Source organism: Nesterenkonia sedimenti (genome assembly GCF_012641515.1).
GTDB classification, from domain to species: Bacteria; Actinomycetota; Actinomycetes; order Actinomycetales; family Micrococcaceae; genus Nesterenkonia; species Nesterenkonia sedimenti.
This window is the reverse complement of record NZ_JABAHY010000020.1, coordinates 1-42,237: the sequence shown is the minus strand read 5'-3', so window position 1 is coordinate 42,237 and position 42,237 is coordinate 1. Positions and strand designations below refer to the sequence as shown.

Genomic DNA, 42,237 nt, shown 5'->3' with positions numbered 1-42,237 from the left:
CGTTCGACTTGCATGTGTTAAGCACGCCGCCAGCGTTCATCCTGAGCCAGGATCAAACTCTCCATCAAAAACTTGTTCAATAGAGAAGCAACAACTCATTCTCAATTCCTCCCACCCTGCCGGAAAAACAGGGCCTCACGGGAGGAAAAATCGTAAGTTGCTGATCAATCCATGGCATTTTCGCAAGGTCCCATACGGGGGTATGAGCCTCGCGAATACCAATTAATAATTTGGTATCAACAAACTTGGCACACTATTGAGTTCTCAAGCTACGACTGCATCCGACACCATCAGAAGTTTCCTTCTGAATCGCTCCGGAGCAACTTTTCTATCTTACCGCTCCCCCTGGTGGCTGTCAACTCGACTCGCTGGCCTCGTTTTCGAGCGCACCAGACCAGGACCGGAATCCTAGAAAAGTGGTTCGGGGTGAATCACCCCTGATCGTTTCCGGGGCGATTGCCCCGGGCACGGATAGATACTTTACACACACATTCAGCGGCTTCGCAAACTCGAGCGCGTGTGACCTCGAGCACGCCGCCTTCAGCCCCGAAATGACGCTGAAGTGGGCTTTTAGGCCCGGTTCACCAGAGCCAGATTCTTCTTACCGCGACGGACCAAGAGGTACTTCCCGTGCAGCCAGTCCTCAGCTGCCGGCAGTGCTTCGGGATCCTGAACCTTGGTGTTGTTCACCGATGCACCACCCTGAGAAATTGCTCGGCGAGCCTCCCCCTTGGAGCTGCAGAGACCAGTGGCCTCCAGGAGATTGATCGGATTCGCCTCTTCCGCGGCAATCTCTGCGGTGGGCACCTCCTGGGCCACAGCCTGAAGGGTCGGCTCGTCGATCTCGGTAACCTCGCCTTTGCCGAAGAGTGCCTCGGCAGCAGCGATCACCTTCCGGGTGGCTTCCTCACCATGGACCAGACGGGTCACATCCCAGGCCAGGGTTCGCTGGGCTTCACGTTTGAAGGGTGCATCCTTGACCGACTGCTCCAAGGCCTCGATCTCATCCCGGGTACGGAAGGTGAAGACCTTGAGTCGGTTGATCACATCCTCATCGGCCTGGTTGAGCCAGAACTGGTAGAAGGCGTAGGGGGATGTCAGTTCAGCATCGATCCAGATGGCATTGCCCTCGGACTTGCCGAATTTGGTGCCGTCGGAGTTGGTGATCAGCGGAGTGCCCAGTGCATGGACATGGGCATTCTCCACCCGTCGCACCAGTTCGGTCCCGGAGGTGATGTTGCCCCACTGATCGGAACCGCCGAACTGCAGGGTGCAGCCGTAGTCGCGGTGCAGCTGCAGGTAGTCGTAGCCCTGCAGGATCTGGTAGCTGAACTCGGTGTAGGAGATCCCCTCCTCAGAGTTCAGCCGCTTGGCCACGATCTCCTTCTTGGTCATCGTGCCGACTCGGAAGTATTTGCCGATATCGCGCAGCATCTCCAGGGCACCCACGCCCTGCCACCAGTCGAGGTTATTGACCATCTGGGCGGCGTTTTCGCCGTCGAAGGAGATGTAGTGCTTGACCTGGTTCTGCAGGCTCTGGACCCAGCCGGAGATGATCTCCGGTGAGTTCAGCACACGCTCACCGGTCTGCCGGGGGTCACCGATCAGACCGGTGGCACCACCGACCAATCCCAGCGGCCGGTGTCCGGCCAGCTGGATCCGCCGCATGGTCAGCAATTGGACCAGGTGTCCCAGATGCAGTGAAGCCGCAGTGGGGTCAAAGCCGCAGTAATAGGTCAGCCGCTCACCGCAGAGGGCTTCCTCAAGGGCGGCTTCATCCGTGGAGACATGGATGAGCCCCCGCCATTTCAGCTCCTGGAAGACATTCTCGAAGCTGGGGTCGTTCTGCTGCTCTGCGAGCACTGGGTTCTTGCTGATCTCGGTCACGAAAATACGGTACCGCAGATTCTGCCTCCGGCCCGGAAACGGCCGGCGACACAACCGGTCTCAGAACCCGGGCGGAAGATCCCTTGCAGCCAGAATGCGCAGTGATTGGGTGGAGCGGGTCATTGCCACATAGAGACTGCCGACTTTGCCATCGGCCTCCTCCAGCAGTTCGGCCGGTTCCAGCAGGACCACACCGTCGAATTCGAGCCCCTTGGCCTCAGCGGCAGTCAGGGCCACCACATCCTGGGTCATGGAGCCTGCCCCCTTACCGACACGTTTGCCGTAGCGGGCCACCAAGGCGTCCCGAACCTCCGAGATCATCGTCTCCGGGGTGATCACCGCGATCAGGCCCTCCTCCAGTCGCTGCTGTTCGGCGGCCACACCCGCCACGGCGGCGGCCACCAACTCCTCAGCTTCGGTGAAGGTTTCGATGACCGGTTCGTAGTCGCCGTCGCGGACTGTGCGCAGAGAGGTTGTGGCCAGTCCATTGGCCTCAGCCACCCGTTCAGCCAGCTCCACAATGATTCGCGGGGTCCGGTAGTTGACGGTCAGCTCCTCGACCCGCAGCCGGTCATCGATGAAGGGCGCGAATGCCTTCTGCCAGTCGGAGGCGGCCGAGGGCGAGGAGCCCTGTGCGGTATCACCGACGGCAGTGAAGGATTTCACCGGGCAGCGGCGCATCAGGATCTGCCACTGCATTGGGGAGAGTTCCTGCGCCTCGTCGACCACAATATGTCCGTAGGTCCAGCTGCGATCCACCAGTGCCCGGTCGGCAGCGCTGAGCCGCGGGCCAGTTTCGGCGTTGAGGGCGGCCACGCTTTCGGCGTCGAGGAATCCCTCGATCCCCATCTCCTCCAGCTGCGGGGCGGCGTTCTCCACGGCCTTCTGCGCGTTTTCGAGATCCTTCTCCCGAGCAGCCTGCTGACGGGCCTCCTCCCGTCCGGCGGATTCATCCAGCTCACCGAGAAGCTCAGCGGCCTCATCCAGAAGAGGCACATCGGCTGTGGTGAAGGGGGATCCGGGTTCCCGAGTCAGCAGTTCGCGTTCCTGGTCGGTGAACTCCTCAGCCACCGCGGCGAGATAGCTGGGCCGGCTGAAGAGATCCTCCAAGAGGGCCTGCGGGGTCCGGGGCATCCAGCACAGGTTCAGCAGAATCCTGACCTCCCGGGAGAGCCGGACGTCCTCAACCAGATAACTGCGGTCGGTGTCATTGCCCTCCGAGCGCTTCTGCAGGATCCGCTCGAGCTTATCGGCGATCTCCTTGACCATGACCTTCACGAAGGTCGCCCGCGCCTCGTTATACGGCTTACCGGTGGCCTTGGCGCGTTCGATCCCGCGTTTGATCATCTTCGGGGTCACCTGAACTTTGACCCCCTCCACGGAGACCTCACGTGGTTCAGGGATATTGCGCCGGCGGTGGTCCACAGCGCGCTCGATGATCTTCACCCAGTCCAGGCGGCCCTTGAGCTCGGCGACCCGAGAGTCAGTCTCCTCCACACCGCGGATGCCGGGATAGAGATCGGCCAGGGAGGACATCACCACCCCGGTCTCCCCCAGCGAGGGCAGCACGCGGTCGATATAAGACATAAACGTCGAGTTGGGTCCCACGATCAGCACGCCGGCGGATTTCAGCTGCTCCCGGTAGGCGTAGAGGAGGTAGGCCGCCCGGTGCAGGGCCACAGCAGTCTTACCGGTGCCCGGCCCGCCTTGGACCACGAGGATCCCGGAGCGGTCGGCGCGGATGATCCGGTCCTGTTCAGCCTGAATGGTGGCGACAATATCGCCCATCTGCCCGGTGCGCCGGGCAGTCAGCGCCGCCAGCAGGGCGCCATCGCCGTGATTCTCGGTGCCTTCTTCCAGCACCGAGGCATCGAGGACCTCATCCTCCAAACCTTGGACTGCACGGCGTTTGAGCAGCAGATGACGACGACGACGCACCCCATGACGTTCGAATGCTGTTGCCTGATAGAAGACTCCGGCCTCGGGGGCACGCCAGTCGAGCATCAGCCGCTGCCGGGCCGCCGAGCTCAGACCGATTCGGCCGATATAGCGGGACTCGCCGTTGTCCAGATCCAGCCGGCCGAAGACCAGTCGGTCATCGACGGCATTGAGCTGGGCCAGCCGGTCCTCGTACATCGTGGCGAAGGCGTCACGTTCGGAGATGTTCTGCATGGTCCCCACCGCCCCGGTGGCTCGGACCTTGGAGAGCTGGCTCTGGTTCTCCTCCCGCAGCTCGTCGAGGCGCTGGTAGAGGGCAGCGACATATTCGCGCTCCTCCTCGATCCCAGCCTCCAGCGGAGGTAAGGGCACGGAGGTGCCTGCGCCGTCGTTCTCGGCGCTATGGCCATTGAGGCTCGCCCCGGGCGATGCCGTGGTATTCGTATCACTCATCAAGCAGCAGAGCTTTCAGTCGCGAAAATGATCAGTCAATACTACTCGCCTTGAGGTAAACGGAAGGTTGCCAAGCCGATAGGGTACGAACGCAGGGCTGGCGAGCCGCTTGATGAATATTAGCCAGGACCTTATAAACCAGAAATATAAGTGTTAGGCTTATTCCATGTCTTCGGAGAATATCGCCGTGATCGCCGATGTGGTCCGGTCCCGGTCCTTTGAGGACCGATCCAGCGTCCAGCAGCAGGTCGAGGACCTCCTGCGGGCAGTTGAGACTGCCTTTCCCGCTGCCCAGAGCTTCTCCCCCACTGTGGGTGATGAACTCCAAGCTGTCTACCCCTCGCGGAATCAGGCCTTGGCGGCCACGCTCTATGCGGGGCTTCTGCAGGGCGAAGGCCCCCATCTGCGATTCGGCCTGGGTCAGGGCGAGACCTATCCGGTGACCAGCAGCGCCTCTGACCGAGTCGAGGACGGCCCCGGGTGGTGGCGGGCCCGGCAGGCCATTGAGGAACTCGGCGAGCTGCAGAGGAGGAACCCTCAGCTCAACACGCGATACCTGGGCGACGAGCCTGAAGAGAACGCTCTGGTCAACGCTTATCTGCTGGCCCGCGACCAGGTGCTGGGCGGGCTGAATGAACGCAGCCGGGCCTATGCCCGGGGTGTGTTGGAGGAACGCAGCCAGAAGGAGATCGCCGCCGAGCTCGGTGTTTCCCAGTCCGCGGTCTCCCAGTCGCTGCGCAGCTCTGGGGCGGCCAGCCTCCTCAATGGACTCAAGGAACTCACCGCAGAGGGAGAGCGCCGGCCATGACATTCCTATCCGTGCTGCTGATCGCCATCGGTGCCGCTGACATTATGCGGGTGCTGCTGCCCCATCGCTGGGGCGCCTCCGCCCGGCTGCTGAGCCTCGCCGTGCTGTTCCTGACCGTGCTGACTGCCGCCGGACTGGTGTTCAGTGTCCCGTGGTGGCTGCTGCCCTGGGGACTGCTGCCGGTGCTGTGCTGGCTGGCAGCCCTGCGGATCGGCGCTCCCCTGCCGGTCAACTCTCTGGCGGCAAGTTCTGCCCGCCAGTCGCTGCTGATCATCGGTTTCCTGCTGAGCACCGCAGCGCTGACTGCTGCCGACTACCGGCTCGGCGCAGGCGTGGACCATCACACTCTGCCCCTGCTTGCCGCCGGGCTGCTGCTGTTCCTGACCGTCAGCGCCAATGGCCTGGTCCGGGCCGCACTGCGTCAGGACGGCCCCGGGGAGCAGCCTGCTCCCGCCGAGGGCTCTCAGCTCAAAGGCGGCCGGTGGATCGGGCCCCTGGAGCGCATCACCCTGACTGGGCTGCTGGTCACTGGGGCCTATCCGGTGGCTGCCGGTCTGATCGCGGCCAAGGGTATTGTCCGGTTCCCTGAGATCCAGGCAGATCAGAACAACGGCAATAAGGCCGAGTACTTCCTGGTGGGAAGTTTCGTCAGTTGGACGGTGGCCATGGCTGCCGCCGGGCTGCTGTACCTGACCTCGCTGACCGCCGGGGTCTCACTGCCCTGAGGAACCGGCAGAGATCACACCTTTGCCCGGGCGGTATTGGGAGACCGTGGGGTCGCCGGTGATCCAGAATCGCCAGGGGTAGTCACTGCTGCCGCCCACTCCGTAGACCCCAACCCTAGGACCGGAGGAGATCGACGACGACGCCGCATCCCCGCTCATCAGGGACTCCTCAGGCGGTCGCAGACAGAAACTGGCCAGGGCCTCATCGGAGCCTGCACTGTCCTGGTCACCGATCTGCAATGGGGTGCCGTCCATCGGCAGCAGCACGCCCAGCCCCTGCCCGAGTCTTCCCGGCCCGGAGAGCAGTTTCTTCCCGGTGTCCTTACCACCGCGGCGCTCAACGGCGAGGTCTCGGCCGGCCAGGACCTCACCGGCCCTGAGCAGAACACCACCGCCCCCGGCGGCATGGGAGACCAGGTTCAGGCAGAAGTGAATTCCATAGGAACGGTAGATATAGACATGCCGGGGTGGGCCGAACATCGTGGCATTGCGCAGTGTCTTGCCCCGGTAGGCGTGGGATCCGGGGTCCTCGCCCTGGTCCCCATATGCCTCGACCTCGGTGAGCCTGACGGTGACCGCCCCGCGCGCCGTCGTCACGGTGAGCTCACATCCCAGCAGTGCGCGTGCCAGCACGGTGGCGTGTCCTTCGAAGAGCTCTTGGAGTCGATTCACAGCGGTCCTCACGGAACAAGACTAGATCATCCATCTATTGAACTGACCAGTCAGTCTAGTAAGCTGGACCCATGCTCGAACTAGAGGATGTCTCCTTCCAGGGCCACCACCTCCCCCTCCTGCAGGACAGAAACCTGATCCTGCCGCAGGGAGCAACAGACCAGACCGTCGCCGCAACCTCGGAGGCACGCACGGCCCTTGCCCTGATCTGCTCCGGACGGCTCTCCCCCGACGGCGGCCGGGTGCTCTTCCAGGGTGAGGATGATCCCCGGAGGCTGCGCCGCAGCACTGCATTGGTCGACTCCCCCGGCATCACCTCCCCGGAGCACCACATGAGCGTCCGTGACCTCGTCGCAGAGTCGCTCGGACTCATCCCCGGGGGCCCAGGGAAGCGCATCCCGCCGGCCGCGGCGTGGATCTCCGAACAGGATGCGGACGACATCGCCGACAGCCCTGCCGTCGCCCTGCCCGCCGCGCTGAGGCTGTGGCTCATGACCGAACTGGCCTTCGCAGACCCGCAGGTCGAGCTGGTGGTCCTGGACTCACCCGATCGCCATGACATCTCCGCCGAAGGACTCTCCGAGACGCTGGAGCTGATCGCAGAGCCCTCCGGGCGTACAGTGCTGGCCATCCTCGCCCAGGAGGTTCTCCGATGAGCCTGATGACGCTGCCCCGCGCGGAGTGGAGGCGCCTGACCAGCGGGTTCGACCCCGTCAAGACGCTCATCGGGCTCTCCCTGATCCCCCTGCTGTACGCGGCCGTCTATCTCTATGCCAACTGGGACCCCTACGGGAACATGGGCGAGGTCGACGCCGCCCTGGTCAACCTGGACACCGGCGCCGACTTCGACGGCGAGGCACGGGTCATCGGCGACGATGTGGCCGATGACCTCCTGGAGGACGGATCCTTCGGCTGGCACACGGTCTCCCGCCGTGAGCTGGCAGAGGAGGGGACAGCCCGCGGCGACTACCAGTTCGCCCTGATCATCCCGGAGGACTTCTCCTCCTCCCTGGCCTCGCCCGCGGACCTGGAGGACCCCGAACAGGCGCAGATCGAGATCGTGAGCAACGAGGCCAACAACTACCTGCTCTCCAGCATCCTGGACGTACTGGCCTCAGAGCTCCATGAGTCCGTCTCAGAGGAGGTCGGACGCGAGGCCGCCGACCAGATGCTCACCGGGTTCGGCCAGATCCACCAGCAGCTCACCGAGGCCGCCGACGGCGCAGACGAGCTGCACTCCGGTGCCGGAGAACTGGAGTCAGGGATCGGGGAGCTCCACGACGGCGCAGGCGAGCTGCATCAGGGGGCCTCCGACCTGGACGCCGGACTCGGTGAGCTGGACGAGGGCATGGTTCCGCTGCGTGAGGGGACCCAGGCCCTCGAAGAGGGCGCAGGGGACCTCAGCGACGGCTCCTGGACGCTCTTCGACGGGATCGTGGAGCTGGACGAGGGCGCGGGCAGCCTCCAGGAGGGAGCCGACGCCGCCCAAGAGGGCGCCTCCGCTCTGGACGAAGGGCTCGCAGAGCTCAGCTCCGGCGCGGAGGAGGTGGCCGAGGGCAACGAACAGCTTGCCGGAGCCTCCCAGGAGGCCCTGGACGTGCTGGAGGAGTATGAGGACGCCGCCGGGACCCGGACCGGGCAGAGCGTCCAACAGCTGGTCGACGCCGGGATCATCACCGAAGAGCAGGCGGAGGCCGCGGCGGCCGAGCTGGCCCCCATCCTGGAGGAGAGCGAGCTCGTGGGGCGGGCGCAGGAGGTCCGCGGCGAGCTCGAAGGGGCGCAGGAGGCCGTGGACGTCCTCGCCGAAGGGTCACGTTCGGTGGCCGACGGTGCCTCGGAGCTCAGTTCCGGCGCTTCTGAGCTCTCCGAGGGAACTGCCGAACTCGCAGGCGGGATCCCTGCCCTCACCGACGGGTTGAGTGAGGCCCGTTCGGGCGCATATTCCCTCGCAGAAGGTGCAGGAGACCTGGCCGAGGGCGCAGCCTCCGCCGACGACGGGGTCGCAGAGCTCCAAGAGGGGGCGGCGGAGCTGGCTGACGGCGCGGAGGCCCTGACTCAGGGGGCCGGGGACCTCGAGGACGGGCTCGCTGAGGCGGAGGACGGCGCCCGGGACCTCACCACGGGAAGCGGGGAGCTCGCCTCCGAGCTCGGCAGCGGGGCCGAGGAGGTGCCGGATCCGGATGAACGGCAGCGGCACGAGGTCAGCAGCGTCATCGGAAACCCGCTGAACGTCACCCAGACGGCGCAGGCGGAGGCCGGCTCATACGGCGCCGGGATGGCACCGTTCTTCATGGGGCTGGCTCTGTGGATCGGAGCACTGGTGATGCTCCAGGTCCTCCGCCCTGCCTCTCCCCGGGCCCTGGCCTCCAACGCTTCCACCCCTGCGGTGGCAGTGGGATCCTGGCTGCCCTTCCTGGCCCTCTCCGCCCTCCAGAGCCTCCTGCTCTATGGCGCGATCACCCTGGGCCTGGGCCTGGAGCCTGCCCACCCCTGGCTTGTCCTGCTGGTCCTTCTTGCCGCCTCCGCCGCCTTCTCCGCGCTGATCCATGGATTGGTGCTGCTGCTGGGGAATCCGGGGAAGTTCGTAGCGATCGTCCTGCTGGTGCTGCAGCTTGTGGGCGCCGGGGGCACCTTCCCCAGCCAGTCCCTCCCCGGACCCCTGGAGACTCTGCACCCCATCCTCCCGCTGACCTATGTGGTGTCAGGGCTGCGCCATGCGATCTACGGAGCAGAGACCGCGGCAGTGCTCACCAGCCTGGGGGCTCTGGGATCGTTCACCCTTCTGGGACTGGGAATCCTGCTGGTGGCTGTGCGGAAGAATAGGATGTGGACACTGAAACGTCTGCACCCGCCTATCCAGGAGGACGCGTGAGCACCGCCCCCACAGCCCCGCCCAGGACTTCCGCCCGGGTGAAGATCCTGCATGCCATGATGGCTCTGGACGACCACCGCAGCGTCCAGGACCATACGGTCGACGAGCTGGCCCGCTCTGCGGGGGTCGCGAAGGGCTCTGTCTACTACCACTTCGGCTCCAAAGAGAACCTGGTCCGAGAGATGCTGGTGCACGGGGCCGCCGAACTGCAGTCCCTGATGGACGAGCTCGCGCGGGATGATTCCGCCGCTCCCCGGGAGGCATTCCGCGCGCAGCTTCGGGCCGCCTGCCGCTTCCTGGAGGAGCACCCCTCCTTCACGGGGCTCGTGGCGTTCGCCCTGGCCCAGCGCCAGGGGGATGACAGTCATCAGCTGCGCGAGGAGAAGGAGGCCATCGTCAGGCTGCTCTCCCAGCGCATCGAGCACCTCGAACAAGCAGAGGGACGGGCGGCCACTCCCGGCGCGACGCTGGAGGTGGCCGCGACCGCCCTGCTTTCCGCCGCGGTGACCCTGACCATCGAAAGGATGACGGTGCACCCGCAGTGGGATGTGGAGACCTGCGTGGAGGCACTGCTGCGCCTGGTCACCAGCTGAGGAGGAGCTGCGGCTAGGAAGCCGCCTCCGCGTACTCCTCCGAGTGGCGGGCGACGTCGTTGGCGTATTCCACCGACTGGTTATAGGTGGTCACCGCGTCATTCCAGCCCCGGTCATCGGTGAGGTCATCTCCGCTGGCGCAGAGATAGACCGCGGCGGTCAGGGCGGCGTCGTCGTACTGGTGAATATCGGCCTCACCGCTGAGGTTGCCGTCCTGGGCGTATTGGTACCAGGTCTCGGGGATGAACTGCATGGGCCCCACCGCACGGTCCCATTCCTCATCGCCGTCGAGCTCCCCGCCGTCGGTATCGGGGATCTCCATAACTCCCTCGCTGCCATCCAGCGGAACTCCGATGATCTCCGGGCTGACCTCACCATCGGCTTCGATACTGGAACCGCCGTGGTGGCCGTGGACGGATTCCACCTGTCCGATCCCAGCCAGGGTGTTCCAGCCGATACCGCATTCGGAGTCAGTCTCCTCGATATAGGCGGCAGCCCCGGCGTAGGCGGCAACGGCCCGTTGGGGCACCCCGGTGCGCTGGGCAGTCTCACTGACCCATTCGGGCTCCACCAGTTCAGTAATCGGCACGTCCCCTGCCTCTTGACCAGTGGTTTCAGGCAGCTGCTGCTCAGGCGCCTCGGGATAGCCCAATTCGGTGGGGTGCGGGGTCTCCGGCTCCTGGTCACCGCCACAACCGCGGATCAGCAGAAAGAGTACGACGACGCCCAGCACCGCCAATGCCGGGTAGAGCCGGCGACGGCGTCGCAGAGCACGCTGGCCGGCGGCGCTGGGGCGCTTTGCTGAACTGGTGTTGGAGATGGTCTCCTCCCGACCTGCTGGGTTCAGCCTTCGGCTGGCAGGACCGGCTGCATCGCCTCCAGGCCGGCCCGGAATGCAGCGACCTCAGCACGTGCTGCTTCCAACTGCTCGGCGACCCGGTTGGGCGCAGTTCCGCCTACGGCATCCCGGGATGCCAGCGAGCCCGCCACGGTGAGCACCTCGCGCACCTGCGGGGTCAGAGCCGGATGGATATCGGAAAGCTCTTCATCGGTGAGCTCATGGAGCTCCTTGGCGGGGCTGTGCTGCTCACAGGCGCGGACGCATTCACCGGCCACCTCATGGGCCACCCGGAAGGGCACTCCCTGCCGGACGAGCCATTCGGCGATATCGGTGGCCAGGGAGAAGCCCTGCGGGGCCAGCTCCGCCAGCCGTTCGGGATGGAAGGTCAGGGTGGCGATCATCCCCGAGACTGCCGGTAGCAGCAGCCCGAGGGTGTCCACGGCGTCGAAAGCGGGTTCCTTATCCTCCTGCAGGTCCCGGTTATAGGCCAGGGGCAGTGCCTTCAGCGTGGCCAGCAGCCCGGTGAGATCGCCGATGAGCCGGCCGGTCTTACCTCGGGCGAGCTCAGCGATATCGGGGTTCTTCTTCTGCGGCATGATCGAGCTGCCGGTGGAGTAGCCGTCGTCGAGGGTGACGAAGCCGAATTCCTTGGTGGCCCAGATGATGACCTCCTCGCTGATGCGGGAGAGGTCGACACCGATCATCGCGGTGACCCAGCTGAACTCGGCGACCAGGTCGCGGGAGGCGGTTCCGTCGATGGAGTTCGCCACCGGACCGTCGAAACCCAGCTCAGCTGCCACCTGGGCGGGGTCCAGCCCCAGGGAGGATCCCGCCAGCGCCCCGGAGCCATAGGGTGAGTAGGCCAGGCGGGCGTCGAGGTCCTTGAGCCGCTGGACATCGCGCAGCAGCGGCCAGGCATGGGCTAAGAGGTGGTGGGCCAGCAGCACCGGCTGGGCATGCTGCAGATGAGTGCGCCCCGGCATCGGCGCCTCGGGGTATTTGGCTGCCTGTTCGGTGAGCGCATCGACGACGTCGAGGACACCTGAGGCGATCTCACGTGAGGCATCGCGCAGGAACATCCGCACCATGGTCGCGATCTGATCGTTCCGAGACCGGCCGGCGCGCAGTTTGCCGCCGAGATCCTCACCGGCGCGCTCGAGCAGACCGCGTTCCAGGGCGCCGTGGACATCCTCATCGGATTCGGCCGGTACGAAACTGCCCGAAAGCACATCGTCCTCCAGCCGGCCCAGGGCAGAGAGCATCCCGGCCAGCTCATCCTCGCTCAGCAGCCCGGCCCGGTGCAGAACCCGGGCGTGGGCCTTGGAGCCGGCGATATCGTAGCGGGCCAGTTTCCAGTCGAAATGTGTGGACTTGCTCAATGCGGCCATCACATCGGCGGGGCCGGAGGCGAAGCGGCCACCCCAGAGGGAACCTTCGTTGGTCCGATGTTTCTCAGTCATGAGATAGAGACTACTTCTCGACTCCGGCACCGGAGAGATCAGGCTTGCCGTACAGACGCTCCTCCCGCTGGGAGGCGGTCCGGGAGGACAGTCCGTAGATGTCGATGAAGCCCGGCGCCGAGGACTGGTCGAAGGAGTCGCCCTCGTCGTAGGTGGCCAGGTTGAAGTCGTACAGGCTGGTCTCGGAGCGACGCCCCTGCACCGTGGCACGGCCGCCGTGCAGCTCCAGGCGGATCTCACCGGAGACGTACTTCTGGGTCTCATCGATGAAGGTGTCCAGGTTCTTCTTCAGCGGGGAGAACCACTGGCCGTCATAGACCAGCTCGGTCCAGCGCTGGTCCACGGTCTTCTTGAACCGGGCCTGCTCGCGCTCCAGGGTGATGTTCTCCAGCTCCCGGTGGGCGGCCATCAGCGCCATGGCACCGGGGGCCTCGTAGATCTCGCGGGATTTGATGCCCACCAGCCGGTCCTCGACGATGTCGATCCGGCCCACACCCTGGGCACCGGCGCGGCGGTTGAGCTGCTCGATGACCTGCAGCGGGGTCAGGGTCTCCCCGTCGAGCGCCACGGGAACGCCCTGGTCGAAGGTGATGTTCACGACATCGGGGGCCGGCGGGAAGGCGGGGTCCTCGGAGTAGTCGTAGACGTCCTTAGTGGGCCCGTTCCAGATGTCCTCGAGGAAGCCGGTCTCCACGGCACGACCCCATACGTTCTGGTCAATGGAGAAGGGGTTCTTCTTGGTGGTCTCGATGGGCAGATCGTGCTTCTCTGCGTATTCGATGGCCTTCTCGCGGGTCAGGGCGAGGTCACGGACCGGTGCGATGCACTTCAGGTCCGGGCCCAGGGTCTGGATGGAGACCTCGAAGCGCACCTGGTCATTGCCCTTACCGGTGCAGCCGTGGGAGACGGTGGAGGCGCCGAACTGCTGTGCGGCGGCCACCAGATGCTTAGAGATCACCGGCCGGGAGATGGCCGAGACCAGGGGGTAGGCATCCATGTAGAGGCCGTTGGCCTTCAGTGTGGGCATGCAGTACTGCTCGGCGAACTCATCGCGGGCATCGGCCACATAGGCCTCCACTGCCCCGCAGTCCAGGGCGCGCTGGCGCACTGTTTCCAGGGATTCACCGCCCTGTCCGACGTCGACGGCGACGGCGATGACCTCGGCGCCGGTGGCCTCGGCGATCCAGCCGATGGCCACTGAGGTGTCGAGTCCGCCGGAATAGGCCAGAACAATACGATCGCTCACCAGATGCTCCTCTTGATATTGAAAGTCGAAGACGCTTGCCTCCCCACCAGTCTACATAAATATTCGTTGCACTGCATACTTATCATTGCGGCGCTCGGCGGTAAGCTATGGGCATGTCAGATACGTATGACCAAACCGGCTCCGCGGCGGAGCTGACCGAGGAGCAGCTGGAGTTCCTGGACTCCATGTTCGATCTCGCCCGGCAGGGTGAACAGCAGCAGCTGCTGGCTCTGATCGATCAGGGTTTTCCGGCTGACACCGCCAACGATAAGGGCGATTCCCTGTTGATCCTGGCGGCCTATAACGGTCATACCTCTCTGGTACGCTCCCTGCTGGCACGGGGCGCGGATCCCAACCGGGTCAATGACCGCGGTCAGACCGCGCTGAGCTGTTCAGTCTTTAAACAGGACGAAGAGATCACCGCAGCGCTGCTGGAGGCCGGGGCGAATCCCGCCCTGGGTGCTCAGAGCGCGGTGGCCGTTGCCGATATGTTCGGCCTGCAGCAGATGCGCAGGCTCCTTCAGCAACCCTGAGTAGTACTAAGAGGAGAAATCGTTGAGCAATTCTGCCGCTGTCGGCATCATCCTTCTCGGTGTCCTGGTGATCGCCGGATGGGCATTCGGTTCTGAGTTCGGCGTGGTCCCGGATGAAGGCGCTTGGCGCTGGATCTCCGTGGGTCTCGGAGGCGGACTCATCGGCCTCGGAATGGCCGTCCGCACCCAGAATAAGAAGAAGCAGAAGGAACTGGGCCCCGAGGCCTGATCACCATTCTGCAGGCGCAGACTTTATCAGCGGGGGTCTACATCTGTTGGCTGCGAAGCCACAGTGCGGCCCCCGCTGTCAGCGCCAGACTCACACCGGCCCCTGCCCAGGGCAGCAGGAAGTCTCCGCTGATATCACGCAGCAACCCGGAGATCAGTGGACCCACGGTGAAACCGGCGTACATTCCCATCGACGCCACCCCCGATGCCCTGCCGATGGTCCCCGGCGGAGCGACTTTCATCACTCCAGCGTTGACCACTACATTCCCACCCAGGGCGGTGAGCCCATGAATCACCGCCGCTGCCCAGATCAAGGCCCCTGGTCCGCCGAGCTGGACCCAGCTCAATAGGGCGACCCCGGCCACTGCCCCCGCGGACATCGCCAGCAGCAGAGTGGAGAGCCGGGCTCCGGCCCCCACGCGGCGGGCCCACCAGATCCGGGAGATCATCCCCAGGATTCCGCAAACAGTCAGGGTCAGCCCGCCCTGGGCGAGGCTGAAGCCTGCCTGCTCCACGGCAAAGAGCGGAAGATAGACATTGACGGTCTGCACGGTGAAGCCCATCAGGAATGCCACCAGGGTCAGAATGATCACAGCATGAGGCAGTTTCACCGGGGTGCTGAGCGCTGTCCCCTCCCCCGCAGGCTCCGAGTCCGTCACCTCTGAATCGGTGGGACTCTGCTCTGTCTGCTGCCCCTGGCTGCGCGGGGTGTTACCCGCATAGTGCTGGTGGAGGATCCAGGCCCCATAGACTGTCAGGGCGATGACGATCAGCACCGCGCTGAGTGTGGCGCCGACCCAGCCCAGCCAGATCGCCATGGCGGGGAAGAACATCCCCGCGAAGAACTGCGACAGAGGCACACCGGACTGTTTGATCCCCAACCAGGTGGCCTGCTTCTGCGGGGGCACGACCTCCATAATCACTCGGTTGGTGGTCGGATTGGAAATCGCTTGGCTGATACCGGAGAGCACCGCTGCTGCGACCAGAGCCCAGAAGCTGCTGGTGGTGGCGGCAATGGTCAGGGCGACCACAGTGCCGCTGAAGTTTAGGATCAGCTGCAGTTTCGGGGAGATGCGGTCGGCCATCCGGCCCAGGCCCTGGGCGGAAATGGCGGCGGAGCCGAAGACCACTGCGGCCAGCAGACCCAGCTGGCCGGCGCTGATTCCGATACGTTCGACGACCAGGGGCGAGAGTGAGGACAGCGAGTAGGTGAAAAGAGGGCCGACCCCCATCACTGCGATGAGGACCGCCAGCACTGACGCGCCTGGTTTTTTCACCTGTGGTCTAGCCCCTGCCTTCAGCGAATCCGTTGAACCGCTCTGCGACTGCTGCTCCCCCGTCGGGTTCGGCGGTGATCAGCATGATGGTGTCATCTCCTGCGATAGTACCCAGCACGCTCTGCAGTCCGGCATGATCCACTGCGCTGGCCAGGAATTGGGCTGCTCCTGGTGGGGTGCGCAGTACGACCAGATTCGCGCTGGCCTCGGCCGATATCAGCAGGTCCCGGCACAGTGAACTGAGCTTCGCTGTCGTGGTCTCTGAGATATCTGCCTGGAACTCCCGTTCATGCCCTTCGGCGGGGACTGCGTAGATGAGTCCGCCCTCTGCTGAGCGCACCCGGGCCGCCCCCAGCTCCACCAGATCACGCGAGAGGGTGCCCTGGGTGACCTTGACCCCTTCTTCGCTTAGTCTGGCGGCCAGTTCGGCCTGGGAGCGGATGGAGGATCGGGAGATCAGTTCCCGGATCTTGGCGTGGCGGGCAGTCTTGGTTGTCGGGGTCATCCTCGGCAGGCCTCCCGCACTGCTGTGGCAGCGCTCTGATCGGTCAGCCCGGATTCCACCAGCAACCAGGTCATCAGGGCTTTCTGTGCGTGCAGACGGTTCTCGGCCTCATCCCAGATCACCGATTGGGGGCCGTCGAGCACCTCTGCGCTGATCTCTGCGCCCCGGTAGGCCGGCAGGCAGTGCAGCACGATGGCGTCATCGGCTGCTGCCTGCAGGGAGGTCTGGTTGACCTGATAGTCGCCGAAGAGGGTCATCCGCTGCTCTTTCTCAGCCTCCTGTCCCATGGAGATCCAGGTATCGGTGGCGATGACATCGGCCCCGGCCAATGCCTTGGCCGGATCAGTGGTGACGGTGACCTTTCCGCCGGACTCAGCGGCACGGTCCTCAGCTGCGGTGATGACCCGGGTTGAAGGCAGGTGTCCCTGGGGTCCGGCGATCCGGACATCCATACCGGCGTTGACTCCGGCGCTGAGATAGGAATTGGCCATGTTATTGGCCGCATCCCCGAGATAGGCCAGTTTCAGTCCGGCCAGCTGGCCCTTATGCTCACGGATGGTCATGAGGTCGGCCAGAAGCTGGCAGGGGTGGAAGTCATCGGAGAGTGCGTTGATCACTGGGACTCTCGAGTACTGGGCCATCTCCTCAAGCCCGGACTGGGCATAGGTGCGCCAGATGATCAGGCTCACCTGGCGTTCCAGGACCCGGGCGGAATCGGCGATCGACTCCTTATGCCCCAGCTGAGACTCCCCCGGGTTGATGATCAGCGGCGCCCCGCCCAGGGCTGAGATTCCGGCGGCGAAGGAGACCCGGGTGCGGGTGGAGGTCTTATCGAATATCACCGCAGCAGTCTGGGGGCCGGCCAGTGGGGTGAGTCCATAGGGATCGGCTTTGAGGTTCTCGGCGAGGTTGAGCACCTCGTCCAGCTCAGCGGCACTGAGGTCGAGGTCGCTCAGGAAGTGCCGGGTGCGGGTGGATTCCGTCACGGGGTGTGCTCCTTCTCGGTGAGATCAGCCAGGGCTGCCGTGAGCCTCTGCACAGCCTCGGCGGCCTCTTCGGGGCTGATGTTCAGCGGTGGTGCCAGACGCAGCGTGTGCTCGCCGGTGGCGTTGATGATCAGCCCATGCTTCGACAGTGCCGTACCGGCCAGCTGCTTGGCCGGTTCGGTGCAGCCGGGCACCTGCAGGTCCACACCGAGATGCAGTCCGTACTGCCGAACTGCGGTGACCTCATCCAGCGCGTTGAGTGCCTCAGCCAGCTGGGATCCGACCTCTCGGGCATTCTGCAGCAGGGATTCGGATTCGATAACTGCCAGAGTGGTCAGGCCCGCCACTGTGGCCGGTGGGTTGCCGCCGAAGGTTGTCCCGTGCTGACCGGGGCTCAGCAGGGCACTTACCTGGGGCCCGTAGCTGATCAGGCCACCGATCGGGAATCCCGAGCCCAGCCCCTTGGCCAGGGTCATCAGATCAGGCTGCAGTCCGGGGACCCGGAGGTGGTTGAACCATTCCCCGGTCCGGCCGATGCCGGTCTGAACCTCATCGAAGACCAGCAGTGCCCCGTGGCTGCGGGTCAGTTCCCGGGCTTTGAGCAGGTATTGGTCATCCAGGGCGTGAACACCGGCCTCGCCCTGGACGGGTTCGAGGAAGAGACCGGCGACGTCGTCGTGCTCAAAGGATGCTTCCAGTGCCTGGAGGTCATTGGGGGCAAGGAACTCCACGGGGCCGATGAGCTCACCGAAGGGCTCCCGGTAGGCAGGCTTATGGGTGAGGCTCAGTGCGCCGATAGTTCGGCCGTGGAACCCGTTCTCCAGGGCGAGGATTCGCTGTTTGCCGGTGTCCTTCCGGTGGCGAAGCACCGCTTTGAGCCCGGCCTCATTGGCCTCGGAGCCGGAGTTGGCGAAGAAGACGGTGGATCCCTCAGGAGCGCCGGAGAGCTCTAGGAGTTTCTCCGCCAGGGCGATCTGTGGTTCTGAGGTGAAGAGGTTGGAGATATGACCCAGCCGGTTCTGCTGGGCATTCAGCGCAGCCGCGTGCTCGGGGTGGGCGTGGCCTAGGGCGTTGACCGCGATCCCGCCGAGCATATCGAGGTACTCATTGCCGTCGGCATCCCAGACCCGGGTCCCCTCCCCGCGCTGGAGCACGGTCTGTGGGGAACCGAAGACCCCGGTGAGCCTCTGCTGGTACCGCTGCAGGAGGTCGGTGACTGTTTCGGTGCTCATAGGGCCTCCTGATCGGGGACGACTTGGGTGCCGATACCCGCGCTGGTGACGATCTCCAGCAGCATCGAATGGGGACGGCGGCCATCGACGATGGCGGCTCGCGGGACTCCGGCATCGACTGCGGCCAGGGCTGCCTCCATTTTGGGGATCATGCCTGATTCCAGGCTCGGCAGCATTTGGCGAAGATCCGCGGCGGCCAGGGATGAGATCAGTGAGGATTTATCCGGCCAGTCGGCGTAGAGGCCTTCGACATCGGTGAGCATCACCAGTTTGGCCGCGCCCAGGGCGGAGGCGACTGCTCCGGCGGCGAGGTCGGCGTTGATATTGAGCACCTCGCCGGTGGGGCTTCCCTCCTCGGTGAATTCCGGGGAGATCGTGGAGATCACTGGGATCCGTCCGGCGGCGATGAGGTCCTGGACTGCCTCGGGGTTCACCCCGGTGACCTCGCCGACCAGGCCGAGGTCGATCTCCTCACCATCGGGGCCGGTGGCCTTCTTCCGCCGGGAGCGCAGCAGGGCGGCGTCTTCCCCGGAGAGGCCCACGGCATAGGGGCCGTGGGAGTTGATGAGGCCGATCAGCTCTCGGCCGACCTGGCCGGTGAGCACCATCCGGACTGCCTCCAGGGTCTCCGGGGTGGTGACCCGCAGTCCGGCGCGGAATTCGGACTGGATGCCCAGCCGTTCCAGCATGTGGTTGATCTGGGGTCCGCCGCCGTGGACGACCACTGGATTGACCCCGACGTGTTTGAGGAAAACCACATCCTCGGCGAAGGCTCGGCGCAGTTCATCATTGATCATGGCGTTGCCGCCGTATTTGATCACGATGGTCTCCCCGGCGAACTTCTGGATCCAGGGCAGGGCTTCGACCAGGACGGCGGCCTTCTGCCCGGCGGCGGCCAGGGTGGATTCATCGCGGGGTTTCAGGCTGGTGGCTGAGGATGATGTGCTCATTTTCGGGGTTCTCTGGGTCTGGTCTAGGAGGAGTACGCGCTGTTTTCGTGCACGTAGTCGTGGGTGAGGTCATTGGTCAGGATGGTGGCCTCGGCCTGGCCTGATTTGAGGTCGATGACGACCTCCACCTCCCGGCCGCTGAGGTCCACCAGGGAGCGGTCCTCGCCGATGCCGCCGGCACGGCAGACCCAGATGCCGTTGACCGCGACGTCGATGGTCATGGGGTCGAATTGGACATCGGTGGTGCCCACTGCCGAGAGGATCCGGCCCCAGTTGGGGTCCTGACCGAAGATCGCCGTTTTGAACAGATTGGAACGGGCCACCGCACGTCCGGCGGTTTCGGCCTCCTCCTCGGTGGCAGCATTGACCGTGCGGATGGCGATCTGGTGGTGGGCCCCTTCGGCATCGGCGATCAGCTGCCGTGCCAGGTCCTGGCAGAGTTCGGTCAGCGCGGTCTGGAACTCGGTGAGGTCCACTCCGGCGGGGTCGGCCTCCGGGTGCGCTCCGGAGGCCAGGGCGAAGACAGTGTCATTGGTCGACATGCAACCATCGGAATCGGCTCGGTTGAAGCTGACCCGGGTGGCCTCACGCAGGGCGGCGTCGAGGTCCTGGGGGTCAATGACGGCGTCGGTGGTGAGCACTGAGAGCATGGTGGCCATTCCCGGAGCCAGCATGCCCGCCCCTTTGGCCATCCCGCCGATGGTGAAGCCGCTGCCGTGGGCCACCGCTGTTTTGGTGACGGTATCGGTGGTCAGAATTGCTTCGGCTGCTGCGGCACCGGCGGCGTCGTCGTCGTTGAGTTCTTCAGCGCAGGTTGTGGTGCCGGAGAGCACTGCCTGCATATTGAGCCGTTCACCGATCAGTCCGGTGGAGGCCAGCAGCACGTCCACTGCGGAGATGCCGAGGGTCTGGGCGGCGTGTTCAGCGGTGGCATGGGCGTCCTGGAAGCCTTCGGTGCCGGTGCAGGCGTTGGCTCCGCCGGAGTTGATGACCACGGCATCGGCCCGGGCGTCGCTGATCGCCTGGCGGGACCAGAGCACCGGTGCGGCGGCGACTTTATTGGTGGTGAACACCGCGGCGGCATGTCGGGTGGGCCCGGTGTTGACCACCAGGGCGAGGTCCTTGCCTTCAGTTTTGAGTCCGGCTGCGGTGCCGGCGGCTTGGAAGCCGGCTGCTGCGGTGACGCTCATGGGGTGACTCCCAGCTGGTTCAGGCCCAGGGTTTCATCCAGTCCGAGGGCGAGGTTCATGGACTGCACGGCTCCCCGGCGGTCCCTTTGGTGAGGTTGTCACTGGCCGAGACGACGATCGCTCGCCCGGCGTGGGGATCCACGGCAAGCTGAACGGTCACATGGTTGGAGCCGATGACCTGTTTGGTGGCCGGCCACTGTCCGGTCGGCAGCAGATGCACGAAGGGCTCGTGCTGGTACTGGGCGGTGAATGCCTCGCGGAGTTTCTCCTCCGTAGTCCCTGGGGCCAGTTTCGCGGTGGAGGTGGCCAGGATGCCGCGGGCCATGGGGGCCAGTGTGGGAGTGAAGGAGACCTGGACATCGGTGCCTGCTACCCAGCTGAGGCCCTGTTCGATCTCGGGGGTGTGACGGTGGCCGCCGCCGACACCATAGGGGCTCATCCCGCCCATGACCTCGCTGCCCAGGAGATGGGGTTTCAGTGATTTGCCGGCACCTGAGGTGCCGGTAGCTGCGATGATCACCACATCCTCTGGTTCCACCAGTCCTGCCGCGAAGGCAGGTGCCAGACCGAGCAGGATAGTGGTGGGGTAGCAGCCGGGGACAGCGATGCGGCGTGCGGCCTGGAGCTTCTTGCGCTGATCGGGCAGTTCCGGCAGCCCATAGGGCCAGGTGCCCTGGTGCTCGGAGCGGTAGAACTTCTCCCAGGCCTGGGCGGATTCCAGTCGGTGGTCTGCTGCGGCGTCGATGACCACAGTGTCTTCACCCAGTTCGGCGGCGATTTCGCCGGAGGCTCCATGGGGCAGGGCCAGGAAGACCACATCGTGGCCGGCGAGGTTCTCGGCGGTGGTCTCGCTGAGGACTTTATCGGCAAGCGGCAGCAGGTGGGGCTGCAGTTCGCCGAGCCGTTGGCCGGCATTGGAATGCGCGGTGACGACTCCGATCTCCACCTGGGGGTGCTGGGACAGAAGGCGCAGGACCTCTCCCCCGGCGTATCCGGAGGCACCTGAAACAGCGACTGAATATGCCATTATTCGCGTCCTTCCCGACTCGTATGCGCGCGGGCCGGGTATCCGGCTCGCTCTACTGAGACCAGACTACGCGATTTTATGCAGAGGTATCAATATTTATGCATTGTGGTTGTCAGGCGGTGACTCCGGTAACCTGGCGGAAGCGATGCCCAAGTCTCCGCACCGAGAGGACGAACTACCGCGATGAGTGAACCGACCATGTTCGAAGAGGATCTTCCGGACACCGCAACTGTGACCCGTGCGGCCCAGGCCGGAGGGACCGAGGTCTTCGAAACCGTGGAGGTCCCCGCTCCGCAGCCGGAGGCCGGCCAACTGCTGGTCAAGACCGCAGCCGCCGGGGTCAATTTCATTGAGACCTACCAGCGCAGCGGCACCTATCCCGTGGAGTATCCCTTCATCCCCGGTTCCGAGGGCACCGGCGAGATCATCGCCCTGGGCGAGGGTGTGGAGAATTTCCATGTGGGACAGCGGATCACCACTGCAGAGGCCAAGGGCACCTACTCCACGTATTTTGTGGTCGATGCGGCCAAGGCCGTCGTCGTACCCGATGATGTCTCTGATGAGCTGGCCGCGGCCCTGCCGATCCAGGGTGTAACTGCCCATTATCTGATCAACTCCACCTATAAGGTCTCCCCCGGTGAGACTGTGCTGACCCATGCCGGCGCCGGTGGGGTCGGCCAAATCCTCACCCAGCTGCTGAAGGCTAAGGGCGCCCGGGTGATCACCACGACCTCCACTCCGGAGAAGGCGAAGATCGCCGAGGAGGCCGGAGCCGACTACGTGCTGAAGTACGAGGGCTTTGCCGAGAAGGTCCGCAAGATCACCAATGGTGAAGGCGTCTCGGTGGTCTACGACGGCGTGGGCAAGGACACCTTCACCGGCTCCCTGGACTCCCTGGCCATCCGCGGGACCATGGTGCTCTTCGGCGGCGCCTCCGGTCAGGTTCCGCCCTATAACCTCCAGGACCTCAATAAGCGCGGCGGCCTCTACGTCACTCGGCCTTCGACCCAGTGGTATCTGCGTAATGCTGAGGAGCGCACCTGGCGGTTCACCGAACTCTTCTCCGCCCTGACATCAGGAGACCTCAAGCTGAGCATCGGCGGCAAATACCCACTGAGCGAGGCCGGCCGCGCACAGGACGACCTCGAAGGACGCAAGACCACCGGAAAGCTGATCCTGGTTCCCTGATCCAGGCAGCGAGGTGCTGCATCTCGCCGCCTGAACTTCAGGAGGCTTCCTCGAGTTTGCTCAGTTGAGCCTCGAGGATCTCCTCGAAGTCTTCCTCCTCCATGTTCAGCCCCAGGGCGCGGATGGCGCGGGCCGCGTTGGCGAGGGGATGGGGCAAAACCAACGCGGCCCGCTGAGATGGCACCGGCGACTCCGCGGCTACGGAACGGGAGTGGAGCCGCCGGCACCGGCCGCTGGCCCCACGTCTAGTTTCCAGCGGCGGTCTTGGGAGCGTTCAGACGAGAACTACGGGCCAGAGCATCACACCGGCGACCATGCATACCCCGGCCATTGGTCTCAGGGCCGAACGCCAGGAGAAGATCCAGCCAGGTTCAGGCTCGGCCATCAGTCCTGGCGCATCTTCAGGATCTGCTCGCCAAGGATCATCGCGCTGTGCTCCATGGCCGCATCGAGTTCCATGGCCGAACGCAGGGCGTGGGTTCCGCGCACCAGGGCTGCCAAGTCCTGGGGGTCCATGGCGGCCAGAAGCTCCATTATGCTGTCCTTTCGGTCAGCAACCGCATCAAGCACGTCCATAGCCGTCTCTGTAGGCATCAGTTGGATACCTTCAGTACCAGTCCTTTCGAGGTACCCCTTGTGGTGCAGCTGCTCGAGGTCCTGGTCCAGCTCCTCCTCCGGCTGGCCCAGCAGAGCCAACAGCCGGGCCCGGGAGCTGGTGACGCCAGAGGCGATCAGCAGCACGATCCGCAGCTGCCCGACAGTGAGGTCGGCGTCGGGGAATCTCCCCATCCGCTGCAGGAAACCCAGACGTGCCAGAGCCAGGCGATCATCGAAATACTGCTGCAGCAGCTCTTCGGTCGGCATCGCCATGCTCATTCCTCGGTCCATCGCCATCATCTTTACCTCCTGGGGTAGGAACCCGTGGTTTTCTCTGGTTCCTCCAATCTAGGCAGCCGCCTCCGGCTGCACATCGGCCCACAGGAGGAAGTTGATGTCGTACTGAGGCGACACCTGGTTGTCATCTCTGAGCGACTGCCCTCAGTCAGCACCGTTCCTTAGACTGATTTCATGGCTTTAACACTGCCGGACGGCCCCTTGACCCGTTCTGAGAGGCTTCGCCTGTGGTTCACCCGCCGGCCCCGAGTCGCCGATGTAGCACTGGGCCTTGGGCTGATCCTGGTGCTGAGCTGGTTGATTCAGGCCGAGCAGGGCGGGTTCCGGATGCCGGATACATTGGCCTATATCTGCGCGGTTGCACTGGGCGCGCTGATGCTTCTGCGCAGAACTTTCCCACTGCTGGTGCTGTGCCTGAGCCTGTTGATCCTGCTGGGCTATATCTTGCTGGGCTACCCCAATATCGGTTTGGGCATCCCCCTGGCCCCGGCCCTGTACTCAGCGGCGGAACGTCATCGTCTCCGGTGGCCGGTGACCATTGTGGGTGCTCTGCTGTTCATGATCTTCGCTGCTGCACTGGCGGCCTCATTCGTGCGGGAGACCGATACTCATCTGCTCTCACTCTTCGTCTACACCTTGGCCCCGGATATCGCGCTGATGGCCGCAGTGATCGCCCTGGGGGACACTATCCGTTCTCGGCGTGAGCTTGCGGAGCGTTCTGCCCGGGTCATCGAAGCCACCGCGCAGCAGGAGCGGGCATTGGCCCAGGCTGTGGCGGCCACCGAACGCGCTGATATCGCCCGCGAACTGCATGACACCCTGGGCCATCAGACCACGGTGATCTCCATGCATACTGATGTCGCCGCTGAGGCCATCCCGGAGGACCCACAGGCTGCCCAGCGTGCCCTGGGGGTTGTCGGCTCCACCAGCCGGGAGATGATGCGTCAGCTCCGGGATACAGTTCAGACCCTGCGCGAATACGAGGTCAGCCCGCCGCTGCTGTCTATCCGGGCCTTGGACTCCACTGTCTTCGTGACCTCGCCGCTGGAGGTCAATGCCCAGATCGAGGTGGCGGATCAGTACGAGCATAAAGTTGAGGCCACCGCCTACCGGATTGTGCAGGAGGCGATGACCAATACTGCCAAGCATTCGGCCACCGAGACTGTGGCGGTCAGCATTACCGAGCAGGAGGGCGCTTTGGAGATCTGTGTCCGCGATGAAGGCCCCCGCAAGGGCTCAGCACAGTCCATCAGCTCCGGGATGGGGATATTGGGCATGAAGGAACGGGTCTCGGCCCTGGGTGGGACCCTGGAGGCAGGGCCGTGGCATAAGGGGTTTCAGGTTCGGGCCCACATCCCGCTGTCCTCTGATCGGCATCAGGAAGAGGCGCTGGCATGATCCGGGTTCTGCTCACAGATGATCAGCATCTGGTGCGCGCTGGTCTGCGCGCCCTATTGGAGAATGACCCTGAGATTGAGGTGGTCGGTGAGGCCGAGGACGGTCAGGCTGCGCTGGAGGCTGCACGCAGTTCTGATCCAGATGTGGTCTTAATGGACATTCGCATGCCGGGTATGGACGGCGTGGAGGCGACTCGTCGAATCAACGAGTGGCATCATCCGCCTCAGGTGTTGATTCTGACCACATTCGACGACGACGATGAGGTCACCCGGGCCATTCATGCCGGTGCCGCCGGCTATCTCCTGAAAGATACTCCGGGGGCTCGACTTCGAGAGGCTGTGCATGCCGTGGCTGCCGGGGACACTCAGCTCTCCCCCAGAATCATGCGCAAACTGATGGACCGGGTTGCCGATGATGCTCCCCGCGAGCTGCCGCCAGACTTCTCAGAACTCACCGAACGCGAGCTCGAGGTGCTCACTGCTATCGGACAGGGCCGGACCAATGCGGAGATCGCTGTGGAGATGTATCTCAGCCCAGCCACTGCCCGGACCTATGTCAGCCGGATCCTGGCGAAATTGGGGGCCCGTGACCGCACCGAATTGGCGATCATGGCCCACCGCGCAGGGATTGCCTGAGCGGTGGGCTGATCAGCCGTTCTTCGTGAGTGGACCTGCCGGTCAGCTGCGCTGCAGTGCCCCGTGCCGTGATGCGGCAAGGGCTACGGCAGCCTCACGGGCCTCGGAGGCTTCCTCGGCAGTCAGGGTTCGGTCCTCAGCCCGGAACCGCAGGGCGAAGGCCAGGGATTTCTTTCCCGGTTCGATTCCGGTCCCGGAGTAGACGTCGAAGAGCTCAATATCCTCCAGCAGCTCACCGGCGCCCTCGGCGAGGGTCGATTTCAGCTCACCGGCAGTGGTCTTCTCATCCACCACCAGGGCGACATCCTGGGTGGTGGGCGGGAAGGTGCTGATCGGCTCGGCGGTGACCTGATCGGGGGCTGCAGCGAGCAGTGCGCTGAAGTTCAACTCCATGACACTGGTGCGCGCCGGGAGGTCCTGTTCCTCGACCAGTTTGGGGTGCAGCTCACCGGCGTAGCCGATGAGTTCGCCGGCCAGCCGCAGCTGGGCGGTGCGGCCGGGGTGGAAGGCCTGGTGCTGCCCCTGGGCGATTTCCAGTTCCACGTTCAGCAGTGCGGCCACGTCCTGGGCTGCGGCCACGGCATCGGCCCAGTCCCGTTGGCGGGCTTCACCGCCAAGTTCGGCGGCGGGCTCAGCCCCGGCCAGGGCGGCGGCGATATGCAGCGGCTGGTCGGGGATTCCGGCCTCAAGCCCTTGGATGACCGTGTCACCCGGGTAGGCGCCGAGTCCGGGGATCTCCTTGGAACCCAGCTGATCCCCGGGCAGGAAGACCGAGCCGGTCTCGAACAACGCGAGGTCCTTGAAGCCACGGGAGACGTTGCGGCGGACCGCATCGAGCAGACCCGGCAGCAGGGTGGTGCGCAGGGTCGGGTACTGGGAGGCGATGGGGTTCGCCAATCGCACCAGCGACAGCGGCTGGGAGGCATCCGCCCGGCCGAAGAGCCCATTGGCCTCCACCGAGTAGAACGGGTAGTTCAGCACCTCAGTGAATCCAGCCCCGGAGAGACCGGAGGCAACAGCACGACGACGACGCTGCTGTGCCGTCAGACCACGGCCTGCAGGTGCTACCGGCAGTCGGGAGGGGATCTTGTCGTAGCCGATGAGCCGGGCGATCTCCTCCACCAGCGCCTCGGGGATGGTGATATCGGGTCGCCAGCTCGGCGGGGTCACCAGCAGCGAACCGTTCTGCTCCTGAATCTCGGCACCGATATCAGTCAGTGTCTTGGTGATCTGATCGATGCTGTAGGGGACACCGGTGAGACGCTCCGGCAGCTGGGGGTCCAAGGCGATGGGCTCCACAGCGGTGGTCTCTCCGACCTCGGTGGCTGCCCCGGTGTCGGTGCCGCCGGCCAATTCGACCAGGAGGTCCACCGCACGTTGGGCGGCCACTGCCTGCAGCTGGGTGTCCACTCCGCGTTCGAACCGTTTGGAGGCCTCTGAGGGCAACTTATGGCGGCGCTTGGACCGCGCGACAGTGATGGGGTCGAAATTAGCGGCTTCGATCACGATGGTGCTGGTTTCGGAGCTGACCTCGGTGGTGGCTCCGCCCATAACACCGGCAATACCGATAGGCCCGGAATCATCGGTGATCAGGAGGTCCTCGGGGTGAAGCTCCCGCTCCTTCTCATCCAGGGTGACCAACTTCTCGGCCGGGGCGGCCCGGCGGACCCGGATAGTTCCGCTGAGCTTATCGGCGTCGTAGAAGTGCAGCGGCTGACCCAGTTCGAGCATTACGTAGTTGGAGATGTCGACTGCCAGGCTGATCGGGCGCATCCCGGCCAGACGGAGCCGGGAGGCCATCCATGCCGGTGTTGGGGCGGTGGCATCGACTCCGGTGACAGTACGGGTGACAAACCGGCTGCAGCCTGGCACCGAGTAGATGGGGGCGGCGTCGTCGATCTCTACCGGCTGTCCCTCGGTGGTGTTCTCCGGCAGGGTCACCTGTGCGACGGGGTCGGTGAAGCCTGTTCCGGTGGCGTGGCTGTATTCGCGGGCCACACCGCGGATGCTGAAGGCGTAACCGCGGTCAGGGGTGACGTTGATTTCGGCGGCTGTGTCGTAGAGACCCAGCAGTTCCATGGCGTCGGTGCCGGGCTCGGGGTCCAGGCCGATGGTGGAGAGCACCAGGATTCCGTCGTGGTCCTCGCCGATGCCCAGTTCTTTGACCGAGGCGATCATGCCGGCGGAGAGGTGGCCGTAGGTCTTACGGGCTGAGATGCGGAAGTCTCCGGGCAGCACAGAGCCGGGCAGGGTGACCACGACTTTGTCTCCGACCTCGAAGTTATGCGCCCCGCAGACGATTCCCTGCACTCCTTCAGGGTCAATGCCGTCACCGGTGAGAGTCTGCTGTTGGCCTTGGGGCACCACGCGGACCTGGCACCAGTTGATGGTCTTGCCGTTGGACTGGGGCTCCGGAGTCTTCTCCAGAACCTGGCCGACGACGATGGGCCCGGAGAGTTCCGGGGCGTGGACGTCTTCTTCCTCCAGGCCTACTTTGACCAGTTCGGCCATAAGGTCCTCGGCGGTGGCCTCTGCGGGGAACTGGGTGTACTCCCGGATCCATGACAATGGGATACGCATGCCTCAGACCTCCTGTCCGAATCGCTGGCTGAACCGGATATCGCCCTCGATCATGTCCCGCATATCCGGTACGGAGTTGCGGAACATCAGAGTGCGCTCGACCCCCATACCGAAGGCGAATCCGGTGTATTCGGGGTCTTTGATGCCGGCAGCGGCCAGCACATTGGGGTGGACCATGCCGCAGCCGCCCCATTCCACCCATCGGGGGCCACCTTTGGCCCCGGGGTCCCAGACGTCCATCTCTGCACTGGGTTCGGTGAAGGGGAAATAGCTGGGGCGCAGCCGGATGGCTGCTTCGGGCCCGAACATCGCCCGGGCGAAGTGCTCCAGGGTGCCTTTGAGATCGGCCATAGTGAGGCCTTTGTCCACGGCGAGGCCTTCGAACTGGTGGAAGACCGGGGTGTGGGTGGCATCCAGTTCGTCGGTGCGGAATGTCTTTCCGGGACAGAGCACGTAGACGGGCAGTTCGCGCTCCAGCAGGGAACGGACCTGTACCGGAGAGGTGTGGGTACGCAGCACGAGGTTCGATTCCCGTGGCTCCACATAGAAGGTGTCCTGCATCTCCCGGGCGGGGTGATCGGGATCGAAGTTCAGAGCATCGAAGTTGAACCATTCGGATTCCAGTTCAGGACCTTCGGCGATTTCCCAGCCCATGGCGGTGAAGACATCGGCCACACGTTCCTGCAGGAGATTCAGCGGGTGCCGGGAGCCGAGACGACGACGCCGCGGGCTCGCGGTGACATCGACTGTCTCCTCGACCAGGATCCGCTCGGCATGTTCGGCTTCCAGCACCTCAGTGCGGGCAGCCAGGGCCTTCTGGATGCGGCCGCGGGCAGCACCGAGCAGCTTACCGGCCTCTTTCTTCTGGTCCTTCTCGAGGTCCTTGATCTGCCGATTGGCCAGCACGATGGGGGCTTTCTCCCCGGTGTGGGACAGCCGCGCTGTTTTGATCTCTTCGAGATCGCTTGCGGCCTCGAAATCGGCTAAGGCTGTGGCAACACATTGCTCAATGGCAGCCTCGTCCAATGGATGGGGAACGGGGGAATCCGGCTCAGACATGATGCTCAGTTTATGCCGTTGCGGGCGTGGATGCCGACTCCATGACACAGCCCTTCGAACCTCCGTTCTGGGAGCCGATTCCCCTGCACAGAGACTCGAACACATCTTTGATTTTCGCTGGACGAACCCTTGCCACCCCCTAGAATACGTGTTCTAATGGAAAGTGCGCGATGGGAAGCGTGGCTCCTGCAGAAGCCCTCCTCACTGCTTCTGCGCGCGTCTTCCATGTCTGGGGTCAGACATCCCTTGATTTGAAGGGGATGTAAGGCTATGCAGGTTCAGAGGATGCGGCCTCTATCGAGGCTTCGCCCCACTCTATTCCCACTTTTCATCGGGAAACGTGACTGCTGAAGGCCTCTCCGCCGGACACTCTCAGACCAGCCCACTGGGCAAAGTTCGAGAGCTGCTAAGGAGAGAAAGAGTGAGGAGAAAGCAGTATGAGTCAGCCCCCAACAGGATCGCAGCAAGCAACTGACCACGATGCGCACCACGAGCACAGTGGGCACCACGGCCACCACAACGAACACAGCCGCCACGACGGGCACGACCATGAGGGCCACGGGCACGAAGGCGAGCATCACGCTGGTCATGAAGCACATGGTGGACACGCCGGACATGGCGGACACTCAGGACACGGTCACGGTGATCATGGCGATCATGTGGGTCAGTTCCGGCGGCTGTTCTGGATCATGCTGGCCCTTGGGGCCCCGGTGGTGGCGTTCAACCCCATGTTCGCCGACCTGCTGGGCTACCAGCTGCCCGATGCGGCGTGGGTGTGGTGGGTATCCCCGATCCTGGGCACGATCGTTTACATCTGGGGCGGCCAGCCGTTCCTGACCGGGGCGGTCAGCGAAATACGAGACCGCAACCCTGGCATGATGCTGCTGATCGGGTTGGCTATCACGGTGGCGTTCATCGCCTCCTGGGGCGCGACCCTCGGCATCTTGGACCATGAACTGAACTTCTGGTGGGAGATGGCGCTGCTGGTGGTCATCATGCTGCTGGGCCACTGGATTGAGATGAGATCCCTGGCTCAGACCACCTCCGCCCTGGACTCCCTGGCGGCCCTGCTGCCTGATGAGGCCGAGAAGGTCGACGGCGACGACGTCGTTAAGGTGGCTCCGGCCGATCTGGTCCTCGGCGACGTGGTGATCGTGCGCCCCGGCTCCTCGGTGCCGGCCGACGGCAGAATCGTCGACGGCAGCGCGTCGATGGATGAATCAATGGTCACCGGCGAGTCCAAGACGGTGCGCCGCGGAACCGGCGACCAGGTCGTGGCAGGCACTGTGGCCACCGACTCCGGGCTGCGGGTAGAAGTCACCGCCACCGGCGACGACACCGCCCTGGCAGGTATCCAGAAGCTCGTTGCCGATGCGCAGGCTTCCTCCTCCCGCGCCCAGCGCATCGCCGACACTGCTGCGGGCTGGCTGTTCTGGTTCGCCTTGGGCGCGGCCCTGATCACCGCGCTGGTCTGGGCTCTCCTCGGCATGCCCGATGCCGCAGTGGTGCGCACCATCACAGTGCTGGTCATCGCCTGCCCCCACGCCTTGGGCCTGGCGATCCCGCTGGTGGTCTCCATCGCCACCGAACGTGCCGCTCGCGGAGGGGTGCTGGTCAAGGACCGCCTGGCGCTGGAATCCATGCGCACCGTGGACTCGGTCCTCTTCGACAAGACCGGCACCCTGACCAAGGGGGAGCCCACCGTCACCGGTGTTCACCCGGTGGGAAGCCATCACGACGACGACGTGCTGGCCCTGGCCGCAGCCGCTGAGTCTGACAGTGAGCACCCCTTGGCCTGGGCCATCGTGGCAGCTGCCGGTACCCGCGGCCTGGACGTGCCCAAAGCCACCGACTTCTCCTCCTCCCCAGCGGTGGGCGTCAAAGCCACCGTTGATGGAACAGTGGTGGAGGTCGGCGGCCCCTACCTGCTGGAGACCCATGACCAGAAGGAGCTCTCGGTCGCCGAGCAGTGGCGCGAGCAGGGCGCGATCATTCTGCACGTCCTGGCTGATGGTGAGGTCATCGGCGCGCTGCGGCTGGCCGATGAGATCCGTCCCGAGTCCCGCGATGCGGTCGACGCCCTGCATGCCCGCGGGGTGCAGGTGGTGATGATCACCGGAGACGCCCAGGCGGTGGCAGAGACCGTGGCCAAGGACCTTGGCATCGACCGGGTCTTCGCCGGAGTCCGGCCGGAGGACAAGGCCGCCAAGGTTGCTGAACTGCAGGACGAGGGCAAGAAGGTGGCCATGGTCGGCGACGGCGTCAACGATGCCCCGGCTCTGGCGCAAGCTGACGTGGGTATCGCCATCGGTGCCGGCACCGATGTGGCCATCGGCTCAGCCGGGGTGATCCTGGCCAGTTCCGATCCGCGCTCGGTGCTCTCAATCTTCGAGCTCTCCCGGGCCAGCTACCGGAAGATGAAGCAGAACCTGTGGTGGGCTGCCGGCTACAACATCGCTGCGGTGCCGCTGGCCGCCGGCGTGTTGGCTCCGATCGGGTTCGTGCTGCCGATGAGCGTCGGCGCGATCCTGATGTCGGCCTCCACCGTCGTGGTGGCCCTGAATGCTCAGCTGCTGCGCCGCCTTGACCTCACTCCGCAGGCCAGCACCGACCGAATCCTCGACCGGGTCTAGCGCCGGAGAAAAAGCCCACACCAAAGCAGGAGAAAACCAGAATGACCACTACGACCGACTCGCCCACCGCAGGCCACGGTTACATCAGCGACAAGGACCGCTACCTCGCCCGCCTCAAGCGCATCGAAGGCCAAGTCCGCGGCATCCACCGGATGGTCGACGAGGACACCTACTGCATAGACATCCTCACCCAGATCAGTGCGATCAACTCCGCGCTGGAGAAGGTGGCCTTAGGCCTGCTCGATGACCACCTCAAACACTGTGTTGTCTCAGCGGTACAGGATGATGGCGATGAAGCCGAAGCCAAGATCAAAGAAGCCTCCGACGCCATCGCCCGCCTCGTACGATCCTAGAACGACTGTTGTGTCGCCCAACTTCAAAGCGTCCATCAAGCCCAACGAAATCTCGACCTTAGACTTCAGGCTTGCAGACAACCATGCTAGGAAAGTTCGGAGCCTGTCCTGCAAGTGCGCACCGATCCCTGGCGGTGTCACCTTAGGCCGCCCAGAAGCAAGCTAGACATGACTACAGGGCCCGCTACCTGACACTCGGTTCCGGGACACGACCGCCCTGCCCACTTTCTCGAAAGGAAATCGATTATGGAACACAAGATCAAAGTCGCTGTCAATGGTTACGGGGTTATCGGTAAGCGTGTAGCTGACGCGGTGGAAGCCCAGGAAGACATGGAGCTGGTCGGGGTCAGCGACGTCACCGCCGATTATCGGGTCGCCTCAGCGGTTGCGAAAGGCATCCCGGTCTATGCCTCAACCGACGAGGCCCGGCAGCAGATGCGGGCTGCGGGATACCCCCTCGTCGGCGGGCTGTCGGACCTGCTGGGCAAGGTCGACGTCGTCGTCGACTGCACTCCGGCTGGCATCGGAGCCGCAAACGTAGACCTCTATCGCAGCCTCGGCGTCAAGTCGGTCTTCCAGGGTGGGGAAAAGCACAGTCTCACCGGTCACTCTTTCGTCGCTCACGCCAATTACAAATCCACGTTGGGCCGGGATACGACTCGCGTGGTCTCGTGCAACACCACCGCTACCGTCCGCACGCTGACTGCGCTCCAGGACGCCGAATTGCTGTCCAAAGCCCGGGGCGTGCTGGTGCGGAGGGCCACGGACCCGTGGGAATCCGATCACTCGGGAATCATGAACACAGTTGTCCCCGAAGGCCGCATCCCCAGCCATCAGGGCCCGGACGCCCAGTCAGTGGTCCCCAATCTGGACGTGGTGACGATGGCGGCCAAGGGAGCGCACACACAGAATCATCTGCACTTCTGGACGGTGGAGCTTACCCGTGCGGCAGAGGCAGAAGAGGTCCTCGCGGCGTTAAAGGCGATGCCGCGGATCGCTTTCGTGAAACGTTCGGACGGGGTTGTTGCGGTCAACAGCACCGTGGAGCTGATGCAGGATCTGGGCAGGCCCCGCGGCGACATGTACGAGGTCGCCATCTGGGAAGACATCTTGACCGTGCAGGGCAATGAACTGTTCTGGACGTACACAATCGATAACCAGGCCATCGTGACCCCCGAGAACATCGACGCCATCCGCGCATTAGCTGGGACCGTGGAGGACGGCGCAGAATCCATCCGGCGCACCGATCGTGCTCTAGGGGTGCGCGCCGACTTTACGGCCACCGATTAGCTCAAACAACAAACCTCACCACACGGGCAGGACGAGATTGATCCCAGACTTCGAGGTCAGGTGCGCGAGGCGTCCGTAATTGTTTCAGCTGCTTCACCCAGGGCAACGTCGAAGTCGTCGTCGCTCTGGGTGACGGTGAGTCCCTCGGTCAGAGCGCGTGAGAAACTGGCAATGACTCCCTGGTGGCGTGCCAAGCGAGCAGTGGCTTCGGCTCGGGAGTAGCCGCCGGATAATGCCAGCACCCGGAGCACCCGTGGGTGCTCTACGAGCTCGTGGTAGAGGTTCTCGACTTCGGGAAGCGTCAGTTTGAGGATGACTGACTGGTCCTCGCCGAGATGGTCCAATTCGCTTTGGAGTGCCGCTTTGAGCTGCTTCTCCGTCTCAGCCTTTCGGGGGCTATGGATATCGACCTCCGGCTCAACAATAGGAACCAAACCGAACTGGAGGATCTGTTGAGCGATCGCGAATTGCTGCGCGACCACAGCGTGGAGCCCCTCCCCTGGCTCTTTGATGAGCGAACGCATTTTGGTGCCGAACATTCCTTTGCTGATCGCACTCTTGAGCAGGTTGTTTAGGTCAGGGATGGGCTTCATCACCTGAGCTCCGTGTGATTCTTCAGCCAGGCCCTTGTCGATCTTAAGGAACGGCACGATGCCCTTGACGTCCCAGAGGTAATCCCCCGTGGGGGTTCCTTCGATGTAACGGTTCATCGTGTCTTCGAACAGGATAGCCCCGAGGATGCGGGCACCATCGAAGCTTGGGCTTGTGATGATCCGGGTCCGCATCTCGTGCACTAGGTCGAGCATCACTTCCTGGTTGGGATAGGCCTCCGCCTCGATTCCGTAGAGTTTCAAATCTTTCGGTGTGCTGCCCCCGCTTTGATCTAACGCTGCGATGAACCGACCTCGTTCTTGACCCTGTCCTGTTTGGCTGAGTCCATGGCTCCCCCTCGGTGTACTCGAACTGCTGCTGTGATTCTTGAGCCTACTGTCCCTCGCGGTAATTTGTCTCTGCCCTCGGGTCCCCCCTCTGTCGAAGGGATGGTTATGGCAGTTCACCTCCGCATGTAGATCATGAGGAGCGTGAACCTCTGGAGTGCCGGGGAGTCTTTCGCCTCGCAGAATGTTCAGCGTGGGAGCGTCTCCCCCAAATAATGCGGCTTGCCCGGCGTCGGTCGCGCCAAGCGCAGCTGAGAAGAGCGACTACTGGTAAGCCGATGGCGGCACCGAAAGCGCCGGCCAGCGGGCAGGTCAGAAGAAAACAGGCCTGTACCAGCGAGGACTGCGCGACGAGCAGCAAAGTCTGCTCAGCTCGATGCTGTTGCGAGGCAGCGGTCGCGCTGGCGGGATGAGGATCGGTGAGGGAGTCGCGCCGGTGAGGAGCCTTGCCGCGAGTAGTGCTGCCCACTGTCGTGTCCCGGCGACTCACACGTCAACGACGTCAGGAAGAAGCGATACGGGCAGGCCTGGTGAGCATGACGACGATCCGGTATGCGCTCCAACAGCGCCGGTGTATCCATGGAGACGATCACGGACCCGCATCCGCATGCGGCGAGCATCAGGGCGACGTCGGGCTGGGGCCTCCCAAGTTCTCCTGGACCAGGTCCATGTGTTGACGCTGACCATCGCTATGGTCGTGGCCACCACGAGGTTCATTGCCATCAGATGGTCACGATGTTGGCGTCCCACGTGACGGGACCTGCTCGCCTTAGCGTTGGTAGTCGGCGTAAAACTTGATGGCCAGAACGCCGATGTAGCCGCCCACGAAAATTCGAACCATCGACAGAAGTTTACGTCAACGAGTGATGCCCCCGGCGTCCGAAACCGGGGGCATCAACCAGTGAGATATTCAGTTATTCAGGCTGGGCTCCCTACCGCTGGAGCGTAGCCGGATGGCTCAGGGTCAGGTCACCCTTCGCACGCTGGTGGGCGAGCCGAAGATGCTGCGCACGGTCACACCGGAGGAGGGGGAGCCGGCATCGGCGATTCGTCCGTCGCCCAGGTAGATAGCCATGTGGTAGTCGCCCCAGAAGATCAGGTCACCGGGCTGACGCTCATCCCAAGGCACCTGGCGTCCCTGGGTGATCTGATCATAGGTAGTCCGCCCAAGGCTCACTCCAGCCGCAGCATAGGCTGCCTGAGTAAAGCTGGAGCAGTCCCAAGCGTTAGGGCCATTGCCGCCCAGCCGGTAATAAGTGTCCGAACGGTTGGCGGTGTTGACCGCCCAGTCCATTGCGATCTGCGCGGCATTACTCCCACCGCCGCTGGCAGGCTGCGGGTTAGCAGTCTGAGTCTGCGTCTGGGTCGGAGTGGGGGTCGGCGTCGGGGTCTGAGTCGGGGTGGGAGTGGCCGACTGGGTCGGGCTCGGTGAAGAAGAGGAGCTCGAGCCGGAGCTTGACCTGGAGCTTGAGGTGTTCTGGCTCTCCAAGTAGTTCACGTGCCACTGCAGAGCGTTCTGCGAGACTCGACCGTCACCGGTGGTCAGGTCTGGGTTGTTCAGCACTGCCCGGTAATAGTCACCGCCGCTGCCGCTGAAGCCCGGCTCCAGCTCCGCGCCGGTGCTCAGCAGGCTCTGCATGGAGCTGGAGAGGTTTCCCCAGGACGGAATCGACGGGGTGGAGGACTGCTGCGTGGCAGCCCGTGAAGGAGAGGACGACTGCGACGGCGAGGGAGTCGGTGAGAGGCTCGGAGCAGCCTCGGCCTCCTCCTCGGCTTGCTCCTCTGCTTCTTCCTGGGCCTGCAGGTAGGAGAGGTGGCCCTCCAGCACGGTCCAGTTGACGGAGCCGCCGCTGGTGGTGAAGTTGGAGTTGTCCAGCACCATCCGGTAGTAGTCCTCGGCGTTGCTGCCGCTCTCCAGCTCACCGGCCTCAGCCAGCAGCTCGCGCTGTGCTGAGCTGAGGGAGTCGAAGCTCGCCGGTGAACTCTGGTTCGAGGCGGTGCTGGAAGTGGCGCTCCGTGTCGGTGTGGCGCTGGGGCTCGGAGTCTCGGTGGGGCTTGGGGTCGCGCTGGGACTTGGAGTCGATGACGGGGATGGCGCCGCACTGGGCTCTTCCTGTTCCGTCTCGTCCGCTTCGGCCTGCGACTCCAGGTGGTCCACATGGGCGGCGACAGCATCCCAGTTGACGGCTCCGGTGGAGCTGGTGAAGTTGGAGTTGTCCAGCACCAACTCGTAGTAGTCGCGCACGCTGTCAACGCCGTCCACCTCTGCGCCGGCGGCCAGCAGCTCGCGCTGCTCTTCAGTCAGTGAGTCGAAGTCGGCAGCTTCAGCGGCTGCTGCGGTCACCTGAGTCTGCTCGGCGTCGGCGCGCAGCTGCTGGATCCGGTAGGCCAGCTGCTCTTCGTCGATCTCACCGTCCTCATCGAGGAAGTCAGCATTGCCCAGGAAGTTCTCCAGGAAGCTTTCGAAGCTTCCCTCCCAACCCTCAAGGTCCCGCAGTGCTTCCAGCTGCTCGCGCAGGTTCGCACCGACCTCCTGCTGGGAGGCGCGGGTCTCTGCAGTGCCCTCACCAAGGTTCTCTAGGTCCTCGGCGGTCTCCTGGGCGGCGGCTTCGGCGCGCTCACGCTCGGCCTCGGCCTCTCGTGCGGCCTGTTCGGCCTCGACGGCGGCCTGCTCAGCCTGCTCCTCGCGCTGCTGGTCTGTCGCATCCTCGGCGAGGGTGCCCTCATCGCCCAGCAGCACATCGGCCGCGGAGGAGTCCTCCTCCTGATAGTCATCGTAGGCGTCCATGGCCAGAGCGGCCTCTGCTTCCAGCGTGGCCTGCTCGGCGGCTTCGGCGGCCTCTGCGGCTTCTGCCATGCGGGAGGCGGCCAGGGACTGCTGGCGCTGCAGCTCGGACTCAAGCTCATTGGCGCGCTCACTGGCTTGGTTGATGCGTCCGGCAATATCTGCCATCAGCTTCTCCCGTGCCTGATCGGACTCTTTGGCAGTGGCGATCTCTTTGGCAGAGGGGGTGTCCGGCAGCTCGGTGACAACGAAGTTGTCGGCGAGGTTCTGCTCGCTCTCGGACTGTTCGGCGACGGCGTCACCTGTCCGGTCAGCGACCAGGTCGGGCAGAGTCGTCCCGACAAGCGCTGTAGTCACCACGACGGCGGTCACGGCCGCCACCGCGAGATTGCGACGGTGTTTCACGGTAGTTCCTCACTTTTCCTCACTGGTGCAACACAGCGCAGATGCCCCTCCTGGTGAGGAGCCTCTCGGATCGGGGAGCTGACGTTTGGAGCGCCCGGCCCGGGGGATGCGATGGGAGTCCCGGTTCAGGCGCTGCCTTGGGAATTGTGTCTGCTTAGTGACCCTCGCGGCGCTACGAGGTTCACAGTAATTGCGAGAAGGTCACGGTGGCAATAGGCCGTGTCGTTTCTGTGACTTAACTGTGAGGCTTGGATCCGCGTGATGCCGGGGGAGAAGGGTCACAGAACGGTATACTTCAAACCTTCAAGTAGGTTGAAGGTTGTACCTCCACAACTTCGTCACAGGTCTGTGCTAAGCCCTGCTGTGGGGCCCTCTCAGCCCCATCCCAGCCGGTGCAGGGTCGGATAATCGATGCCGAAGAAGTGTGCGACTTCGTGGACCACAGTGACCATCACCTGCTCGACGACCTCCTCGCCGGGCCTGAGAAGCCTCCAGGTTCGAAATCACTGGATGGTTCGCGCACACATGCACTCATGAATACGACCACCTTAGCCGGGCGACGTTCGGTCTCAAGCTTGGCGCGGGCGTAACCCTCATTTCCCTGGCCATCGTGGAGAAGCTGGCGAATCCAGAGATGGCGCGGGCTATGCTCGAGCAGGAACCGCTCCTCAATCTCCTTGCCCCGTTCGGGGTAAGCGCCGACGCCTTCGCGGTGGTTGCCGGGTCCGTCGAGCTTTTGTTGGGGCTGCTCGTCATCTCCGGCGCTCTGCCGCAGGTGGTTGCGATCCTGATGGCCGTGCCGTTCACCGCGACGCTGGCGCTCTTTGGGGCGACCGAGTTTCTGGGACACCTGCCGTTGTACGGTGTCCTGCTCAGTTTCCTCGTGCTGGGGAGCCTGGAAGAGACTTCCCACAGTCTATCCGGGCTGCGGCGACGGGCGGGTGTGCCTACTCATTGAGCGGGTCGTAGAGACCAGCCTTCTCCGGGAACGCGGCGAACCGGGTGCAGATTTCGTCGGTTCACGTCTCATTTCTTGGACCGGAATTGACCGCCCCCCGTCTCAGAATCTGATCCACTGGGGTCGGTTTCGGGCGTCCCCTTCAGGGCGTCCTGGTCGACTTTGTGCCCCGCAACAGGGTTGCGCTGCTCAGAGGCCGGGGTGTGGATCTCCAGCTCCTCGGCCAACGCCTCATCAGTCCGCGGGCGGCGGCTGAAGAGCCAGATCAGAGCGGCGATGGCGATCAGGAAGACGACGAAGGCGACGATCTGGTTCAGCCTCCAGTCCAGGCCGATGAACTCCAAGGGGAACTGGGTGCTCTTATCGGGCTCGTCGCGGCGCATCGATTCGATCCAGAAACGACCCATCATGTAGTAGGCCACATAGGTCCAGGCCAGCAGGCCCTGTTTGAACTGGAAGCGCTTATAGAGCCAGACCAGTGCAATGAATCCCAGCAGGTTCCACAGTGATTCGTAGAGGAAGGTGGGGTGGAATGTGGTGAATTCGCTGGCGCCGGGAGGCAGCGCTTGGTGCGGCTGGTCGGTGTCGATCTGCAGGCCCCAGGGCAGGGTGGTGGGGCCGCCGTAGAGCTCCTGGTTGAACCAGTTTCCCCAGCGGCCGATCGCCTGAGCCAGGATGACTCCGGGCACGATCGCGTCAGCGAAGGCGCCGAATTTGATGCCGTTGCGCCGGCAGAAGATCCACACGGCCACCGAGCCGGCGGCCACGGCACCGATGATGCTGAGGCCGCCCTGCCAGATCTGGACGGTGCGCAGCAGGTCTCCGCCTTCGCCGAAGTAGGCGTCGGGAGAGCTGATGACGTGGTAGATCCGGGCGCCAATGATACCGAAGACCACTGCCCAGAGTGCGGCGGAGAGAATGTCGTCGCCGTCGCCTCCGCGGGACTTCCACAGCCGGGTGGCGACCACCACTGCCAGGGCGATGCCCAGCAGGATTGCCAGGGAATAGAAGGCGATGGAGAAGGGGCCGGGTAGGTCGATGTGGTTCATCGGCGGGGAGGGGAATCCGGCAGAAATCATGGCGGCAAACATATCGGGTGCGTCTCCTTGCTTAGGGTTCTTCGGGGTTCCGGGAGAGGTGGATGATCGAGGCGACCGTGCCGCCCCACACCGTCACCACAGCCACGATCATCATCACAATCGCTGCGGTAGTCATCGATGAATCACCTCAATACCGGGTCTGCGTCCTCGGGGATCTCGAAGACCTCCTCGGCGATGGGCTCATCCACGCTGTGGATGGTGACCTGCAGCTCACCTTCCGGCCCCGGGACCCGGTGTTCCCCCGGGCCGAACTGTGCGGCCCACGCGCCTGGCTCCAAGACCATCTCTGGGAGGTCGATGTCTTCTGGCTCCACGTTCTCGGTCCGTGACCAGGTCAGTTCCGAGTCCGGGCCCTGCTCAGCGACATACAAGGTTCGCTCCTCGACCCGGTAGATCTGGTCCGCGACCGGTGTTCCTTCGATCTGGGTGGTGAGCCGGAACGAGGGTGCATCGTCCAGGTCCCTCACCCAGAGTCGGTCCTGCTGGCCATCAACCTCGATGACCATCTCGAAGCTCTGTGCGTACTCGTCAGGGACTTGGGTTTGGGCATCCTCTCGTGGGGTCTGCGCCTGGCCGGTGAGCTGCGGGTTCTCCTTGAGGAGGCGACTGTCGAAGTACGCTACGGTCCCCAGCATGAGCACTAGAGGCGCGACCATCAATGCGACCACACCCGAGATTGCGGCAACGGTCAGCATCCCGCTCTCGCGCCGCTGGCGCTTCCGCCCGAGCACGGTCTTGGCGAACGCGGCTGCTTGAAGCGAGACCGCGAAGACCCCCATGCCGAGGAAGACGTACATGAACCAGATCGAGGGGTAGACCTGCCACTGGGGCGGGGTCGTCTGGAAGAAGTAGAAGAAGTATAGGGTCCCACGCAGCATGGCGAGGTAGAAGATGACGTGCACCAGGCTCCGGTGGATCCATTTCCACGACGACGCTCCAAGGAAGTTCACAGCTCGGTCGGAGGAGGTCACCGCCAGCAAGATGATCATGGGCAGCATTACCATCCCCATCATGTTCATGATGCCGACTTCGGCGCGTGCCAGGACGAATCTGTCCAACTCCTCCACGTACTGGAAGCCGAAGAGCGTTGCGAAGTCCCCGCGCGCCCAACGGTCCCATATGGCGTAGGCGTGCCCTACTGCCAGTACCGCGAACCATATTCCGAGTTCCCGCCGCCACGGCAACAACCGTTGGACGGGCTTCCAGAAGGCCGACGCGGGCGAGAGACTCAACGTCAGGAACAACAGGACGAACGCAGCATGTGCCCATGCTCGCCAGAAGGGATGGTCCTCTCCCCAGTCCGGCCACAGTGCTGGCTGGACCCCCCAAGCCGAATACGACAGGTAGAACAGATAGACCAACAGCCCCGAAACGCTCGCCATGCCCAGATGGCGCAGCAAGAGCGTCTTCTTGCTCGTGATACGACTTCGCATGTCTGCCAAAGCCTTTCTCCTCGTCGAGGGATCATTCTGGAAGGCCTGCGTAGGAGTGCAGGCCGGGGAAGTAGACCGAGGTGTGTCAGAGATAATGCACCAGTGAGCGGGTTTAATACCCAACCAGCGAGTGGGCCTCATGATTGATCTTTCCGGGTTCTCCTTCTTGTAGCAATTCGAGTGGCTCGAGCGTTGACCAGGCCGGCCCTGCGGGCGGCGCGGATTGCTTCGCCTCGGCCGTAGTGTTCGTCTTCTGGGGTGACGTAGCCCACGCCCTCGTGCAACCTCACCGCGTTGTAGTGAATCCGCAGTCGGTCCAGCTCGGACTCAAGTACACCGGGCTCGGTGATCTTCTCAAGGTGCGGGTTCTCGGCTTTGAGGTGTCCGAAGAAGGACTCGACCCAGGATTGATCGTTCGGGGTTCCGGGTCTGCCGAAGTGCTGAGCGATCCGGGCACCTGCCATGAACGAGGCAGTGGCCTTCGAAGTCATCTGGGGTCCGTTATCGGAGATCGCCAGCAGTACTGGGATCCGCTCATCATTATCTGGCACAGTCCCGGTAGCCAGCTCCTGGAGCAGGTCGGCATCGAGCAGGTGCTCTTTGCCCTCAGCGACCAGCGCGCGGGTGAAGGCGACCTCGACCTGGGTGGAGGACTCCTCAGCCGAGACCACAGTCGCTAGCCAATATTTGGAGATCACGTCGATCACCGCGACCACGCAGCGGTGTGCGCGGGTGAAATGGGTGAAGTCATAGATCATGATCACCCCTGGCACCAGTTCAGCCCATTCGGGCCAAGCGCGGGGCTCCAGCGGTTCCCGGGCTGCGGGTCCGGGAAGTCGCAGGCCAGCTTCCCGTAGGACCCGCAGCACGGTGGACTCGGAAGCGTAGAAGGCCTGAAGCCGGGAGCCACGGTGGGCCAGCTTTCGGTGCGACCGGTCAATCTCAGCCCAGCCTTCTGCGATCTGCAGGATCGCTTCCCGCTCAGCGGCCAGCAGCGCGTGGGCCGCCTCATCCGGCCCGGGCGGGGCATCATCAAGCCGACCAGCCTGGGCCCGGTGCTGCCAGCGGATCACCCGCACATGATCCAGACCCAGCACCGCCGCGGCCCGACGCAGAGACCAATCGCCCTCACGGTCGGCGTAGTCGATAAGTTCCAGCAGCCCAG

Annotated in this window: 36 protein-coding genes, 1 rRNA gene and 2 pseudogenes; 14 read left to right on the top strand and 25 right to left on the bottom strand. The window is 64.1% G+C overall.

All coding sequences use genetic code 11. From position 1 onward, the window contains the following. The 3 genes from HGQ17_RS13800 to HGQ17_RS13790 form a co-directional block, all read right to left on the bottom strand. Positions 1–68, bottom strand: a 16S ribosomal RNA gene (locus tag HGQ17_RS13800); the annotation flags it as partial. Positions 69–570: 502 nt separating this feature from the next. Next, positions 571–1,887: a tyrosine--tRNA ligase gene (gene tyrS / locus HGQ17_RS13795; RefSeq protein WP_324615303.1), complete on the bottom strand. Its 1,317-nt coding sequence runs from the start codon at positions 1,885–1,887 to the stop codon at positions 571–573. Between the two features lie 60 nt (positions 1,888–1,947). Further along, positions 1,948–4,278 carry a HelD family protein gene (locus HGQ17_RS13790; RefSeq protein WP_168888527.1) on the bottom strand — a complete coding sequence of 777 codons (2,331 nt, stop codon included), beginning with the start codon at positions 4,276–4,278 and terminating at the stop codon, positions 1,948–1,950. A 166-nt stretch (positions 4,279–4,444) separates the two neighbouring features. On the opposite strand from HGQ17_RS13790, the gene HGQ17_RS13785 reads away from it, so the two are divergent. Then, positions 4,445–5,086 carry a SatD family protein gene (locus HGQ17_RS13785; RefSeq protein WP_168888526.1) on the top strand — a complete coding sequence of 214 codons (642 nt, stop codon included), beginning with the start codon at positions 4,445–4,447 and terminating at the stop codon, positions 5,084–5,086. After that, positions 5,083–5,811, top strand: coding sequence for a hypothetical protein (locus HGQ17_RS13780; RefSeq protein ID WP_168888525.1), 729 nt, complete (start codon positions 5,083–5,085; stop codon positions 5,809–5,811). The genes HGQ17_RS13785 and HGQ17_RS13780 overlap by 4 nt, the downstream gene beginning before the upstream one ends. Here the strand turns inward: HGQ17_RS13780 and HGQ17_RS13775 are convergent. After that, positions 5,800–6,495, bottom strand: coding sequence for a DNA-3-methyladenine glycosylase (locus HGQ17_RS13775; RefSeq protein ID WP_324615302.1), 696 nt, complete (start codon positions 6,493–6,495; stop codon positions 5,800–5,802). The two genes, HGQ17_RS13780 and HGQ17_RS13775, sit on opposite strands and share 12 nt — an antisense overlap. 59 nt (positions 6,496–6,554) lie before the next feature. Between HGQ17_RS13775 and HGQ17_RS13770 the strand changes: the two genes are divergently transcribed. Genes HGQ17_RS13770 through HGQ17_RS13760 form a run of 3 tightly spaced genes read left to right on the top strand, consistent with a single transcriptional unit; the run spans position 6,555 to position 9,948 of the window. Then, positions 6,555–7,139 (top strand): ABC transporter ATP-binding protein, encoded by a 585-nt coding sequence (locus tag HGQ17_RS13770; RefSeq protein WP_168888524.1) that lies wholly within the window; start codon positions 6,555–6,557, stop codon positions 7,137–7,139. Continuing rightward, the gene (locus tag HGQ17_RS13765) at positions 7,136–9,355 is read left to right on the top strand and encodes a YhgE/Pip domain-containing protein (RefSeq protein ID WP_168888523.1); all 2,220 of its coding nucleotides are present in this window, start codon (positions 7,136–7,138) and stop codon (positions 9,353–9,355) included. The genes HGQ17_RS13770 and HGQ17_RS13765 overlap by 4 nt, the downstream gene beginning before the upstream one ends. Then, positions 9,352–9,948 carry a TetR/AcrR family transcriptional regulator gene (locus HGQ17_RS13760; RefSeq protein ID WP_168888522.1) on the top strand — a complete coding sequence of 199 codons (597 nt, stop codon included), beginning with the start codon at positions 9,352–9,354 and terminating at the stop codon, positions 9,946–9,948. The genes HGQ17_RS13765 and HGQ17_RS13760 overlap by 4 nt, the downstream gene beginning before the upstream one ends. 13 nt (positions 9,949–9,961) lie before the next feature. On the opposite strand, the gene HGQ17_RS13755 is transcribed toward HGQ17_RS13760, so the two are convergent. The 3 genes from HGQ17_RS13755 to HGQ17_RS13745 all read right to left on the bottom strand — a co-directional run bounded on the left by HGQ17_RS13755 (position 9,962) and on the right by HGQ17_RS13745 (position 13,495). Next, a complete protein-coding gene (locus HGQ17_RS13755) occupies positions 9,962–10,681 on the bottom strand; it encodes a lytic transglycosylase domain-containing protein (RefSeq protein ID WP_324615301.1) in 720 nt (239 codons plus the stop codon). A 110-nt stretch (positions 10,682–10,791) separates the two neighbouring features. Further along, positions 10,792–12,249 carry an argininosuccinate lyase gene (gene argH, locus HGQ17_RS13750; protein WP_168888521.1) on the bottom strand — a complete coding sequence of 486 codons (1,458 nt, stop codon included), beginning with the start codon at positions 12,247–12,249 and terminating at the stop codon, positions 10,792–10,794. Between the two features lie 10 nt (positions 12,250–12,259). Further along, positions 12,260–13,495 carry an argininosuccinate synthase gene (locus tag HGQ17_RS13745; RefSeq protein WP_168888520.1) on the bottom strand — a complete coding sequence of 412 codons (1,236 nt, stop codon included), beginning with the start codon at positions 13,493–13,495 and terminating at the stop codon, positions 12,260–12,262. 113 nt (positions 13,496–13,608) lie between these two features. Between HGQ17_RS13745 and HGQ17_RS13740 the strand changes: the two genes are divergently transcribed. Together HGQ17_RS13740 and HGQ17_RS13735 are read left to right on the top strand one after the other, a co-directional pair. Next, the gene (locus tag HGQ17_RS13740; RefSeq protein ID WP_168888519.1) at positions 13,609–14,028 is read left to right on the top strand and encodes an ankyrin repeat domain-containing protein; all 420 of its coding nucleotides are present in this window, start codon (positions 13,609–13,611) and stop codon (positions 14,026–14,028) included. A 22-nt stretch (positions 14,029–14,050) separates the two neighbouring features. Beyond that, positions 14,051–14,257, top strand: coding sequence for a hypothetical protein (locus HGQ17_RS13735; protein ID WP_168888518.1), 207 nt, complete (start codon positions 14,051–14,053; stop codon positions 14,255–14,257). Between the two features lie 37 nt (positions 14,258–14,294). On the opposite strand, the gene HGQ17_RS13730 is transcribed toward HGQ17_RS13735, so the two are convergent. From HGQ17_RS13730 to argC, 7 genes and pseudogenes are all read right to left on the bottom strand, one after another. Beyond that, positions 14,295–15,533, bottom strand: a complete 1,239-nt coding sequence (locus HGQ17_RS13730) for an MFS transporter (protein ID WP_168888517.1) — start codon at positions 15,531–15,533, stop codon at positions 14,295–14,297. 7 nt (positions 15,534–15,540) lie between these two features. After that, positions 15,541–16,038, bottom strand: a complete 498-nt coding sequence (locus tag HGQ17_RS13725) for an arginine repressor (RefSeq protein ID WP_168888516.1) — start codon at positions 16,036–16,038, stop codon at positions 15,541–15,543. Further along, positions 16,035–17,024: an ornithine carbamoyltransferase gene (gene argF / locus HGQ17_RS13720; RefSeq protein WP_168888515.1), complete on the bottom strand. Its 990-nt coding sequence runs from the start codon at positions 17,022–17,024 to the stop codon at positions 16,035–16,037. Before argF ends, HGQ17_RS13725 begins: the two co-directional genes overlap by 4 nt. Further along, a complete protein-coding gene (locus tag HGQ17_RS13715) occupies positions 17,021–18,256 on the bottom strand; it encodes an acetylornithine transaminase (RefSeq protein ID WP_168888514.1) in 1,236 nt (411 codons plus the stop codon). The genes argF and HGQ17_RS13715 overlap by 4 nt, the downstream gene beginning before the upstream one ends. Next, positions 18,253–19,206 (bottom strand): acetylglutamate kinase, encoded by a 954-nt coding sequence (gene argB, locus HGQ17_RS13710; RefSeq protein WP_168888513.1) that lies wholly within the window; start codon positions 19,204–19,206, stop codon positions 18,253–18,255. Before argB ends, HGQ17_RS13715 begins: the two co-directional genes overlap by 4 nt. Positions 19,207–19,229: 23 nt before the next feature. Beyond that, positions 19,230–20,396: a bifunctional glutamate N-acetyltransferase/amino-acid acetyltransferase ArgJ gene (argJ, locus tag HGQ17_RS13705; protein WP_168888512.1), complete on the bottom strand. Its 1,167-nt coding sequence runs from the start codon at positions 20,394–20,396 to the stop codon at positions 19,230–19,232. Then, positions 20,393–21,423 (bottom strand): annotated as a pseudogene (argC, locus tag HGQ17_RS13700) (N-acetyl-gamma-glutamyl-phosphate reductase). Before argC ends, argJ begins: the two are co-directional and overlap by 4 nt. Before the next feature lie 183 nt (positions 21,424–21,606). Between argC and HGQ17_RS13695 the strand changes: the two are divergent. Then, positions 21,607–22,611 carry a quinone oxidoreductase family protein gene (locus tag HGQ17_RS13695; protein ID WP_168888511.1) on the top strand — a complete coding sequence of 335 codons (1,005 nt, stop codon included), beginning with the start codon at positions 21,607–21,609 and terminating at the stop codon, positions 22,609–22,611. 37 nt (positions 22,612–22,648) lie between these two features. Here the strand turns inward: HGQ17_RS13695 and HGQ17_RS13690 are convergent, their stop codons facing one another. Both HGQ17_RS13690 and HGQ17_RS13685 read right to left on the bottom strand, forming a co-directional pair. Beyond that, positions 22,649–22,795 (bottom strand): hypothetical protein, encoded by a 147-nt coding sequence (locus tag HGQ17_RS13690; protein WP_168888510.1) that lies wholly within the window; start codon positions 22,793–22,795, stop codon positions 22,649–22,651. Between the two features lie 200 nt (positions 22,796–22,995). Then, positions 22,996–23,481, bottom strand: coding sequence for a hypothetical protein (locus HGQ17_RS13685; protein ID WP_168888509.1), 486 nt, complete (start codon positions 23,479–23,481; stop codon positions 22,996–22,998). A 198-nt stretch (positions 23,482–23,679) separates the two neighbouring features. On the opposite strand from HGQ17_RS13685, the gene HGQ17_RS13680 reads away from it, so the two are divergent. After that, positions 23,680–24,903: a sensor histidine kinase gene (locus tag HGQ17_RS13680; protein WP_168888508.1), complete on the top strand. Its 1,224-nt coding sequence runs from the start codon at positions 23,680–23,682 to the stop codon at positions 24,901–24,903. Continuing rightward, positions 24,900–25,538, top strand: coding sequence for a response regulator transcription factor (locus HGQ17_RS13675; protein WP_168888507.1), 639 nt, complete (start codon positions 24,900–24,902; stop codon positions 25,536–25,538). Before HGQ17_RS13680 ends, HGQ17_RS13675 begins: the two co-directional genes overlap by 4 nt. Before the next feature lie 42 nt (positions 25,539–25,580). Here the strand turns inward: HGQ17_RS13675 and pheT are convergent, their stop codons facing one another. Together pheT and pheS are read right to left on the bottom strand one after the other, a co-directional pair. Continuing rightward, positions 25,581–28,118 (bottom strand): phenylalanine--tRNA ligase subunit beta, encoded by a 2,538-nt coding sequence (gene pheT, locus HGQ17_RS13670; RefSeq protein ID WP_168888506.1) that lies wholly within the window; start codon positions 28,116–28,118, stop codon positions 25,581–25,583. 3 nt (positions 28,119–28,121) lie between these two features. Next, positions 28,122–29,177: a phenylalanine--tRNA ligase subunit alpha gene (pheS, locus tag HGQ17_RS13665; RefSeq protein WP_168888505.1), complete on the bottom strand. Its 1,056-nt coding sequence runs from the start codon at positions 29,175–29,177 to the stop codon at positions 28,122–28,124. Between the two features lie 437 nt (positions 29,178–29,614). Between pheS and HGQ17_RS13660 the strand changes: the two genes are divergently transcribed. From HGQ17_RS13660 to HGQ17_RS13650, 3 genes are all read left to right on the top strand, one after another. Further along, positions 29,615–31,810 carry a heavy metal translocating P-type ATPase gene (locus HGQ17_RS13660; RefSeq protein ID WP_229503587.1) on the top strand — a complete coding sequence of 732 codons (2,196 nt, stop codon included), beginning with the start codon at positions 29,615–29,617 and terminating at the stop codon, positions 31,808–31,810. Between the two features lie 41 nt (positions 31,811–31,851). Then, positions 31,852–32,163 (top strand): metal-sensitive transcriptional regulator, encoded by a 312-nt coding sequence (locus HGQ17_RS13655; RefSeq protein ID WP_168888504.1) that lies wholly within the window; start codon positions 31,852–31,854, stop codon positions 32,161–32,163. Between the two features lie 246 nt (positions 32,164–32,409). After that, a complete protein-coding gene (locus tag HGQ17_RS13650) occupies positions 32,410–33,453 on the top strand; it encodes a type II glyceraldehyde-3-phosphate dehydrogenase (protein ID WP_138254277.1) in 1,044 nt (347 codons plus the stop codon). 56 nt (positions 33,454–33,509) lie between these two features. On the opposite strand, the gene HGQ17_RS13645 is transcribed toward HGQ17_RS13650, so the two are convergent. From HGQ17_RS13645 to HGQ17_RS13635, 3 genes and pseudogenes are all read right to left on the bottom strand, one after another. Continuing rightward, the gene (locus tag HGQ17_RS13645) at positions 33,510–34,511 is read right to left on the bottom strand and encodes a fructose bisphosphate aldolase (protein WP_324615300.1); all 1,002 of its coding nucleotides are present in this window, start codon (positions 34,509–34,511) and stop codon (positions 33,510–33,512) included. 844 nt (positions 34,512–35,355) lie between these two features. After that, entirely contained in the window at positions 35,356–37,581 is a 2,226-nt protein-coding gene (locus tag HGQ17_RS15775) for a C40 family peptidase (RefSeq protein WP_168888503.1), read from the bottom strand. Positions 37,582–37,955: 374 nt separating this feature from the next. Then, a pseudogene (locus tag HGQ17_RS13635) lies at positions 37,956–38,072 on the bottom strand (metallopeptidase family protein); the annotation flags it as partial. Between the two features lie 119 nt (positions 38,073–38,191). On the opposite strand from HGQ17_RS13635, the gene HGQ17_RS13630 reads away from it, so the two are divergent. Next, complete coding sequence (locus HGQ17_RS13630; protein WP_168888502.1) at positions 38,192–38,539, top strand: hypothetical protein; 348 nt, start codon at positions 38,192–38,194, stop codon at positions 38,537–38,539. 68 nt (positions 38,540–38,607) lie between these two features. Here HGQ17_RS13630 and lgt read toward each other — a convergent pair whose 3' ends face one another. From lgt to HGQ17_RS13610, 4 genes are all read right to left on the bottom strand, one after another. Beyond that, positions 38,608–39,630 carry a prolipoprotein diacylglyceryl transferase gene (gene lgt, locus HGQ17_RS13625; RefSeq protein WP_168888501.1) on the bottom strand — a complete coding sequence of 341 codons (1,023 nt, stop codon included), beginning with the start codon at positions 39,628–39,630 and terminating at the stop codon, positions 38,608–38,610. A gap of 19 nt (positions 39,631–39,649) precedes the next feature. Beyond that, positions 39,650–39,754, bottom strand: coding sequence for a methionine/alanine import family NSS transporter small subunit (locus tag HGQ17_RS13620; protein ID WP_168888500.1), 105 nt, complete (start codon positions 39,752–39,754; stop codon positions 39,650–39,652). 7 nt (positions 39,755–39,761) lie between these two features. Further along, the gene (locus tag HGQ17_RS13615; RefSeq protein ID WP_211090684.1) at positions 39,762–41,081 is read right to left on the bottom strand and encodes a ferric reductase-like transmembrane domain-containing protein; all 1,320 of its coding nucleotides are present in this window, start codon (positions 41,079–41,081) and stop codon (positions 39,762–39,764) included. A gap of 128 nt (positions 41,082–41,209) precedes the next feature. Next, positions 41,210–42,237: integrase core domain-containing protein (locus HGQ17_RS13610; protein WP_211090683.1), on the bottom strand; the 1,028-nt coding region annotated here is incomplete at its 5' end.

Excerpts from the sequence above, each read along its gene's own strand:
- HGQ17_RS13790 (WP_168888527.1), bottom strand. The coding sequence starts at position 4,278 with ATGAGTGATACGAATACCACGGCATCGCCCGGGGCGAGCCTCAATGGC.
- HGQ17_RS13785 (WP_168888526.1), top strand. The coding sequence starts at position 4,445 with ATGTCTTCGGAGAATATCGCCGTGATCGCCGATGTGGTCCGGTCCCGG.
- HGQ17_RS13780 (WP_168888525.1), top strand. The coding sequence starts at position 5,083 with ATGACATTCCTATCCGTGCTGCTGATCGCCATCGGTGCCGCTGACATT.
- HGQ17_RS13770 (WP_168888524.1), top strand. The coding sequence starts at position 6,555 with ATGCTCGAACTAGAGGATGTCTCCTTCCAGGGCCACCACCTCCCCCTC.
- HGQ17_RS13765 (WP_168888523.1), top strand. The coding sequence starts at position 7,136 with ATGAGCCTGATGACGCTGCCCCGCGCGGAGTGGAGGCGCCTGACCAGC.
- argH (WP_168888521.1), bottom strand. The coding sequence starts at position 12,249 with ATGACTGAGAAACATCGGACCAACGAAGGTTCCCTCTGGGGTGGCCGC.
- HGQ17_RS13740 (WP_168888519.1), top strand. The coding sequence starts at position 13,609 with ATGTCAGATACGTATGACCAAACCGGCTCCGCGGCGGAGCTGACCGAG.
- HGQ17_RS13725 (WP_168888516.1), bottom strand. The coding sequence starts at position 16,038 with ATGACCCCGACAACCAAGACTGCCCGCCACGCCAAGATCCGGGAACTG.
- HGQ17_RS13715 (WP_168888514.1), bottom strand. The coding sequence starts at position 18,256 with ATGAGCACCGAAACAGTCACCGACCTCCTGCAGCGGTACCAGCAGAGG.
- argB (WP_168888513.1), bottom strand. The coding sequence starts at position 19,206 with ATGAGCACATCATCCTCAGCCACCAGCCTGAAACCCCGCGATGAATCC.
- argJ (WP_168888512.1), bottom strand. The coding sequence starts at position 20,396 with ATGAGCGTCACCGCAGCAGCCGGCTTCCAAGCCGCCGGCACCGCAGCC.
- HGQ17_RS13695 (WP_168888511.1), top strand. The coding sequence starts at position 21,607 with ATGAGTGAACCGACCATGTTCGAAGAGGATCTTCCGGACACCGCAACT.
- HGQ17_RS13685 (WP_168888509.1), bottom strand. The coding sequence starts at position 23,481 with ATGGCGATGCCGACCGAAGAGCTGCTGCAGCAGTATTTCGATGATCGC.
- HGQ17_RS13680 (WP_168888508.1), top strand. The coding sequence starts at position 23,680 with ATGGCTTTAACACTGCCGGACGGCCCCTTGACCCGTTCTGAGAGGCTT.
- HGQ17_RS13675 (WP_168888507.1), top strand. The coding sequence starts at position 24,900 with ATGATCCGGGTTCTGCTCACAGATGATCAGCATCTGGTGCGCGCTGGT.
- pheT (WP_168888506.1), bottom strand. The coding sequence starts at position 28,118 with ATGCGTATCCCATTGTCATGGATCCGGGAGTACACCCAGTTCCCCGCA.
- pheS (WP_168888505.1), bottom strand. The coding sequence starts at position 29,177 with ATGTCTGAGCCGGATTCCCCCGTTCCCCATCCATTGGACGAGGCTGCC.
- HGQ17_RS13660 (WP_229503587.1), top strand. The coding sequence starts at position 29,615 with ATGAGTCAGCCCCCAACAGGATCGCAGCAAGCAACTGACCACGATGCG.
- HGQ17_RS13655 (WP_168888504.1), top strand. The coding sequence starts at position 31,852 with ATGACCACTACGACCGACTCGCCCACCGCAGGCCACGGTTACATCAGC.
- HGQ17_RS13650 (WP_138254277.1), top strand. The coding sequence starts at position 32,410 with ATGGAACACAAGATCAAAGTCGCTGTCAATGGTTACGGGGTTATCGGT.
- lgt (WP_168888501.1), bottom strand. The coding sequence starts at position 39,630 with ATGTTTGCCGCCATGATTTCTGCCGGATTCCCCTCCCCGCCGATGAAC.
- HGQ17_RS13620 (WP_168888500.1), bottom strand. The coding sequence starts at position 39,754 with ATGACTACCGCAGCGATTGTGATGATGATCGTGGCTGTGGTGACGGTG.